We start from the raw sequence: 55097 nt of genomic DNA on the forward strand, positions 1-55097 counted from the left end.
CTGGCGGCGGAGGCTCTGGCGGCGTCGGCGGCGGCGGCGGCGGCGGCGGCTCTGGCGGACGCGGATCGAACCTCTCCGCCCCTTGTTGGCCATGTGCCCGCAATAAGGGGCGGAACCATAGCACGTAAAAGCGGCAAAACGAAGGCATCGGAACGCGTGGGCGGATCTTCGAGAATGTAGGACCGGCATAAAGGAAACACGCGCAGAGCCAGCCGCGCCGCCATGGCGATACAGACCTCGCGCGGCTGGTCCTCGAACCAGCGCTCTGCTTCTTTGCGATTTGAAAAATCGACCACGGCCCCTCCCGCGTCGATCCTAGAGGGCGGAGACGGGGAACGGAAGACGGGAAAGTTGTCAGACCTCGTTCGTCATCCCGTTGAAAAACGGGATCCAGAGATCGTAGGACGTCGCCCTTCATCCATGGATCCCGGATCGGTGTCCGGGATGACGGTTTTTAAGGCCAGGATGACGGTTTTGGGCCGGGGCGATGAGACTGTGTGGGGTGGCGCGTTAAGCCGGGATGACAACCTTCCAAGCCGTCATCCCTGCGGACGCAGGGACCCAGTGATGACGGGCGGCGCTTTATGATCTCTGGGCCCCCACTTGCGTGAGGATGACGATTAAGGGTGGGGATGACGATTGAGGGTGGGGATGACGAGAATAAAGCGGGGCGCTTGCCCGATCGTCCCTACCCGGTGATCGCCTTCGTCTCCAGAAAATCCTCCAGCCCCATCGGGCCGTTCTCGCGGCCGATGCCGGATTGTTTGAAGCCGCCGAAGGGCACGTCCGTATCCGCGTAATTGCCGTTGATATAGATGTTCCCCGCCCGAAGCCGCCGGGCGACGCGCTGGGCTTTTTCGGGGTCGCCAGTCTGGATATAAGCGGCGAGGCCATAGGGCGTGTCGTTGCCGATCCGGACAGCCTCGTCCTCGCCATCGAACGGGATCATCACCAGCACCGGGCCGAAGATCTCGTTTCGGGCGATATGCATGTCGTTCGTAACATCGGCGAACAGGGTCGGCTTGACGAAGTAGCCGGTCTCGAAGCCTTCCGGCTTGCCGAGTCCTCCTGTGACGACGCGGGCGCCTTCCTCGATGCCCTTGCGGATATGGCCCTGCACCCGCTCGAACTGGAGGGCGTTCACCAGCGGGCCGATATGCTCGCCCGGCTGTTGCGGATCGCCGACTTTGACAGCGGCGGCGAAGCGCCCGGCCATGGTGACGGCTTCCTCATAGACCGAGCTTTCGACCAGCAGGCGGGTCGGCGCATCGCAGGACTGGCCGCTGTTGGAGAAGCAGTTCTCCACGCTGAAATGTAGCGCCACCTCAAGATCCGCATCGGCAAAGACGATGTTCGGCGACTTGCCGCCAAGCTCCAGTGCCACCCGGCGGATGCCGTTCGCGGCGGCGGTCATGACAAGCTGCCCCGCCCGGGTGGAGCCGGTGAAGGACAGCAGGTCGATCTCGGGATGGGCGGAGAGCGCGGCGCCGGTGCCAGGGCCGTCGCCATGCACCATGTTGAACACGCCGGGCGGGCACCCGGCCTCGGTCAGAACCTCGGCGACGATACCTGCGGAAAGCGGGGCGTACTCGCTCGGCTTCAGAACCATGGTGCAGCCGGCGGCAAGCGCGGAGGCAACCTTGGCCATGACCTGATTGACCGGCCAGTTCCATGGCGTGATGAGACCGGCAACACCCGCCGCCTCGTCCCGGAGCGTGCTGCCACCGCGCAGGCTCGGCCGCTCGAATTGATGCGCCTCAAGCGCTTCGATCGCCGCCGCCAGCAGGGCGTCCCCGCAAGGTGCCTGGCTGTCCCGGGAGAAATCGTGGGGCGCGCCCATTTCGAGCGTCATCGCCTCGGCGATCTCGTCCCGGCGGCGGAGATAGATCTCCAGCGCCCGGCGCAGCATGTCAGCACGCTCAGAGGCCGCCGTCTCACTCCACAACTCGAACGCGTCGCGGGCGGCCAGCACCGCCCGGTCCACATCCACATCGGAAGCAAGCGAGATCACCGCGACCGGCTGCTCCGTCGCCGGGTTCAGCACCTCGAAATCGCGGGCCTCGGACGGGGCAACCCAGGTGCCGTCTATATAGAATGCGCGCCTGTCCAGCATGGCTTTCTCCCGGTTATGCAGGCCTGATTAAGCCCGCCTGACTATGCACGGCCTTGAGGGACAATTTCATAGCCCGGCTCTTCCGGCTCGTCATCTTCCATCTCCGTCGGGAAACCGGGGGCGGTGATGTCGAGACCTGTTGCCTCTTCCAGACGCTTGATGATGTTCGGCGACAACTCACGCGGCCCGAAACGATCGATACCATCGGCGAAGATCTTGTTGATCAGCGGCGAGATCTCGAGCGGAACACCGTGGGTTTCGGCAATTTCCTGGAACAGCCCGATATCCTTCAGCACCAGATCCATGGTGAAGCTGATATCGCGTGAGCCGTTCAGGATGACCTGGCTTTCCGTCTCGTGAACGAAGGAGTTTCCGGAGGAAATCTTGATCGCCTCGAACGTGGTGTTGAGATCCATGCCCGCCGCCTTGGAAGTGACCAGAGCCTCGCACACGGAGATGAGATTGACGGTCGCAAGGTAGTTGGTCATTACCTTCAGCACCGAGGCAGTGCCAAGGTCGCCCGTGTGCAGGATGCGCCTGCCCATCATGGTCAGCACCGGCAGGATCTTCTCGAAAGTCGAGCGCTCACAGCCAGCAAGGATCGCGATATTACCGGTCGCCGCCCGGTGGCAACCGCCGGAGACCGGGCAATCAACGGCTTCCCCGCCCTTCGCCGTGACAAGGGCGCCGAGCCGCTTCACCTCTTCGGCGTGGGTGGTGGACATTTCGGCCCAGATGGTGCCGGGCGTCAGGCCCGCGAGAATACCGTCCTCACCTTCCATCACGGCGGCGGAAATCGCCGGGCTGGGCAGGCAGGTGATGATCACGTCGCAACCCGCAGCCATGGCCTTCGGGCTCTCGCCAAAGGCCGCGCCCTTATCCAAAAAGGGCTGCACATGCGCGGGATCGAGATCGCGCACCACCAGATCCGCGCCGTTGCGGAGCAGACTTCCCGCCAGTTTTGCCCCGACATTGCCGAGCCCGATAAACCCAATCTTCATTGCCATTCCCCGCTGTCTGGCACTCCAAAACGGGGAGCTTGGCGAGGCGGGAGGCAAAAAGAAATCGATAAATAATTATCAGTAGATCAAGCTGTGCTTATGAAAGCCGGGGCCGGCGAAGCGGCTTCGCCCGGCGGGTCCGGGGAACCTCTCTGGAGAAGGAAAATCGCGTGTGATAAAGGTGAGGTCTGTCGAGGATTGCACATCATCGCTGACGCGATAAGGGATTGTGATTTCCGTCCCTATTGTGCCGTTCAATTCGCTTGGATCGTCGGCTGTGCCCTTCACTCAAATACGCACCCAGGTACGCATCCGGATATGTCGCTGGTCGAAAGAATTCTCAACGGGGACCCGGAAGCGGTTCGGGAGGCGGAAATCTGCCTTCGGGATTCCGCGGCGGTGGAGGATGTCTTCGAGCTCCGCAGGGTTTTGATAAAGCACTATATGGATTGGAAGGGCGTTCGCCGGGACGCTGGCGTCAATCATCTGGAGCGTGACTCCGAGTCAGCCCTCCGACATATGAGAGCCATCCACGAGACTTCTCCGGAAGATACTGGTCTGGCCCACCGCTTATCCTCCTTGTTGATCGAAAATGGCCGGATCGACGAGGCGTTGCATCTACTCGAAAAACTTCTGGAGACGGTGCCGGGCAATTCCCTCGGCCTCAAGATGACCATCATGGAATCGCTCGCACGGGTGCTTACCGTCCGAGGAGAGCTTGAACGAGCAGCCACAATATTTGAGCAGATATTCTCACTCTCGCTGAAAGCATGCGGGCCGTCCCTGAGCGAGAATCAGGAGAACTTCTTCGGCTCGGCCCTCGCACGACTGTCCCGCATCCACGTCAATACCGGCAACTATGCGGAGGCGGTGCGGGTGATCGAGACATTTCCGCACGCAATCGACCTGCCATTTCTCAACAACACGCAGAAACGGGCGCGCGCGTTATTACACGACGGGCCGCCATCACAAAGCCCCGACGCAAAGCCGGTAGACCTCGATCACCTGACCGTTGCCTGCGTCAAGCACGGGACGAAATACGGGCCGGACTATGTCAATCGTCTGTACGCGATGGTCCGGCGTCACCTGCCGGGGAACTGGCGGTTCGTCTGCTTGACAGACGACCCCCAAGGCATTTCTCCCGAGATCGACATTATCGATATATCGGCACTCCAGACCCGGGGATGGTGGACCAAGCTGGCCCTGTTCGATCCGCAAACGCCGTTCGCCGACCAGACGATCTTCTATCTAGACCTCGACACGGTAATTGTTGGAGATCTCGGGTTCATCGAGGGTTTGAAAGTCGGTTTCTACATCCTCGAGCATTCATTCATACCGGGCTACAACTCCTCCGTCATGCTGTTCGACCGGACTTTTGCCGCGCCGGTTCATGACCGTTTCAACAGCAGCGACATCGACCGGCTGGTCGGTGACCAGGACTGGATCGAGGAATGCATGCCCGGGATCGACACCTTCCCGCGCGCGCCCGTCCGGCTCTATAAATCGCTCGAACCTGACATCACTTCGACAGATCTGGCGCGGAGCAACGCGAAGATCGTGACCTTTCCATCGGTGCCAAAGCCTCACGAGATCCCGCACGGGTGGGTGGCGCAGCATTGGCAGTAAGCTTACCCGAAGTCGGGACGTCACATGACGGCGGGGTTTTCAGGAAACGTCGCTTGAGGCAGCAAATTGTGCATCATAGCGGATAGTGGTTTCCGTCGCTTTATGCCTTTCAATTCGCTTGGATCGTCGGCTGTGCCCTTCATTCAAATACGCGCCCAAATAGGTATCCACATATGTCGCTAGCCGAGAGAATTCTCAACGGGGACCCGGAAGCGGTTCAGGAGGCTGAAATCAGCCTTCGGGATTCCGCGGCAGTGGAGGATGTCTTCGAGCTCCGCAGGGTTTTGATAAAATATTATATCAACTGGAAGGGCGTTCGACGGGACGCCGGCGTCAATCATCTGGAGCGTAACACCGACGCAGCGCTCCGCCATTCGAGAGCCTTCCACGAGGCCTACCCGGACATTCCAGGTATCGCCTACCAGCTATCCTCCTTGCTGATCGATAACGGTCGGCATGACGAAGCGTTGCAGCTGCTTGAAAAACTGCTGGCGTCCATGACACCCGACACTCTCGGACTCGAGTTGAGAATCCTGGATTCGATAGCCAGGGTGCTTTACGTGCGAGGAGAGTTCGAACGAACCCTCGCAATATTTGAACAGATCTTCTCCCGCGCGCTGAAATCAAACGGGCAAGCCCTGAACAAGGAACAGGAAAGTTTCTTCGGCTCGGCCCTCGCACGCGTTTCCCGGATCCACGTGAATACCGGCAACTATGCGGAGGCGGTGCGGGTGATCGAGGCGTTTCCGTATAAAATCGACCTTCCGTTACTCAACAATACCCTGGCACGGGCACATACGTTGTTACGGAACGGGCCGCCATCGCAAAGCGCGGACGCACGGCCGGTAGACCTCGACCACCTGACCGTCGCCTGCGTCAAGCACGGAACGAAATACGGGGCGGATTATGTCAATCGCCTGTACGCGATGGTCCGTCGCCACCTGCCGGGGAACTGGCGGTTCGTCTGCCTGACCGACGATCCCCAGGGCATTTCCCCCGAGATCGACATTATCGATATATCGGCACTCCAGACCCGGGGATGGTGGGCCAAGCTGGCCCTGTTCGATCCGCAAACGCCGTTCGCCGACCAGATGATCTTCTATCTCGACCTCGACACGGTAATCGTCGGAGACCTCGGGTTCATCGAGGGTTTGAAAGTCGGTTTCTACATCCTCGAACATGCCTACACACCAGGCTACAATTCCTCCGTCATGCTGTTCGACCGGACTTTTGCCGAGCCGGTTTATGACCGTTTCAGCAGCAGCGACACCGACCGGCTGGTCGGCGATCAGGACTGGATCCAGGAATGCATGCCCGGGATCGACACCTTCCCGCGCGAGCCCATCCGGCTCTATAAATTGCTCGAACCGGACATCACTTCGACAGACCTGGCGCGGAGCAACGCGAAGATTGTGACCTTTCCGACGGAGCCAAAGCCCCATCAGGTCCCGCACGGGTGGGTAGCCGAGCACTGGCGCTAGGCTGCTGAGGAAAGCTTCCGGAGCTTGGATATGCCGGTCTAAGCCTTCGGCCCGACCGACAGGGCCAGTGTGCGGCTGATCGCGGCCTGGGACTGTCCGCTCTCCGTGCCCCACCGATTGAAGGCGGCCTGGATTTTGGCCAGCGTAGATTTGGACGTGGCCGGCCCGTCGATCACGCCCGCCGCCTTCAGCGCCGTGGTGACATCCTTAGACAGAACGAACCCGTCGCGCCCGACAAAGCGGAGAAAATACTGACCGGTCAGCCCGCCGAGCCGGTTGCCGTGCTTTTTCAGATAGTCCAGCAGGCCGACGTGATCGGCCGCATCCCAATTGGCGATGAACTTGCCAGCGCTGCCGTCGAGGGCCGCCATCTGCTCCACCAACCGCGCATTGTCACGCACCGCCAGGATCTTCGGTTTGTTGCGGATGATCCCGGTATCGGCAAGCAGTGCCGACAACCGTTCCTCGCTCATCTCGCTGTTCACCGCGATATCGAAGCCGTCGAAGGCCTCTTCGAATCCCGGCCATTTGCTCTCGATGATCTTCCAGACGAACCCGGCCTGAAAGACCCGCTTCGACATCTCCGCGAGGATGCGGTCGTCCGGCAGGGACGCCGGGTCCGGCCTGTCGGCGAGATCGGCGAGACGAGCGTCGATCGCCTCTGCGCCGCCATGATGCGCTTCGGCCCGGGCGCGGATTACCTGAAAGGGCTCACTCATCGGCCTCGTCCGTGCAGTTATAGAGTTCCGTGCTGAGATACTTTACCCCGCTATCACACATAATGGTGACAACAGAGCGGTTCGAGCCCAGATCCGCCGCAACGCGAAGTGCCACGATCACGTTTGCACCGGTCGAGGTGCCGGCGAAGATTCCCTCCTCCCGGGCAAGCCGTCGCGCCATGGCCATGGAGTCTCCAGTCGAAACGGTCGCAATCTCGTCAATCGGCTCCGGATCCCAGAGCGGCACGACAAATCCAGCGCCGACACCCTCGATCCTGTGCGCTCCGGTCTCGCCACCGGACAGGACAGCGGACTCGCACGGCTCGATGGCGACTGTCCGGATGGAGTCGCGCTTCGATTTCAGGAACTCCGAGACCCCGCGCGCGGATGCCGCCGTACCGGTTGCCTGTACGAACGCATCAACCTTACCGCCCGTCTGCTCCCAGATCTCCGCGCCCATCACATGATAAGCGGCAAGCTGGTCCGCGTTTTTGAGCTGGTCCGTCCAGAAGGCGCCTATCTCCCCCCTGATCCTGTCCGCCTCGGCGATCATGGCATGGGTCAGAGCCGCATCCATCCGGCCACCGTCGCTCGGCACCACTGTCAAATCCGCGCCCAGCGCCCGCATGTGCCGCCGCTTCTCTAAGCTGAAAGCATCGGACGAAACGATATGCAGCGGGTAGCCCTTCACAGTGCAGACCATGGCCAGGGAAACGCCGGTGCTGCCGCCGGTATATTCCACCACCGGCGCGCCGGGCCGCAGCCTGCCGTCCCGTTCCGCCGCCTCGATCATCGCCAGCGCCATGCGGTCCTTCATGCTGCCGGTCGGGTTCTCGCTCTCGATCTTCAGCAACACCCGCGCGTAACCTTCCGGCACGAGCGTTTTCAGCTCGATCAGCGGCGTGTTTCCGATCCGGCTCAGAATGGAATTCTCGACGTCAGTCACAACCACCTCCAGAGAACTTGGCGAAGCGGACCGTAAGCGTTTATTTTAACATCTCTAAGACTGGATTATTCGAACAAACCGGATATTATTTTGAACACTGACTGGGACGATCTCCGCTTCTTTCTGGCACTCCACAGGCATGGCTCGCTGCGCAAGGCTGCGGCAGCGCTCGGGGTCAATCACGGCACGGTGCTGCAACGGCTGAAGCGGCTGGAAACACGGCTGGGCGCCCATCTGTTCGACCGGACCCGGAACGGTCTGGTAACGACGGAGACCGGGCGGGAGCTGGCGGTTCATGCGGAGCAGATGGAAGAGACCGCACGCAATGTCAGAAGCGCCGTCGGCGGCAGCAACGACGCCTTGCAAGGCAAAATCCGGCTCAGCCTGCCTTTCGCCCTTTTCGAGAGCGGCCTTGCGGCGGCGCTTGCGGATATTGCGGATCGCTTTTCCGGAATTGATATCGATCTCGATGTCGGGGACCGGTTCTCCCGGCTGGCGGACCTTGAAGCGGATGTTTCCGTCCGCATGGCCTTTGCCGTCGAGGACGAGGCAATCGGTCAGCGTATCCTGCAATACAACAAGACGGCTTTCGCCAGCCCCGAAACCTGCGCCCGGCTTACGGCAGGCGATCCGTCCGTCGCCTGGCTGGGCTGGAAAGAACCTCACGATGAGCAACCATGGACCGGGAACACCGGTTATCCCGATCTGCCACTCCGGCACAATGCGCCGGAGCACCGCGCACAGATCGGCCTCGCCCGGAGCGGCCCCTACCTGACCCTGTTGCCCTGCTTTCTCGGTGACAACGTCGAAGGATTACAGAGGGTCCCCGGGGCCGCCCTGCTGCCCGATCGCAGCATCTGGCTGTTATACCGGACAGACCTGCGCCGGACCGCCCGGATCCGGTTGCTCCGGGACGCCTTGATCGCGCATTTCGAGGAGCGGAAGGCGTTCTATGTCGGGGCGCAGAGCCCGACGGGCTAGTAAGCCTTGCCGCGCGCCGTTACCGGCCAGAGGCATTCGACAGCTCCGCCGCGCGCGCCGACATACCAGTCGTGGATATTGCAGGTCGGGTCGCAATGGCCCGGCACCAGCTTCAGCTTCTCATTGATCCGCAGCACACTGCCCGGATCGCGGATGGTGCCGTGCTCGTCGGAGCAGGCGACATATTCGACATCGTCCCGCCCGAAGATCACCGGCAGGCCAGAATCGACGCTCTGCACCTTGAGACCTGCATCGCAGACCGCCTGCCCCGGCTTGGCATTGCTCATTACCGAGGTCAGCAGGAAGAACGCGTTCTTGAATTCGGAGATCGGTGCGCCGCTCTCGTCCCGGACCTGCTGGTAGTCCGCATCCATGAAGGCGTAGGAGCCGCACTGTATTTCCGTGTAAACGCCGGAATTGCCTTCGAACGGATAGGAACCCGTCCCCGCTCCGGTCACGCTCGGACAGCCTATGCCCGCTTCAATCAACCGGTCCCGCGTATCGCGCGCATGACCGATCGCCGCTTCAATCCGGGCCTTACGCTCGGCAAAATCACGCACATGCTGCGCGCCGCCGTGATAGGCCTGAATACCTTGAAAGCTCAGTCCCGGCGCGGCAATGATGGCCTTCGCCAGATCCACAGCAGCAGCGCCCGGTTCGACACCGCAGCGTCCGGCACCGCAATCGATCTCCACCAGAACCTCGATCCCGCTACCCGCGCGGACCGCGGCCTCGGACAATTCGGCAACATTCGCGATATCGTCGATGCAGACGCCGACACGGGTCGTCTTCGCCAGTTGCGCCAGCCGGTCGATCATCAGCGGGCTGCGCACCTGGTTCGTGATCAGAATGTCGGCAATGCCGCCGCGCGCGAAGGCTTCCGCTTCCGAAACTTTCTGGCAACAAATCCCGACGGCCCCGCCCTGCTCGATCTGGTAGCGGGCAATGTCGGCCGATTTGTGCATCTTGCCGTGCACGCGCAGATCGACGCCCATCTCCGCCGCGAAACCCCGCATGGCGACGACATTTTGCTCGAACGCGTCGAGATCGATAAGGAGGCAGGGCGTCTGGATATCCGCCTCCCTCGTGCCCACCGCCGCAGGCACATCGAACCCGATTTCCAGCGTTCCGTTCCCGTCCATGATCTTCACCCTCCCTCGCGCGGCCAGGCGGCCAGAACAACCACGATCAGCATCGACAGCGCCATGCCCTTGTTGATGTAGGACTGGGACCGGTCCGAAAGGTCCAGCTTTTTAAGCGAGACACCGGCCCAGAGCCAGACCAGGTGCACCGGAATCCAGATGGCGTTGATGGCGAGGAATTTCAGCGCGATCTCCATGCTCTGGTTTTCCACCATGAAATGGAACCCAGAAAACAGGGTCGTGTTCACCGCATAGGCTTTCGGGTTGATCAGTTGCAGGCCGAACCCGCCGATCACCCCCGGCGCGCTCTGCCGCTCCACGAACGCGATCTTCGAGCCGGCCCAGCCGATCCGGAAGGCCAGATAAAGCAGATAGGCAACCGAGCCGTAGAGCAGGATCGGCCCGAGAATGGGGTTGGCCAGAACCACGGCGGCAATCCCGGTGACCACGAGAATGGCCACGGCGTTTGTGCCGAGGAACAAACCGATCAGGAATCGCGCACCGGGCGCAAAGCCGTATCCCGCGCCGATGCCGGCCGTGGTCAGCACGCCAATCCCCGGTGTAATGAGCAAAAAGAAGACAGCCGTGACGAAAGACAGCATGAGGACTCTGGAAATAAAGGGCGGGGCGGATCTGCCCGGGAGACTATCCGGATCCCCAAGACTGTCAAATGCTTCAACACCGAATACGCAGCACTGAAATCAACCTTGACGGTGCGTCCCTACTGAAAAGCATACCTCCTATGCAGGTCGACTTCCGCAAATTAACGGCTTCTTTAATATCGGATGATAAAAAGGCGTACTCTTTACGGAGTGAGAAAACCAATGACCAAGCTTCACATATTCTTCTTCGGCCTCGTACTGCTGGCATCAACGATAGTTATTCCGGCGCAGGCCTCCGCCCTTACCCTGGCGGAAAAGGCATCGATCCAGGCTTCCATGCAGCGGCATGTGGACGGGCAACTCGTCGACGGCGCTCTGCTCTATCTCAACCAGAAGGCTGGAGAAGTGCAGCGCCTGCATCCCGTGACGGCGCACCCCATGATCCTGACCATGGGGGATCACTATGTCCTCTGCTTCGACTTCAGGAATGACAGCGGCAAGAACGTGCCCGTCGACTATTACATGGCGCGCCGGGATAGTGAGTACGTGGTGTTCCACACGGCTGTTGCCGACCGGACATTGCTGAAGCGCCTGATGTCGGACGGAAAGATCGCAAGGTTGCGCTGAAGCGCTCGACCTTGCGCATCCGGGTGAGATGAAATGAACACCAAACTGGCACTGCTGAAACGCCTGAAAGTCAAATTGCTGGCAATTGTCGGCCTGGCTTTTCTCGCGCTCATCGTGCCTGGAATCTGGATGCTGCTCCATACGACTTCGCTCGCAGACGAAGAAATGCTGGCAACCAGGATCGGAAACCTGACCGCGCGCACCGCGCTCGCACTCGACCGACATCAAGCCTACGACCACCCGTTCCTGGCGCGGGACCTGATGTCTCCATTAGCCGCGGATCGGGCTTTTCTTTGCGCTGAGGTCTTTAAAGTCGGACATCAACCCGTTGTGGCTATCCCCTCCTCCCAAGGCTGCCCTCCCGGGTTGGATGGGAATGAAATAGAGATCCCGATATCCGTCGAGCCAAAGTGGCATCTGCGCGTCCTCTTCACCGATGCGGAACTGCGCGCAGCACGGAACTTCGAATACACACTGGGCCTTTCGGCCATCGCCGTCGCGTTTCTCGCGGCCATGATTGCTGTGGTGGCGGGTTTCGCGTTCCTTGTTGAACGGCCGCTGACGCGATTGCTGACAGCCATCCGGAATTCGTCTGAAAGCGGTGAGCTGCAAACCGCGAACTGGCGCGGCAGCGACGAGATGGGGCAGGTGGTCCACGCCTACAATGCGATGGTCGAACGCGAACGCCAGCGCGAACACACCCTGGTGAATACGAACGAAGAACTGCGCCGGTCGGAAGCAGATCTGAGCGACCTTAACCGGCAGCTGGAAGACCGCGTCACGGATCGCACGCGTGAGCTGGAACTGGCGAAAAAGTCGGCGGAATTCGCCAACTTCTCCAAGACCCGTTTCCTGCGCGCTATGAGCCATGAGCTGCGCACTCCGCTTAATGCGATCATCGGCTTTTCCGATATCATGGTGCAGGGCACCCTCGGCAGGCTGGAGAACGACCGCTACCGGGAATTCTCCGCTGACATCCGGGACAGCGGCCGCCACCTGCTCAAGATCATCAACGAGTTACTCGACATCGCCCGGATCGAAGCCGGACAGGATACGCTTGAGGAAGAGATCGTCAGCGTCAACGTGCTGATGACAGAATGCATGCGGCTTGTGAGCCCGCTTGCCAAAGAACGCACTATCGCGTTGCACACTTCAGAAATCGACCCAGAGCTCGTGCTTGATGTCGATGCGACGAAAGTGAAACAGGTTCTGCTCAACCTTCTCGGTAACGCCGTGAAATATACCCCGAACGGCAGCAGTGTTCATGTCGCCGTGTCACTGCGCCCGCGCCACGGGGATCCGCGCAGGGGCGGTATCGAATTCCACATCCGGGATACCGGGAAAGGCATGTCCCCGGACCAGATCCCACAGGCAATGGCTGCTTTCGAGCGCCTGGATAACGAAATGACAGCCTCCCAGAGCGGTACCGGCCTCGGCCTGCCGCTCGCCCAGATGATGATCGAACTGCATGGCGGCTCTCTCACTCTGGAAAGCGAAGTGGGCGTTGGCACGACGGTCTCCGTCTGGCTGCCGGCCACGCGCGTGGGCTATATGCGCTCCATTATCAACGACATCCCGCCGGTTCAGAAGGCTGGCTGATCCGGTGCGGGCTCAGCTCCGCCTGTCGATCATTTCGCAAACGTCCCTACCACAGTCGGAAATCTGCGCAGCGTTACCCTTCCTGCGACAAGGTGCCGCTTTGTTGGATAGCTGACCTTCACATAGGAAGGTCGGATGCGTTTTTTGGGAGTTCCACACCGCGCCGTCCTGACGCGCCTCCTGATCCTCAGCCTGACCCTTCAGCTGTTGGTCCCGACGGTTTTCGCTTCCATTCAAGGCGGGGCGGGGCAACGGGCATCTGACGATCCCTTTCGCACGGCCGTCATCTGCACCGCCAAAGGCCTGGTCCGGATCTCCCTGGACGAGCAGGGTAATCTCGTCAAAAACGACGATAAAGAGCCCAGTTCGGCCGTCACTCCGGACTGTATCTATTGCAGCCTGGCCAGCAGCGTTCTGCCATCCCAGGCGCAACAGCCGGGCCCGGCCGGGCTCATGCCAGGCACACGCTGCCAAACCCCGCTCGTCGACGCCGAGCTTCCCCGGATGGCGCACCATGCGAGCAGTCTGCAACCCCGTGCGCCTCCACGCCGTCAGGCGTGATTTAGCACACGGCGCCTGCCGCCACGCTTCACGCCGCTTCTTTCAGAAATCCAGGACAGACCCAATTCGCCGGCCTCATGCGTCGGACGAAGACAGCTGTCGTTTGAAAGATTCCGACCATGCGAGGAACCATGGCACAGACAATGACTCTCAAACTCCTGCGTACCGCCGCAATCGCGGCCCTGTTCGCAGCACCATCCCACGCAACATTCGCGCAACATACCAATCATGGCGCAAAGGACCACAGCGCGATGCAGCACGGCCATGACGCAAAACACGGCATGGCCATGGACGCGCACGGGCATCCGTTGCCGATCGGCGTCATGGGTGCACGCACACCGATGAAAGGCCGCTTCATGCTCGGCGCCCGCGTCATGCAGATGAAGATGGACGAGTTGCTGCAGGGCTCGAACGAAATCACGCCGGAAACAGCGGCAGCCAGCGTCGCCAATCCCTTCGCGCCACCCGCGACCGTGCGCATGGTACCGACCGAGATGGAAACCAGAATGGCCATGGTCAGCGCGATGTACGGCGTCACCGACACTCTCGGCGTGATGGCCATGGTGCCCTATATCGAGAGGGACATGACCATGGTCACCTTCTCCGGCATGTCGGGCACGACGCGGCGGGGCGAGAACAGCGCCTCCAGTTCGGGGATCGGAGACGTCAAGGTCGGCGCGGCCTATACGCTCTACAAGGAAGGCATGCATCGGATCACCGCGGCCGGCGCGGTCAGCCTGCCCACGGGCAGTATCGATGAAACCGGCCGCATGCTGATGCCGACCGGCATGTACATGACACGGCGTCTGCCCTACGGCATGCAGCTCGGCTCCGGTACCGTCGATTTCCTGCCCGGCATCACTTATTCCGGTGCCGCCGGCGCCATCTCATGGGGTGCCCAGTACAAGGCCGTTCTTCGTATGCAGTCCGAGAACTCCGAGGAGTACCGCCTCGGCAACATCCACCGCGTGACCGGCTGGGTCGGCTATCGGTTCACCGACTGGTTCCAGGCGACTGCGCGGATCAATGCCCGGACCGAAGGGAAAATCGACGGCCAGGACCCGAATATCAGCGGCGCTGCCATTGGCGCCAATCCGGACAATTACGGGAGCGACCGGATCGGCGGCCTGCTCGGCTTCAACATCACGCCGGGGAATGGCGTCAGAATTGGTGCGGAGGCCGGCCTGCCCCTCTATGAAAAGGTCAACGGCACCCGCCTCGGCGCGAGCTGGAGTGCCCGGCTCGGCGTCACCTATATGTTCTAGGCAGGTAATCTGCTGATGGGCTCAGCAGGCTCCCCTCCCGGTATGGACCTTGGAGGGGGGCCTGCAGCCTTACGAAAGCTCAGGCACGCGCATCCAGCATCTCGTAAATCGCCCCCATCGCGGTCAGATAACCGCGCGGGCCGAGACCGCAGATAACCGCTGTCGCCGCTGCCGACAGCAGGGAATACTCGTGCAGCTTGTCACGGGCATGAATGTTGGAGATGTGCAGCTCGATCTTCGGACCCTCGAATATTTTCAAAGCATCGAACAGCGCGACCGAGGTGAAGCTGTAGCCCGCCGGGTTGATGATCAGCCCGTCGGCCTCGTCTTCGGCCTGCTGGATCATTTCGATCAGCTCGCCCTCATGGTTGGTCTGCTTGAATTCCAGCGGGCCTCGGGCCGCTTCCCGGCACCATCCCTCGATTTCGCCAAGCGTCGTGTAGCCATAGAACTCCGGCTCGCGCTTGCCGAGCTTGTTCAGGTTCGGCCCGTTCAGGATATGGAGCTTGTGTGTCATGGCGTTTCGCCTCCCTCTTGTTTTCTTGCGCGCCCTCCCGGCGCGTATTTCTTGTGCGCCACCCGGCGCGGTGGCCCAAGTAACGCGGCTTTGATCTCATTCAGCAAGAGGAGGTGCCGGACGGTCTCGAGTTTTTTCACATACCGCGCATATGATCTTCTGGCGGTAATTGTGAGATCACTCCCAGGGAGGGACGAGATGGACACGTCGAAAATCGATCCGCGTATCTACGCACTTTACGATCAGTATTGTCACAGCAGCATGAAACGCCGGGAATTCCTGAAACGTGCGTCTGCCATCGCCGTTGTCAGCGGGTCGGGCCTCGCCATGGCGGAAGCCCTGCTGCCTAACTATGCGGCGGCGCAGACCATTTCTTTCACCGATCCCCGGATCAAGGCAACCTATGAGACCTACGAGTCACCCGGCGGCAACAGCGGTGAGATGAGGGGCTATCTTGTGCAGCCGGCAGGCGACGGGCCGTTTCCCGCCGTCCTGGTGGTCCACGAGAACCGGGGCCTCAATCCGTATATCGAAGATGTTGCCCGCCGGGCCGCCGTTGCCGGGTTCCTGGCCTTCGCACCCGACGGGCTCTGGCCGGCCGGCGGCTATCCTGGCAATGACGACGACGGCAAGGTCCTGCAGGCCAGCCTCGACCGGGGCAAGATCCATGTCGACATGCTGAACGGCGCGAAATTCCTGAAGTCCTATCCCCTTTCGAACGGCAAGCTCGGCGCCACCGGGTTCTGCTTCGGCGGCGGCGTGGTGGGCTACCTTGCCGTGGAAATGGGAGCCGATCTCAATGCCGGTGCTCCGTTCTACGGACGTCAGCCGGCGGATGCGGATGTTGCCCGTATCAAGGCGCCCATCTTGGCCCATTACGCGGAGGAAGACCCACGGGTGAATGCCGGGATAGGGAATTTCGAGGCCGCCCTCAAGGCAAACAGCGTCGAGCACACAATCCACGTCTATCCCGGCACCAATCACGGCTTCCACAACAATTCGACGCCCCGCTACAACGAGACGGCCGCGAAACTCGCCTGGGAGCGGACGACCGCGTTCTTCGCATCCAAGCTCGCGGGATAGCCCGGTCAGCCAGTCAATCAGTCAGTCAGTGCGGATCGGGATAATGCGCCGCGACCTCGGCCCCGGCCTTGAACAGCAGATCAATCATCCGCTGCTGTGACAGGGTCGGCCGCCAGTTGCGGCGCAAGGACAGACCGATCTGACGCGGCGCGGAAGGCACGCGGAAATTCAGCCTAGCCAGAATGTTGAGCGATTCTTCGTGCCGGATCTGGTGCGCCGAAATCAGCGCCACCGCGTCACTCTCCGTCAGAATGCCCCGGATCAGGATAAGGGAGCTGGCCTCGACGACATGGGTCGGACGCAGCTCCGGACGATCCTCGAACATCCCCTCGAAATTGCTCCGGGTCGGCGCCCCGGGACGCGGCACGATCCAGCTGAAATTCGACAGATCTTCCAGCGTAATTTCTGTACGTGCTGCCAGTGGATGGTCCGGCCGGGCCACCAGCGCCAACCGGTCCTCGAAAAGAGCCTGCTGTTCGATATCCGCGACCGCTTCCGGCGCTCTCAGGGCACCGATCAGCATGTCGATCTCGCCATAGCGCAAGGCATCGACCAAGGTGTCATATGGACCGTCCACGACGCTCAGATACGCGTCAGGGCGTTCATCGAGGAAGGCGTTGATGGCGTGCGGCAGCAGATAGGTCCTGGCCAGCGGCAGGGTGCCGATCCGGACGCGTGCAGTATCCCGCCCGCTCCATGCCGCGATATCCTCGAGCGCCTGCTCCAGCTCTTCGAAGGCAAGCGCCGCGTGCCGCGCCAGCCGGTCCGCCGCCCGGGTCAGCACGACCCCGCGCGACACCACATCGAACAGCGCGATCCCGGCATCTTTCTCAAGGCTCCGGGCCATGCGGTAGAGCGCCGACTGGGACATGCCGATCAGACGCGCCGCCCGTGAGAAGCTGCCGGTCTTCGCCACCGCCAGAAGCGCGCGCAACTGGGCGGCCGTGATCCGGCGCTCAAACCCGCCTGCAGATCCGCCAATCTGTTTTTGCCCTCGCCGCGCGGTGGGCCGTGTCCCTTCTTCAATATGCTGGATTGCGCTTTCGGCACGCAGGTGGAACAACTCCCCGGGCTCGGTCAGCAGCAATCCCTCCGTCGTCCGCTCGAACAAAGCCACCCCGACCTGTCCCTCAAGCTTCGCGATTGCTTGCGTTACAGCGGGTTGGGACAGATGCACCCGGTGCGCGGCGCCACTGATGCTGCCGAGCACGGCAACTTCGCAGAACGCCCTTAGGTGGCGGAAATTGATGCGATTGACATCCATGAGACAGGCAACCTTCTACGCGCAGGAATCAGTATGCATAAATCTTATACAGCTTGGCGCCGTTTGAAATTGGATGATCCGCGTACGCGCCGCATAGTTGGGGGAATTTCCCAATTGAGAGGCGAGAAATGGCAGGAAACAAGACCGCGCTGGTCATCAGCGCCCATGCGGCCGACTTTGTCTGGCGCGCAGGCGGCGCAATCGCGAAGCATCAGACCCTCGGTTACGACGTCACCGTCGTCTGCCTGTCCTATGGCGAGCGCGGCGAGTCCGCCAAGCTCTGGAAAGAAAGCGGCATGACACTGGAGAAGGTCAAGGCAGCGCGCCGGACCGAGGCGGAGAATGCCGCCACCGCCCTCGGCGTACATGACATTCAATTCATGGATCTTGGGGACTATCCGCTGATTCTGGAGCGCGACGACAAGTACAAGCTGGTCGACATCATCCGCAAGGTGCAGCCGAGCTTCATGATGTCCCACTCGCAATACGACCAATACAATACCGACCATATGTACACGACCGGGATCGCTCTCGAAGCGCGGATGATCGCGCAGGCCTGGGGTCATAATCCGGGCGAAAAGGTACTCGGCGCGCCGCAGCTCTATCTGTTCGAGCCGCACCAGACAGAGCAGATGGGATGGAAGCCGGACACATTCCTCGACATCACTGATGTCTGGGACAAGAAGAGGGCCGCCATCGAATGCATGGAGGGCCAAGAGCATCTCTGGGACTACTACACCAACGTTGCCGAGAACCGCGGGAACCATTTCCGGCGTAATTCCGGCGGTCAGTCCGGCGGACGACCGGCACGCTATGCCGAGGGTTTCCAATCTGTGTTCCCGCGCACCGTCGATGAGCTGTGATCATGAGCGAGCCCTGTTTTGACGTCGCCCATCTCGGCCATGTCGAACTGCTTACGGACAAGTTCGAGGAAAGCCTGAACTTCTTCGTGAACATATACGGTCTGACCGAGAGCGGCCGGGACACGGACTCCGTCTATCTCCGCGCTTTTGACGATTACGAGTTCCACACGCTGAAACTTACGCGCTCCGACACTACCGGCGTCGGCCATATCGGCTACCGGACAAGCTCTCCCGAAGCGCTGGAGCGGCGGGTCAAGGTGATCAAGGAGATGGGCTGCGGTATCGGCTGGGTCGAAGGCGATCTCGGCCATGGCCGGGCTTACCGCTTCACCGACCCGGACGGCCATATCTTCGAGCTCTATTATGACACGAACAAGTATATCGCTCCGCCGGAGGAAAAGTCGGCGCTGAAGAATATCGCCCAGCGCTTCCACGGGCGCGGCGTCGGCGTCCGCAGGCTGGACCATTTGAACCTGCTGGCGACAAATGTCGAAGCGATCCGGGACTTCATGCAGCAAGCCCTCGGCTCCCGCGTTACCGAGCAGATCATGCTCGACAGCGGCACCCTTGCCGGTTGCTGGTTCACGGTGAACAACAAGACCTACGATATCGCCTATACGCAGGATCATACCGGGGTCAAAGGCCGGTTCCATCACGTGACCTTCGCGGTGGACCAGCGCGAGGAGATCCTGCGCGCCGCCGATATCTTCCTGGAAAACGGCGTCTATATCGAAACCGGCCCGCACAAGCACGCAGTCCAGGGAACCTTCTTCCTGTACGTCTACGAGCCCGCCGGAAACCGGGTCGAGGTTGCCAATGCCGGTGCCCGCCTGATCCTTGCGCCGGACTGGGAGACCGTCACCTGGACGGAAACCGATCGTAAAAAGGGACAGGCCTGGGGCCTGAAAACAATCCCGTCGTTCCACACCCACGGAACACCGCCTGTTGAAGAAGGAACTCACTGATGGCCGTCGTCGTCCAGAACATCGAGCGGGCAGATCCCGCCATCATCGAGGCTCTAGGGGAGTGCGGCGTCGCCTCCGTGCACGAAGCACAGGGCCGGAAGGGTCTGCTCGCCTCCTACATGCGGCCGATCTATTCCGGGGCCGCCATCGGCGCCTCGGCGGTCACCATTCTGGCCCCGCCCTGCGACAACTGGATGATCCATGTCGCTATCGAACAGCTGCAGCCGGGCGACGTGATGGTGATGGCCACCACCTCGCCGTCCGACGCGGGATATTTCGGCGATCTGCTGGCCACCTCCGCGAAAGCCCGCGGTGCCGTCGGCATAGTGCTTGATGCCGGGGTCCGGGACGTCCGCGACCTGACCGAGATGGGCTTCCCTGTCTGGTCCAAGGCCATCGGCGCCCAGGGCACGGTGAAAGAGACTCTCGGCTCGGTGAATGTGCCGGTGGTTTGCGCCGGGGCTCAGGTCAATCCGGGTGACGTCATCGTTGCCGACGATGACGGGGTCTGCGTGGTCCGTCGCGAGGAAGCGGCCGAGGTGCTGGAAAAAACCCGCGCCCGGATCGCGCTTGAGGAAGAGAAACGTCAGAAGCTCGCCAGTGGCGTGCTCGGCCTCGATATGTACGACATGCGCGGCAAGCTGGCCGAAAAGGGCCTGAAATATGTCTGACGGCATCCGCGCCATGTGGATGCGGGGCGGAACATCGAAGGGCGGCTATTTTCTTGCCTCAGATCTGCCGGCCGATACGGCCGAGCGAGACCGGTTGCTGCTCCGGATCATGGGCTCGCCCGACCCACGACAGATCGACGGGCTTGGCGGCGCCGATCCGCTGACCTCAAAGATCGCCGTGGTGAAGAAGTCGAAGCGTCCGGGGATCGATGTCGATTATCTGTTCCTGCAGGTCTTCGTCGATCAGGCCATCGTCACCGACGCCCAGAACTGCGGCAATATCCTGGCCGGTATCGGCGGTTTCGCCATCGAGCGGGGGCTTGTCTCCGCGCGCGACGGCAAGACGCCGGTGACGATCTTCATGGAAAATACCGATCAGACCGCAGTCGCCGTGATCGAGACGCCGGGCGGGCAGGTCCGCTATGACGGCGACGCCCGGATCGACGGCGTGCCGGGCACCGCGAGCCCGGTCGAGATCACCTTCCGCGACACTGCGGGGAGTACCTGCGGCGCCCTGCTGCCGACCGGCAATGCCGTCGATATGATCGACGGAACGGAAGCGACCCTGATCGATAACGGCATGCCCTGCGTGATCCTGCGTGCGGTGGATCTCGGCATATCCGGGACCGAAGCGCGGGAAGAGCTGGAAGCCAATGACACGCTGAAGGCACGGCTGGAGGCGATCCGCCTGAAAGCCGGACCCATGATGAATCTCGGCGATGTCACCGACAAATCCGTGCCGAAGATGACCATGCTGTCTCCACCGCGGTCGGGCGGCGCGATCTCGACACGCACCTTCATCCCGCATCGCTGCCACGCCTCCATCGGTGTGCTCGGCGCGGCCAGCGTCGCCACCGCTTGCCTCATCGAAGGCGCGGTCGGCTCGGAGATGGCAGTCATCCCGGAAGGCCTCCGCAAGAGTATGCCGATCGAGCATCCTATCGGGGAGACGACGGTCATTGCGGAGACGGACGGGACGGGAAGCGTTATCGCCTCCGGAATTTTACGGACCGCCCGGAAGCTTTTCGACGGTATTGTGTTCCCATAAGAAACTGAAAATCCCTTCCTACGGAAACGCACCATGACACAACGCATCACTTTCATCGGCTTCGGCGAAGCCGCAACGGCCTTTGTCGACGGCTGGACGGACGTCCCCGATATCCGCGCCTTCGATATCAAGACGGGTGACGAGGCCCAGCGCCCCACCCTGCTTTCCCGCTATCAGGAACATGGCGTCGCCGGACGGCTCAGTGTGAAGGATGCGGTGACGGACGCGGACATGGTGTTCTGTACCGTGACTGCCGACCAAGCGCCGGTCGCGGCACAAGCCGCCGCCCCATATCTGAAGCAGGGCGCGCTCTGGTTCGACATGAATTCCTGCGCCCCATCTTCGAAACGCCAGGCGGCGGAGACGATTGAGGCTGCTGGCGCACGCTATGTCGATGTCGCCGTCATGGCACCGGTCTATCCGCAGCAGAACCTTGCGCCCCTGCTGCTGGCAGGACCGCACGCGGCCGAGGCCGAGCAGCTTCTGAAAGCCTTGCCGATGTCACCAACGGTGGTCGAGGGGCCGGTCGGATCGGCATCCTCGATCAAGATGATCCGCTCGATCATGATGAAAGGCATGGAGGCGCTGACTGCCGAATGCGTTCTTGCCGCCGTCAATGCCGGGGTCGACGAGGCGGTGCTGTCCTCGCTCGGAAAGAGCTATCCTGGCATCGATTGGCCCTTCCAGGCCGCCTACAATCTGGAACGCTCTCTCGTTCACGGCGTGCGCCGCGCAGCGGAAATGCGCGAAGTCGCGAAGACCGTGACGGATCTCGGGTTTCCGTCCGACATGGCCACAGCCACCGTCGTCTGGCAGGAACGTTTGGGGGCAGTGGAGCGCGACAAGGAGCTCGATCTGGAGGCCGCCGACTACCGCACGATCGTTGCTGATATTACCCCCGGGCTGCGTCACAAGGATTGACGCCAACCCGACACTCTATGCATAAAACTTATCGCTTTGGCCGGTATTGAATTTGAACCGCACCTGCCATCTGTGAAAACTCGCGTCAATGAGTGCCGCATCGCGTGATGACGGATGAACTCCTGTCGAAGAAGCGGAGTCATCGGATGCGGAAATTTGCTGCGACAAATTGTATACAAAAATCCAGGGAGGAAGATTGATGGCTTGGAAAACACAGTTGCGAATTATTGCCGCGGGTGCGGCCGTCGCAACACTCGGCGCCTTCGCGCTGGGGCAAGCGGCCGACGCCGCCGACCTCGATCTCAGCGGAAAAACAGTCAATTTCGTGATCCCCTTCTCGGAGTCGGGCGGCTCCGCGAAATGGGCAAACTTCTACGCGCCCCTGCTGAGCGAGGCCCTTCCGGGCAAGCCGACCGTGGCCGTCAAGTATATGCCCGGCGCCGGCTCGACCAAGGGCGCCAACTGGTTCCAGAAACAGAAATACGACGACGGAACCACGATTTTCGGCTCCTCGGGCTCGACACAGTTTCCCTACATGCTCGACGATCCGCGCGTTCGCTATGACTATAACGACTGGAACGTCGTGCTCGCCTCAGGCGTCGGCGGCGTTGCCTATCTGCCGCCGGATATCGCCAAGAAATTCGACGGCGATGCGGACGACCTGAAGGACATCAATTTCATCTGGGGCTCCCAGGGTGCGACACGGCTCGATCTGGTGCCGCTGCTGGCTTGGGAAATGCTCGGCATGAAGGTGGAGCCGGTATTCGGCATCAAGGGCCGCGGCGCAGGCAGGCTGATGTTCGAGCGTGGCGAAGCCAATATCGACTACCAGACATCCCCGGCCTATCTGAAAGCCGTGGTGCCGCTGGTCAAGGACGGCAAGGCCGTGCCGATGATGAGCTGGGGCGTCCTCGACGCCAATGGCGACATCGTCCGCGACCCGACCTTCCCCGACATGCCGACCTTCAAGGAAGTCTGTGCGGCGACGGCGGCATGCGAAACCTCCGGCGATGCCTGGGAAGCCTGGAAAGCCTTCTTCATTGCCGGTTTCCCGGCACAAAAGATGGTGTTCCTGCCGCAGGGTGCTCCGCAGGAAGCCCTCGACACCTATCAGAAAGCCTTCGAGGCGGTGATCGCACGGCCCGACTTCAAGAAGCTCTCCGCAGCCCGGCTCGGGATCTACCCGCAGCTCACCGGAAAGCAAGCCGAAGCCACCCTGAAGCTCGGCACCCAGGTGGACCCGAAAGCGAAAGCCTTCGTGAAAAACTGGCTGGTTGAACGCTACGGCGTAAAACTGAACTGATCAGGCTTATGGAAATGCCCCCGGACCAGCACGTCCGGGGGCATACCGACTTTACTTCTCCAGGGACTTGGACATGGACCTGATTTCAACGGCGCTGCCCGCTCTCGGGGACGCTTTTGCCTTGATTCTGCATCCTGAACAGATCGGGTTTCTGATACTGGGCGTTGTCCTGGGCCTTTCCGTCGGCGTCTTTCCGGGGCTCGGCGGTATCGCCGGCCTGTCCATGGTCCTGCCTTTCATCTTCGGCATGGATCCGGTCTCGGGCCTCGCCCTGATGGTCGGGCTGATCGCTGTGATCCCGACATCCGACACTTTCGCCAGCGTATTGATGGGAATCCCCGGCTCCTCCGCCAGTCAGGCAACTGTGCTGGACGGCTTCCCTCTGGCCAAGAAAGGCGAAGCGGCGCGGGCACTGTCGGCTGCCTTCGCCTCCTCACTGTTCGGCGGATTGCTTGGCGCCGCTGTACTCACTGTTTTTATCCTGGTCGCCCGGCCGATCGTACTCGCTTTCGGTTTGCCCGAAATGCTGATGATCACCGTTCTCGGCCTGTCCGTAGTGGCAACGCTTGCCGGACGCGTGCCGCTGAAGGGTATCGCGGCGGCGGGGCTCGGCCTGATGGTCGGCACCATCGGCGAGGCCGGTGCGGGCGGCAGCCTCAGGATGTCGACCTACGACATCCCCTACCTGATCGACGGGCTCAGCCTCGTGATCGTCGGCCTCGGCACTTTCGCCATCCCCGAAATCATCGGCCTGCTGCGGCACGACCGGCCAATTGCCGGATCGGATAGCCTCGGCGCCGGATGGGCCGCCGGCGTGCGCGACTGGTGGAAGAACATCTGGCTGTCGGTGCGCTGTTCCGTGATCGGCGTGATCGTCGGCATCATTCCGGGGCTTGGCGGCTCTGTCGTCGACTGGATCGCCTACGGTCACACCGTCCAGTCTTCCAAGGACAAATCCAAATTCGGCTCCGGCGATATCCGCGGCGTGATCGGCCCGGAATCCTCTAACAACGCCAAGGAAGGCGGCGGGTTGGTGCCGACCATCATCTTTGGTATTCCCGGCAGTGGCTCGATGGCCATCTTCCTCGGCGGTCTCGGCCTGCTCGGCTACGACGCCGGCCCGCAGCTGATCCAGTACGAGCTCGACATCACCTACACGATCATGTGGTCGCTCGCCCTGGCGAATGTCATCGGCGCCGGGCTCTGCATCATGCTGTCCGGCACCATCGCCCGGCTGACCACGATCCGCTTCACCTTGCTCGCCCCTTTCCTGTTCATGATGATCGCCTTCGCGGCCTTCCAGTCCCGTCAGGATCTGGGCGACCTCGTCAGCCTGTTTGCCGTCGGCCTGCTCGGTATCCTGCTGCGCCGGTTCGACTGGTCGCGCCCGGCCTTCCTGATCGGCTTCGTCCTCTCTCATCAGACCGAAAACTTCACCAACATGGCCAACCAGGTGGCCGGGGCGAAATTCCGGGTCGGGCTGGAACAGGGTTTCAGCTATATCGCCTCGCCGATCGTGCTGGTCATCCTCGCGCTCACCGTGCTTTCCGTCGTGATCGGCATTCGCCAGGCGAAGCAAATCCTGCCCGAAGGCGCCGTCAAGACCGGCAAGAAACGGGCACCGATGATCTTCCTGCTGGCCGTCACCGCCTATCTGGCCGTGGCCTGGGTCGACGCGCTCAGCATCGACCTGATCAGCGACAAGATCTTCCCGTTGACCATTTCGTCCATCACCCTGGTCTGCTGCCTGCTGTTGCTCATCCAGATGATGCGTTCGCCGGAAACGGATGCCGTCTTCGCGGACAGGGAGGCGGCCGGGAACGAGGATCACACGGGCGCCGGGCTCTGGGGCACGCTAGCCTGGTTCGCCGGCCTTCTGGTGCTGTCCAGTCTGTTCGGCTTCATACTGGCGCTGGCAATCTTCCTTGTGGCGTTCCTCGCTATCCGGGCCCGGCTCAGATGGCACCGGGTTCTCCTTCTCAGTGGAGCGGGGATCCTCCTGATCTGCGTCATGGCCTATTCCCTCAACAGGGATTTTCCGCCCGGCTTGCTGCAAGACATGGTTCGTTTGCCATGGCCGTTCGGATAACCTCCCCGAAGGCATTTGCGGTGTAGGTTTTGGGTATTTCCGCAAACGGGAACCTTGCTGGAAAGCTCTCGTTCTCCGCTTCCGGCAACGGGTTCTGGCTCCCCGCCATATTCGATTTTTGAATAGGCTGCGCAACGTTTGAATTTCGGCGATCAGTCCTTCGCTGATACTTTCCGGTGGGTGAAAGAGTCAGTGAGCTGGCTCCGAATGACCGGAATTTGTTGGAGATTGACCGGATTTTTATAACGACGGACCGAAAATTAGAATAATTATAGAAACGTGGGAAAATCGCACGGTTCACTTAAAAGCGAATTCCAAGCCGGTCCTGAGCCGGTCCTGAGCCGGTAGATCATCTGGGAGGTGACAATGAAACTCAATATCGTAAAGACCGCCATCGCAGCGGCGGCCCTGCTGTCCACTTCGGTCGTGGCACAAGCCGCCGAAGTGACACTGACAATGTCCCATTTCCTCAGCCCGAAAGCCCCGCCGCACGCCAAGTTCCTTGAGCCCTGGGCGCGGAAAATCGAGGCTGAGTCCAACGGACGCATCAAGATCGAGATCTTTCCGTCCATGACCCTCGGTGGCAAACCGCCGGAGCTCTATCGCCAGCTGCGTGATGGCGCGGCCGACATCGTCTGGACCCTGACCGGCTATACGCCGGGCGTCTTTCCCCGTAGCGAGGTCTTCGAGCTGCCGGACGTCCATGGCGGTTCAGCCAAGGCGACGACCCTGGCCATTCAGGACAATTTCGGCCTGATCGCCGATGACTTCAAAGACATCAAACCGCTTCTGGTTCACGTTCATGCCGGGCAGGCAATCCATCTCGTGAACGGCTGTATTGATGGCGCCCAGGATCTCAAGGGCATGAAGCTCCGCACGCCGTCGCGGACCGGTGGCTGGATGATTTCCGCCTGGGGTGCCGAACCTGTCGGCATGCCGGTACCTGCGCTGCCGCAGGCCCTTTCGAAAGGCGTCGTCGATGGCGCCCTGATCCCGTTCGAGATCGTTCCGCCCTTCAAGGTGCATGAGCTGACCAAATGTTCCGTCGTCGGTGCCAATGGCAGCCGCTTCGGCACCTCCGTCTTCCTGTTCGCCATGAACAAGGACCGCTACGACAGCCTTCCGGCGGACCTCAAGGCGATTATCGATGCGAATTCCGGTATGGCCATCGCCGGACAGGCAGGCGCGCTCTGGGATGAAATCGAGGCCCCTGGTCAGATGCTTCAGAAGAAGACCGGCTCCCCGGTGAAGGAACTCGATCAGGCCGCAACCGATGCCTTTGCCAAGCTGGGCGGAGCGGTCACGGCGAAGTGGGTCGAGGAAGCCGGTAAAGCCGGCATCGACGCCGATGCTCTGGTCAAGGCCGCCAAAGCGTCCGTCGCCAGCCACTCCAACTGATAAATCTTCCGCCCTATGACCGGCGGGACGCCCTCGGCGTCCCGCCGGCATTCTGGAGAATCGCGCGGTGAAACTGATCGACCGGCTGGCCTCGAACTGGGCCCTCCTCGGAGGCGTGCTGGTTTTTGCAATCATGATCGTCACATCGGTCAATGTCGGGGCCTTCGGCCTGGATCGGATTGCCCGCATGTTCGACGCTAACGTGTCCGGCCTGCCGGGATACGAGGACTTCGTGCGCCTCGCAATTTCCTGCGCCGCCCTGATGTTCTTTCCCTATTGCCAGCTGCGCCGCGGTCATGTGGTGGTCGATCTCTTCGCCTCCTCCTTTCCAGCCGCTTTCGTTCGCCTCCTTGACCGCCTCTGGCTCGTCATCATCACCCTTCTGGCGTTGTCGCTGCTCTACTGGATGATCCTCGGAATGCTGGAAACCATCTCGGACAACGCCTTGTCGCCGGTTCTCGGCTGGTCTGAATGGCCCTTCTATGTTCCCGGTATCATTTCCTTGTTCTTGTGGGCCCTGACGGCCGGATTTCAGGCCATCAAGGGGCTCGAAGATGCTTGATCGCGAAACAATCGGCCTGATCGGCTTTGCCATCCTCTTCGTGCTTCTGATCTTCCGTGTGCCCGTCGGGCTGGCCATGATCATGGTCGGGGTGGGCGGTAATTTCGCGCTCTCGATCATCGCGCCCTACCTCCGGTTCGAGCCATATCTGGCTCAGTTCAAGACCCTGCTCTGGGGGACCGTCGCCAATTACTCCCTTTCGGTCGTGCCGCTCTTCATCCTGATGGGCTATCTCGCCAGTCACTCGAAGCTGAGCCGCGATCTTTTTCAAGGCTTCAACGCGCTGGTCGGCCATTTCCGTGGCGGCGTCGCCATGGCGGCAATCGGCGCCTGCGCCGGTTTCGGCGCGGTCTGCGGCTCGTCACTGGCGACCGCTTCGACGATGGGCCGTGTGGCCCTGCCGGAACTCGAACGGCTGCGTTACGCGCCGAAACTCGCGACGGGAACCCTGGCCGCCGGCGGAACGCTTGGCATCCTGATTCCACCCTCCGTCGCGCTGGTGATCTACGCCATCATCGTCGAGGCCTCGATCATCCAGATGTTCCAGGCGGCGATCATTCCCGGCCTGCTGGCGGTGCTCTTCTTCATCCTGGTGATCGCAGTGATGGTCCGCCTGAAGCCGGACCTGGCGCCGCAGGTCGCCGTCATGACTCCGACCGAAAAGAGGCGCGCCCTGCTCCGCCTCGTTCCGGTCGTATTGATTTTCGGCTCCATCATTCTCGGCCTCGGGATCGGCCTCTTCACCCCGACACCGGCCGCCGCCGTCGGCGCGATGGCAATCCTGCTCTACGGTCTCGCGCTCCGCTTCAAGAGCAAAGATGCCGGGCTATCTCTCACGGGCATCAAGTCCTCCATTCTCGACACGGCCGTCACCAGCGGCATGATCTATTTCATCCTGTTCGGCGCCGAGGTCCTGAAAGGCTTCTTTGCCCGCGCCGGATTGCCGGCGGCGATGGCGAGCTGGGCGACGGATAGCGGTGTCGATCCGTGGGTATTGATGGTCCTGTTGCTGATGATGCTCATCGTGCTTGGCTGCTTCATGGACTCACTGGCCATGATCCTGGTCGTGGTGCCGTTCTTCTGGCCAGCCCTGGTGGAAGTCAATGGCGGCGACTACGCGACCGCCGCCACAGCCGCCTACGGGCTGGGCCTCGAGGATCTGAAAATCTGGTTCGGCATTGTCGCGCTGGTCGTGGTCGAACTCGGCCTGATAACGCCACCCGTCGGACTCAATGTCTTCATCATCGCCACAATGGCGCGCGGTATCCGGATGGGGGAAATCTTCGCCGGGGTGATGCCGTTCTTTGGCATCGAGATCGTTCGGATTGTCATCCTGCTGCTGCTGCCCGGTCTCTGCCTGTTCCTGCCTCACGCATTGTCCGGAGGCTGATTGCTCAAGGGGTTACTGACAGGTCCGGCACAGAATTGGCCGCGCCCTATGAAATCAAGAAACGAATGAGGAAACGCAGCAATGATCCCTGATAACTGGGACCCTGGCAACTGGGATAAGGAGACCGACGTCGTCATCGTCGGGTTTGGCGGCGCCGGTGTCGCAACAGCAGTATCGGCCCATGATCTCGGCTCCAAGGTCATGATCCTGGAGAAGGCCCCCGAAGGCCTGCATGGCGGCAACACGCGGGTGGCGGCTCAAGGCTATCTCAATGTCTCGTCCAAGGACGATGCCATCGCCTATCTCACCGCGCTCTGCGGCCCCTACAAGGTGCCGGAAGAGATGATCCGGGTCTGGGCCGACGAGATGGCCGTCAACAACGAGTGGCTGTCCGGGCTCGGCGGCGACCCGCAAGAGCATCAGCATCCACCGGCGGGTATCGAGTTTCCGGAACTGCCCGGCGCGCAAAGCTCTCATAAGTTCCATGACGGACCGAAGCTCGGCTACGGGCTGACCTGGGACCGGTTCGAGAGTTTCGTGCTCGAACGCGATATCCCGATCCTCTACGAAACACCGGGACGTGAGCTGATCCAGCATCCGGAGACGAAGGAAATCCTCGGCGTCCGGGCAGAGCAGGACGGCAAGAGCATCCTGATCAAAGCCCGCAAGGGCGTCGTGCTGACCTGTGGCGGGTTCGAGAACAACCAGGACCTGATCCGCACCTACCTGACGGGCGTGCCCTACTGCTACCCGTCCGGCAGCCCCTACAATGAGGGCGACGGCATCCCGATGGCCCAGGCGGTCGGAGCGGATCTCTGGCACATGAACAATTTCGCCGGTCCCTCGATGGCGCTGAAGGTGCCGGAATTCCCGGCCACCCTGTCGATGCAGCCGCTGCATTTCTCCAAGGAGTTTCCCGGCGGCATGATCGTCGTCGGTCCGGACGGCAAACGCTTCGGGGACGAAAAGTTCAAGACCCGGCACGGCAAGGTGCCGGTGAACGGTGTCTGGAAGGCGCAGCAGGTGCCCTGCCCGATGTTCATGATCTTCGACCAGCCGCTGATGGCAGCGGGACCGCTCTACAACAAGGAGCCGAACCGGGGCTGGACGGCGATGATGGATCGCTATGACTGGAGCGAAGACAATACCGCCGAGCTGGAAAAGGGCTGGATCCGGAAAGCGGAAACCGTCGCGGAGCTTGCCGGGATCATCGGCGTCGATGCCGCCACACTGGAAGACACCATCTCCCGCTGGAACGCAGGGGCTGGCAATGGCGAAGACCCGGAATACGGCCGCAAGCTGATGCTCTCAGCCTTCTCCGAAGGCCCTTTCTACGCCATCGAACTTTCCCCCTCGATGATCAACACCCAAGGCGGGCCACGGCGGAACGAACGGTCGGAAATCCTGCGCCCGAACGGCGAGAAGATCCCACGCCTCTACAGCGCGGGCGAGCTCGGTTCGATCTACAGCTATCTCTATCAGGGCACCGGCAATATCGGCGAATGCCTCGGCTTCGGCCGGATCGCCGGCCGCAATGTCGCGGCGGAGACGCCCTGGGACTGACAGATCTCCATGCCTCGAACGACAGAGCGGAGGCCAAAGGCCTCCGCTCTTTAAGATCTGATCGGGCGGCTATCCGCCACCACCGTTCCTACTTTTCGGGGATCAGGCCTTTCGGCGCAAAACGCATGACCAGCAACAGGATCGCGCCCATCAGCAGGTAGCGCATATAGACGGAACCGGCGACGAGATGATCGGCCAGGGCCGATCCTTCCGGCATCGGAGCGGTCACGACATTCATGACCCAGCTTCCAAGCGGCTCGGCCTGGATCCATAGGAACCAGATCACGAACCCGCCGAGCACCGCGCCCCAGTTGTTGCCTGAGCCGCCCAGGATCACCATCACCCAGATCAGGAAGGTGTATCGCAGCGGAATGTAGCTGGTCGGCGTCAGCTGACCGTCGAGGGTTGCCAGCATGGCACCGGCAACACCGCACACGGCACAGCCGAGCACAAAGACCTGCAGGTGCCGGGCCTTCACATCCTTGCCCATGGCCGCAGCCGCGTCCCGGTTGTCCCGGATCGCCCGCATCATCCGCCCCCAGGGCGATTGCAGGGCCCGCTCGGCCAGCCACATAATGATGGCCAGTACGGCAATGAAGAGCAGGGCGTAACAGATCTTCACAAACACACCGGCTGCTTCCGACGTGTCGCTCACCCCAAGCGAGGAGGCAAAGGAGATGAACCAGTCCGCCTCGACAAGATCCACCTCGTAGGGCACCGGGCGCGGAATGCCGGTCACGTTCTTCACCCCGCGCGAGAGCCATTCCTCATATTTGATGATGGCGATGATGATCTCTGAAATGCCGAGTGTTGCGATCGCCAGATAATCTGCGCGCAGGCCGAGAGAGATCTTGCCGATCAGCCAGCCCGCACCGGCCGCCACAAGACCGCCGACAGGCCATGCCAACAGGACCGGCAGACCGAGGCCTCCGAGATAGCCGGTTAGTGCGGGATCAATGGCTTCAATGCGCTCCGTCGCCGGAATGAAGAAATGCGTCGTCAGGAAATAGCCGGGGATCAGCAGCAGAACCACGACATAGGGGCGCAAGCCCGGCGGAACGGCGCGGCGGGCAAGCATAATGACGACGACGGTTCCCGCAAGCGACAGCAGCGAAAGGAAAAGATCGCCTCCCGCGACCTCCCAGGCCTCCTGCACCGGCGCCATGGAAATCAGCACGGCGGCAAGTGCGCCAAGCGCGGTGAATCCCATGATGCCGACGTTGAACAGTCCGGCATAGCCCCACTGCATGTTTACGCCGAGCGCCATGATCGCCGAGATCAGACACAGATTCAGAATGCCGAACGCAACGTTCCAGCTCTGGAAAAAGCCGACTGCGATCAGCACCAGGCCCATCAGACTGTAATAAAGGGCGACCTTCTTCGTCATATGACTTTTCCTCGAATGATGCCCGTCGGTCTGACCAGAAGAACAGCCACCAGGATGACGAAAGACACCGCGAATTTGTAATCGGTGGAAAGCAGCTGGACGAGCCCGTCAGGCACCCAGCCGTCCGGGCCGAGAAAGGCCAGGAAGCGCTTGAAGGCATAGGTCACCATCACTTCCGAGAAAGCGATGATGAAGCCGCCAAGCACGGCCCCCACCGGCTGGCCGATACCGCCCAGAATGGTCGCGGCGAAAATCGGCAGCAGGATCTGCAGGAAGATGAAAGGCTTGTAGGTTTTGTCGAGACCGTAAAGCGTGCCGGCAATGGCCGCTAGGGCGGCCGCAATGATCCAGGCAATCAGAACCACCTTCTCCGGATCGATACCGGAGAGCAGCGCCAGATCCTCATCGTCGGAATATGCCCGCATGGCCTTGCCCCAGCGCGTCCTTTGCAGGAACCAGAACAGGAAGGCGACAACGATCAGCGCGACCACCACGGTGATCACCTGGCTTTGCTTGATGGCGATGCCCTGGCTCAGACCTGTCGCCGCCTTGAATTCCCGGACGGTGACCAGGAACCTGGCGCCGTCCGCGAAGCTCTGGTCGTCTGGGCCGATGATGATACGGATCAGCCCCGCCATCACGAACATGACGCCCACCGAAACGATGGCGAAAACGATCGGGTTCGAGCGCTTGCGGCGGTAGAAGCGGAAGACGAAACGGTCCGTCACGCAGGCCATGCCGATGGCGGCGAGAATGCCGATCGGCAAAGCAAGAAGCGCCGTTGGCAATGGCGCGATACTGACCCCTTGCGATTGCAGGAACCAGGTGGCGAGGATCGCCGCCATGGCACCGAAGGACATCATCTCGCCATGGGCAAAATTGGCGAAGCGCAGGATGCCGAAAATGATCGTGACCCCGAGCGCACCGAGCGCGAGCTGGGCGCCATAGGCGAGCGCCGGGACGAGGACGAAATTGCTGAGCAGAGCGAATGCGTTGGCGATATCCATCTCAGCCCCCGAGGAAAGAACGGCGAACTTCCTCGTTCGCCAGAAGGGCCTCGCCGGTATCGGTGAAGCGGTTGGTGCCCTGCACGAGGACAAAGCCGTGATCGGCGATCTCCAGCGCCTGGCGTGCGTTCTGCTCGACCATCAGAATGGCGATACCTGTGCGCGCGATCTCGACGATCTTGTCGAACAGCTCATCCATCACGATCGGCGAGACACCGGCCGTCGGCTCATCCAGCATCAGCAGTTTGGGTTTGGTCATCAGGGCGCGGCCGACCGCGACCTGCTGGCGCTGCCCGCCGGACAACTCGCCCGCAGGCTGGTTGCGCTTCTCGGCCAGGATCGGGAACAGGGAGAAGACCTGCTCCTTCGACTCCGAGATGTCGTCATCACGAATGAAGGCGCCCATCTCGAGGTTTTCCTCGACGGTAAGCGAGACGAAGACGTTCCGGTTTTGCGGCACGAACCCCATGCCGTGACGCACCCGCTCCTGCGGCGCCATGGAGGTAATGTCCTCCCCGTCGAAGACAACGCTGCCCTCGCGCAGGGTGAGCATGCCGAACACCGCCTTCATCGCCGTCGACTTGCCAGCGCCGTTCGGGCCGACGACGACGGCGACTTCACCACGCTCCACGCGCAGTTCGCAATCGGTCAGGATATCGGCCCCGCCATAGCCGCCGGTCATGCCGGTCGCGGAAAGAAAACTCATTGTTCCGACACCCGCTTGTGTTTGCGGCCGGTCCCGAGATAGGCCTCGATGACCTCTTCGTTGTTCATTACCTGATCGACGGTGCCTTGCGTCAGCAGCTTGCCTTCGGCCATGACGATGACCGGATCGCAAAGCCGGGCGATGAAATCCATGTCATGCTCGATCAGGCAGAAAGTGTAGCCGCGCTCCTTGTTCAGGCGCTGGATCGAGCGCGCGATGGTCTGTAGCAGCGTCCGGTTCACGCCGGCGCCGACCTCGTCGAGAAAAACGATCTTGGCATCGACCATCATGGTTCGGCCGAGTTCGAGCAGCTTCTTCTGGCCACCGGAAAGATTACCGGCCAGCTCATTTTCGAGATGCTGGATTTCCAGGAATTCGATTACGTCGCGGGCGCGCTCGCGGACCTTTTTCTCGGTCTCGCGCACCGCGGCGAAATTGAACCAGGCATGCCGCAAATCCTCGCCGGACTGGTCGCCCGGGACCACCATCAGGTTCTCCAGCACCGTCAGGCTGGAAAACTCGTGAGCGATCTGGAAGGTGCGCAGCAGTCCCTTGTGGAACAGCTCGTGCGGCTCCAGTTCGGTCACATCCTCGCCGTCGAGAAAAATCTTCCCCGACGTAGGCGGAAAAGCGCCGGCGATGATGTTGAAGAGCGTCGTCTTCCCTGCCCCGTTCGGACCGATAAGCCCGGTGATGGAGCCTTGCTGGATTTCCAGCGACACGCCGTTGACGGCGTGGATGCCACCAAATCGCTTGGTGACGTTTTCAACTCGGATCATTTTTCAGTCCATATAGGCGAAACGGTCAGGCTGACGCCCGACCGTTTCCCAATAAAGTCTCTGCCTGACCGATCAGTGATAACCGACGGTTTTCCATTTACCGTCAGCAACCGTGGTCTCGCGGAAGCTGCCCGCGGACTCGCCCGGCGCGATCAACTCAAGCGCGGTGCCGCCGACATAGTCGATGTCGCCGCCATCGGCAAGAATCTTGAGTGCTTTCGCGAGTTCACCCGGGAAGATCTTCTCGCCGGGAGCATTCGACACCTTCTCGATATGGCTCTTGTAGGCTGCCGGATCGGTGCTGCCTGCGGATTGCATGGCCAGCAGAAGAATGGCGGACGCGTCATAAGCTTCCGGAACATAGGGGTCGTCGCCCTTGAAGCCTTTGCCTTCGGCCAGCTTTGCCAGCAGCGCCGCGCCCGGGCTGTCGGTGCCCGGATTGGTGCCGATGGAACCGTCGAGATCGGCGCCGAAATGATCGGTCAGCGCTTCACCGACCATGCCGTCGGGCAGGACGAACCGGTCGAAGGCACCGGTATCAAGTGCAGCCTGGATCATGCCCTTGCCGCCTTGGTCGAGATAACCGGCAACAATCAGGATATCGCCGCCAGCGGCCGCGAGCGTTGCGACTTCAGCGGAGTAATCGGCTTTGCCGTCTTCGTGCGCGGCAACGGCGGTGATCTTGCCGCCCTTGGCTTCGAAAGCGGACTGGATCGAGTCAGCCAGGCCCTTGCCGTAATCGTTGTTGGTGTAGGTCAGAGCGGCGGACTTGATGCCTTGCGCGACAAGAACACTGCCGATGATCTGGCCCTGACGGGCGTCGGACGGAGCGGTGCGGAAAAAGAGACCATCATCCTCAATGGTGCTCAAAGCCGGCGACGTGGCCGACGGGGAAATCATCACCATGCCGTTCGGGCGGGCGACATTGTTGAGGACCGCAGTGGTCGCGCCGGAACAGGTCGCGCCGACGATACCGGCAACCCCCTCTGACGTGATCAGGCGATCGGCAGCGGCCGTCGCCGCAGCCGCATCGACGCAAGTGCTGTCGCCACGGACGGACACAACCTTCTTACCGCCGAGGAATGCGCCGCTGTCGGACACTTCCTGGATGGCCATTTCACCACCAAGCGCCATCGGCTTGACCAGTGATTCCGTCGGGCCCGTAAAGCCCTGCAGCATTCCGATTTTGACGGCGTCTTGCGCATGAGCAGCTGTCGTCGACATTACCGCCGCACACAACAACGGTAGAAATCGTTTCATGGTCGCTTCCTCTATAAGGTTTCGTTTCGTGATTCTGAACACTATACAAATCCCCAGACGCCCGGCAATGCCAAGCGATTCACTCTGGATCGAATCTGCTATCCCGCCATGCCACACACTTCAGGCTGAGGTTTTTGGCAGCATTCCATCGATCGCCGCCATCACCCGCCCGAAAGAGGCGCGGGCCCGTGCAGATTGACTGCGTCCACGAAAGTATCCATGGACGAGGCCCTTTTCCTCGACCCACTCGGCTTGCCCGCCCTCATCCCGAATTCGGGCACAATAGAAATCGCCGTCCGACGACAGAGGATCGCATTCCGCCGTGAAGACAATTGTCGGCGGCAGACCGGAGAAGTCCGGGTCGGCATAGGGAATGAGGCGCGGGTCGGAATAGTCCGGGTTGTCGTTGGTGCGCAGCCGGAGATAGACATCGAGATCCGCTTCAGTCAACAGCGGCGCATGAGCATGCGTGACGTGGCTGCCGCCTTTTCCCTGATCGCACAAGGAGGGACCGCAGAGAGAGGGATAGACAAGCACCTGTCCAATCGGCGGGCGCGGCAAGCTGCGGGCATGATGCGCGAGGCAGGCGGCCAGATTGCCGCCGGCGGACTCACCCATCAGCACAACCGGCTTGCCGATGGTCCTGCTTATCCATTCGAAAGCAATGCAGGCATCTTCGAATGCCGCCGGATGCGCGTGCTCGGGGGCAAGCCGATAATCCACCGCAAGCACCTGAAACCCTGTACGGGCACAGGTCTCCGCGCAGATATCGTCGTGACTTTCCAGGCCGCCTAGAACGAAGCCGCCGCCATGGAAATAGAGAATGGCCGCACGGTTGTCCGGCTCCTTCCGCCGATAAAGCCGGACCGGCAACGGTCCCTCCGGGCCTTCGAGCGACAGGGTTTCCGAGGTGACATTCTCTGGTGGGGCCTCCCGGAAGACCTCGGACATATGGTCATAGATTCTGCGGTTTTCTTCCTTTGGCAAATTCAGAGATTCCGGTGGATAGAACCCGTTCATCCGGTCGATGAAGCCGAGCACCTCCGCATCCAGATAGGCGCGATAATCCATATCCATAACCGTCCCACTAAAACCGGCCCAACCTCAGACCGGATCAGATCCCGTGCTCGACCCGCTTGCGGCTTTTGGAGAACTTCATGCCGGGCTCCGCCAAACGCTCCCCGGGACCGATCCAGGCCCAGGCCAGAAGACACGGGTCGAATTGCCCGGTGGTGATACGGTGCTCCTGCCCCGGTTTGTTCAGAATCAGCGAGCCCGGCGCATAAACCGCCTGCTCGTTCTCCGACCAGGCGCCAGCGACGGAGATATAGCTTTCCTCGATGTCGCGATGGCTGTGTTGCGGATAGGTCGTGTTCGGCGCGAACAGGACGAAGCCCAGGATCAGCCGCTCCGATTTGACTGGACCCTGCGGCCCGAGGATATGGCAAAATCCGTATTTCTTGGCGAGCGGTCGCGGGACGCGATCATACCCGTATTCCCATGTCAGCAGATCGGAGACCCGCTCAAGCGAACGGCTCAGACTGCCCAGCACATTGCGGGCACCAAGATCGAAAGCCCGCGGCAGATGTGCCGTGACCGGCTTCTGCTCCGGCACCCGCTCAATCACTTCCGGGTTTGAATCGATCACGGCCGAAAGAGTATCGCGAACACGCTTGCGGTGACTCCGGATCGCCTTGCTGCCGCCCGCCGAGCCGTGCCTGTAGAGGATCTCGAACTCGTGCAGCAGATAACCCCAATTGGGGCAGCCTCGAAGACGCTGGATTTCGCACTCTTCGCTTGGCGGCTCGGTAACAAATTGAGGATCGAGCATCTCCGGAACCTTTCTCGTCAGCTCAGCCCAGATCGGGAGAAATCGGTACGATCACGCGACCACGAACATCGCCCTTCAGGAAGCGTGGCGCTGTCTCGATTACGTCGTCCATCGGAACTTCGGCGACCATGGATTCAAGCTTTCGCATATCGAGATCGGTCGCGAGACGGTCCCAGGCAGCAACCCGCTCCGGTTTCGGGCACATCACACTGTCCACGCCCCGGAGCGTCACCCCGCGCAGAATGAATGGCGCCACGCTTGTCGGCAGGTCCATGCTGGCGGCAAGCCCGCAGGCTGCGACCACGCCGCGATATTTCATCATGGACAGGACATTCGCCAGCACCATGCCTCCAGCGACATCGACTGCGCCCGCCCAGCGCTCCTTGTTCAGCGGCCGGGCCGTCTCGGAAAGCTCGGCACGATTGACGATGCTCGCAGCCCCGAGATCCTTGAGGTACCCGGCCTCGTTCAGACTACCGGTGACAGCAGCAACCCGGTAACCCTTCGCGGCAAGAAGGGTCGTTGCCACGCTGCCGACGCCACCGGAAGCACCGGTGACAACCACCTCGCCCATATCCGGCATCAGGCCTGCCTCTTCCAGTGCGATGACGCAGAGCATCGCCGTGTAACCGGCCGTGCCGATTGCCATGGCTTGGCGCATCGAAATGCCGTCCGGCAATGGCACCAGCCAGTCGCCCTTCACCTGCGCACGCTTCGCCAGTCCGCCCCAATGCTTCTCGCCGACACCCCAGCCGTTCAGGACGACCCGGTCGCCGGCCTTGTAATCCGCATGGCGGCTTTCCTTGACGATGCCGGCAAAGTCGATCCCCGGCACCATCGGGAAACTGCGCACCACGGGCGAGCTTCCGGTAATCGCCAGCGCATCCTTGTAGTTCAGCGTCGACCAGGCGACATCGACAGCGACATCGCCGTCCTCGAGTGCCGGAAACTCGACCTGTCCGAGGGCAACACGCCGTTCGTCCTCGTCTTTCTCGATCAGGATTGCGTCGAACATTGCTTCCTCCTCCTAGCTTGCAGGCATTTCTTAGTGTGTCGCCAGGCGCAAAAACCCGTCGGCAAATTGCCGCAACGGCTCTGCCTTGCGTTCAAGCTTGGCGCGCAGAACCGCGCCTTCCCATCCGATCCAGAAAAACGCGGCCAGCTCATCCGGATCATGTTGTGCCGGAATTTGCCCCGCCTCTTGCGCCAACCGCAGACAAACGGCAGTACGCCACTGCCAATCCTCCAGCACTGAGATCAGACGATCGCTGAATTCGGGCGGAAGCGCGGCCATCTCCTGGCCGAGATTCCCGATCAGACAGCCGCGCCGAAAACCATGCTGCGCCATGCCCAGCTCCGCATCGGAGATAAAACCGCGCAACCGGTCGAGCGGCGCGAGGTCGGCCTTTTCGAACCAGGACGTGAGCTTGGCGGCGAAGTAATCGTGATAGGCGTCGATCAAGGCACGGCCAAACGCGGCCTTGGAGCCGAAATGGTAATAAAAACTGCCCTTGGCCACCCCGGATGCCCGCAGGATTTCATCCACACCGACCGAGGAGTAACCCCGCTCCGTCAGATAGACGAGACCGGCCCGCATCAAGGCCTTGCGCGCGATCTGATCGCTGGCCGCGACAGGAGGGCGCCCGCGCCGACGCGGCTTTTCATTCCCGGATTGCACTTCGGTTTGTCTCATAAAAAATTATTAAACTAATTCGTCCAATAAATAAAAACACTATATAATTCATGTTATCTGACACGCTTGTCAGCGCCTCGTCCCGCTCGGGAATTATCATTTCGGCCAACCACAGGGGAGCCCCAGCCGCCAGATGAATCGCGCTACAGACGAGGGAACTCTTTTCTGACTAAAATCCATTGTCGGGGAAAATTTTGGGGACTATCCCGTCAAACAGACGACAGGGCCGATCGCAAGGATAACCTTTGGTAACTCAAGGCAACTTCCAATTTAGAGCAACACCGCCGCTCGGCGGATGGCCACAGGCGCCCGCGATTGCCTCCGGCTGGTCTTACGGATGCTGTCCGCTCGACGCTCGCTCTCAGAGTTTCGGACCGTTCGCCAATCTGGTTGAAATCTGGCAACAGCGGCGCCCGGACAGTGGCGGCCTGCCTCCACGCAGGGCATTTGAAATGAATGATTTCGAGGCTTGGCTCGGACGGATCTTCATCGCCAAGATCGAGAAGAACCCGACCGACATCCGTTTCACGCTCTGGGGCACAACGCTCGCCGATTGGTGGGGGGTCGATTACACCGGGGAGACTCTCGGGAAACAATCCGAAAGCCCCGAGAGCTGGGCAACTGAACGCCGCTATTTCGAAGCTATGTCAAAAGCGCCGTTCATCGGCATTGCCGGCGGCCTTCTTTCGCAACACGGACGCGATCACATCAAGGTCCTTGGTCTGGACCTGCCCATGTCGGATGGCAGCAATGGATTAACACAGGTGCTGTCAGCGCATATCAGGATCGATCTTGACGATGATTTCAGCACGGTGGCGCCGGATTGTCCTGTCACGCCATTTGACGGCAACGGCCCCTAAGCAAACCCGGCGGCGGAAATCAGGCCGGAATTCTAACCGGACTATGCCCTCCACCGCTCTCGCTGACCATGCCGGCGCGGGCTGCCGCATCGGCAAAAACAGCCCCCACACCGATCAGGACCGGCCGATCAAATCCGACCTCCCCTATCCCGTCGCCCAGTGCCGCCAGGGTTCCGAACCAACAACGCTCGCCGGGCCTGCTGATATCCCGCGCAATCGCGACCGGGGTCTCAGCCGGTAAGCCCGCCTCGCGCAGACGGGTCGAGATTCGCGCACCCGTGCGACCGCCCATATAGAACAGTGTCGTCGTCGCCGGGTCGGCAATTCCATTCCAGTCGAGCGTCTCCGGCAGCCCGCCGTCCCGTGAATGTCCGGTGACAAAGCGGACCGACTGAGCCCTGTCCCGATGGGTAAGAGAAACACCGAAGGCCGAGGCCATGGCGGCACCGGCCGTGATACCGGGAACAATCTCGACCGGCAGTCCTGCCGCTTCAAGTTGCGCGATCTCCTCACCGGCACGCCCGAAAATCATCGGATCGCCAGACTTGAGACGCACCACATGCTTTCCCTGCCGAGCCAGCTTCACCATCAGCGCGTTGATGTCTTCCTGACGGCATGATTCCCGACCGCCGCGCTTGCCGACCAGCATGCGTTTCGCTTCGCGCCGGGCCAGCTCCAGAACCTCGTCCGAGACAAGATCGTCGAACAGGATGACATCCGCCGATTGCAGGACACGGACCGCCTTCATTGTGATCAGATCCGGATCGCCCGGACCGGCGCCGACAAGGGTCACACGCCCACGGTCTTCGGAAGCGGATACACCAACAATCGTCGCCAATTCAGTTTTCTCAAGCCCCGGAAGGAGGCCAGAGAAAGCCCGATCGACAAACCTCTCCCACGCCGCCCTGCGTCCCGCTCCCGGCGCAAACTGGGTCATGATCTTGCCCCGAACCCGCTCCGCCAAGTTGCCCCAGACCGAAAGCGCACGCGGCAGAACAGTTTCGATCCGGCGGCGCACGGCCTGGCCAAGGATCGGTGCCGCACCGCTGGTCGAAATGCCGACCACCACCGGTGAGCGATTGACGATGGAGCCGAACTGGACCTGACAGTAATCGGGCTTGTCGATCACATTGACGATGACACCGGCGGCGCGTGCCGCCGCGTGAAAGCGAGCCGCTTCTTCATCGGACACGGCATCACAGATGGCGAAAGCCATGCCGTCGAGATCCGCAGCACTCCAGTCCCGCCCGATCCGCATGATTTCGCCGGAAGCGGCACCATCTCTCAGCAGATCCAGCATCTCTTCGGAGACATCTTCGGCAAAGACGGAGACCATGGCGCCGGAGGCTGCCAGCAACTCCGCTTTCCAGGCGGCCGCGTCCGTGCCGCCTGCGACCAGCACGGGCTTGCCTTCAAGTGTGCAGAAGACAGGCAAAACCGACAAAGGTTCCAGCCGCACCGGGCGGCGCTCAACCGGTTTTCTGATGTCTCGCATGATCGATAATCCTCTGGATTTCACCACGACATGAACCGCAATTACTGCCCGCGGAAAGGACAGCACCAATCTCGTCGACAGTCGCCGCCCGTCCATCCGCAACGGCACCCGCGATCCTGTTGATGCCGACACTGAAGCAGGAACAGATGATCGAGCCTTCCTCAACTTCACCGGCAGCGGGCCGTCCGGCGAGCGTCAAAAGCCGGTCCTGGGGCCGGCTGAAATCCGCTTCGAGAAGCCCGGTCGCCCAATTACGGGAAGCGGCAACGGGCTCCGGCCCGACGAACAAGGCGCCGATCAGCCTGTCATTCTCGAATGCCGCGAACCGGTGATATCCGCTGCTTTCATCCAGAAACGAAAGAATCTCCTGGCCCGCCTCCATACCGAACAGCGCACGGGCATATGCCGGCCAGTCCTCCGGATTGGTGTCGCCCGCCAACTCCAGACGCCAGCCGCCCGGCGCCGTCGCCAGCGCCCAGTAGCTGCCCGGGACGTCTTTTGGACGCTCATTCAGGACTGCGAAGCCGAACCATTTTGGGATGACGGACGAAATCCGAGCGAATGTTCCCTTCAGCGCGGGTTGGCCGGATACCGGGTCTGTATCCGGCTTGATCACGGCACCAATCCGGCCCGCATTCGAGAACTGGGCCGTCCAGTGCATCGGCGCAAAAACCGTCCCCGGCGCAACCCGGTCGGAGCGTAGAACCCGGAGTATTGCAGTCCCAAAACCGGACTCGACACGGGCAAGCCCAGCCGCATCCAACCCGAGCGCATCTGCGTCGCGAGGGTGAATTTCCAGAAACGGCTCCGCGATATGCTGCGACAGCCGGGTGGATTTCCCGGTGCGCGTCATGGTGTGCCAGTGATCGCGCACCCGGCCGGTATTCAGCCTGAAAAGGCCCGGCTCCCGTGCCCGCTTGGCTGGCGGCGTGACCGGTATGAGTCTCGCCCGTCCATCCGCCGTGGGAAACCCGCCAGTAGAAAACAGCCGCTTCTCGCCCTGACGCTTTTCCGCGCCCGCAAGCGGCCACTGGAACGGTACCATCTCGTCATATTCAGCCGCGTCGATATTGGCATGGGCCGCTAGCGAGAAGAGCCGTGCGCCTTCGTTCCTGTACTCGGAAAGCCGGGCATGCTCGCGATATATCTCCACAGCCGACCGATAGGGAAACGCATCCGCAAACCCCATCCGGCGGGCAATTTCGGAGACAATCCACCAGTCGGCTCTTGTCTCTCCCGGTGCTTTCAGAAAGGCACGCTGACGGGAGATCCGACGCTCCGAATTGGTGACCGTGCCGTCTTTCTCGCCCCAGGCCGTCGCCGGAAGCAGCACATCCGCATGCAGGGTCGTATCGGTCTTCTCGATCACATCGCTGACCACCACGAACGGGCAGTTCTCCAGCGCTTTTGTCACCAGATCGGCATTCGGCAAACTGTCGGCCGGGTTCGTCGCCATGATCCAGAGCGCCTTGATCCGGCCATCGGCCACCGCATCGAACAGATCGACGGCCTTGAGACCCTGACCATGCGGCAAGCTATCACTGTTCCAAAAACCGCCGACGACATCGCGAGCCACCGGATCGCCCAGATCCATGTGAGCTGCAAGCTGGTTCGCAAGGCCCCCGACTTCCCGTCCGCCCATCGCATTCGGCTGCCCTGTGACGGAAAACGGCCCCATTCCCGGACGCCCGATCCGGCCCGTCGCCAGATGGCAATTGATGATCGCGTTCACCTTGTCGGTCCCGGAGGCGGACTGGTTCACGCCCTGGCTATAGACCGTGACAACACGCTCGGAGCTGGCATAGGCCGCGTAGAAAGCCTGGATCGTTCCCTCGGACAGGCCGGTCGCTTCGGCGACCCGCTCCACCGTCCATTCCGCCGCCGCGGCAACGGCTTCGTCAAAACCCGCCGTATGCCGCGCGATATAGGAGCGTTCGAGCGTCCCGGTCTCGGAGAGATGGCGCAGCAATCCGTTAAACAGGGCCGCATCGCCGTCCGCATCGACCGGCAAGTGACTGTCGGCAGCATCGGCCGTCACCGTGCGGCGCGGATCGATGGTCACGATCCGCATCTCCGGCCGCCGCTCCCGCGCCGCCACGACCCGCTGGAACAACACTGGATGACACCAGGCGAGGTTGGAGCCAACCAGGATCAGCAGGTCCGCCTGTTCCAGATCCTCGTAGGTACCGGGGACGATATCCTCACCGAAGGCCCGCTTGTGACCGGCGACGGACGAAGCCATGCAGAGCCGGGAATTGGTGTCGATGTTGGCGGAGCCGATGAAGCCCTTCATCAACTTGTTGGCGACGTAATAATCCTCGGTCAGGAGCTGTCCCGAAACATAGAAGGCCACCGAGTCCGGCCCATGCTCGGCGATGGTCTCGGAAAAACGGGACGCCACCAGATCGAGGGCTTCCTCCCAGCCACTCTCCCTGCCGCCGATCTTCGGGTGCAGCAGGCGCCCCTCCAGATCGACCGTCTCAGCGAGAGCGCTGCCTTTCGAGCACAACCGGCCGAAATTCGCCGGGTGATCAGGGTCCCCAGAGATCCGCACCGCGCCGTCCGCCGCTGTTTCGGCAAGAACACCGCATCCGACCCCGCAATAGGGACAGGTGGTGCGGACCGGCGCGGCTGGTGTCTCCGTCATTCCGTCTTCCCGGAACCACCTGACAGCGATACAGAAACAAGACCGTCGGCGTCCTTGCGCACTTCATAGGTCCGCACGCAGCCCTGGTCGGCCCCCATGGCATCCCCTGTCTGCAGATCGATCACCCAATTGTGCAGCGGGCAAGTCACCGCGCCGTCATGCACGATGCCCTGGCTGAGCGGCCCACCCTTGTGCGGACAATTGTCGTCGATCGCGTAGACCTCGTCCGTCTGGGTCCGGAACACGGCGATCGGCCCACGCGGCAGAAGCACCTGCCTGGCGCCCCGGCGCGGAATGTCCGACAGGCGGCCGATGGTGAACCAATGCTGCGCCTTCGGCTCGGTCGATGTTGGGCTCAACTCGTTCATTCCGCAGCCTCCCGCATGGCGATCCGGTTCATCGGCGCAAACTCATGCGCGTCCTTGCCCGCAACCCTCTCCGCCCACGGATCTTTCTGGGCGAAGCGCTGCGAGTAGAGGAACTTCTCGAAAAGCGCTGTCCGTTTCGCCTCATCCTCGACGACCTGCTCGCGGATAGCGTCGAGACCGACCCGGTCCATCCATTTGTAGATGCGTTCGAGATAGCGGCCCTGCTCGCGGTAGAGCTGGACCACGGCGGCGCAATATTCCAGCGCCTCGGCCTCCGTCTCCACGCTGCACATGACTTCAGTGCCCTTGATATGCATGCCCGCCGCGCCGCCGACATGCAGCTCGTAGCCGGAATCGACGCAGATCACGCCGATATCCTTGCAGGTCGCCTCGGCACAGTTCCGGGGGCAGCCGGAGACCGCCATCTTCACCTTGTGCGGCGTCCAGGAGCCCCACATCATCTTCTCGATCTTCACGCCGAGACCGGTCGAATCCTGGGTGCCGAAGCGGCACCAGTCGGTGCCGACGCAGGTCTTCACCGTCCGCAGGCCCTTGGCGTAGGCATGGCCGGAGACCATTCCGGCCGCGTTCAGATCCGCCCAGACCGCCGGAAGATTTTCCTTCGGCACCCCGAGCAAATCGATCCGCTGACCGCCCGTGACCTTCACGGACGGAATGCCGAACTTGTCCACCACATCGGCGATGGCGCGGAGTTCCTGTGAGCTGGTCATCCCGCCCCACATGCGTGGGACGACGGAATAGGTGCCATCCTTCTGGATGTTCGCATGCACCCGCTCATTGATGTAGCGGGACTGGTAATCGTCCTCGTACTCGCCCGGCCAATCCGCCACCAGATAGAAGTTCAGCGCCGGACGGCATTTCGCGCAGCCGCAGGAGGTTCTCCATTCCAGCTCCTGCATCACCGCCGGGATCGATTTAAGCTCCTTGGCGACGATCAGACGGCGCACATCGTCGTGGCTGAGATCCGTGCATCCGCACATCGGCTGCACCGCATCCGGGACAAAGCCGTCGCCGAGCGTGAAGGCCATCAGCTGCTCGACCAAACCGGTGCAGGAACCGCAGGAGGCAGAGGCCTTGGTGCGAGCGCGCACCTCATCCAACGAGGTCAGGCCATGCTCTGTGATGGCACCCACGATTTTCGATTTGCAAACGCCGTTACAGCCACAGATTTCCGCATCATCCGGCAAGGCTGCAACGGCCGCCGTAGGGTCCAGCGGGGACCCTCCGGCATAGTTCTGACCGAAGATCAGCGTCTCGCGCATCTCTTCGATGGAGGCACCCTCGCGCATCAGCTGGAAGAACCAGGCGCCGTCCTTGGTGTCGCCGTAAAGCACGATGCCGATGAGCTTGTCTTCCTGGATGACCAGACGCTTGTAGACACCGTTCGTCGCATCCCGCAGGACAATCTCCTCGCGGTCCTTGCCCTCGGCAAAGTCACCGGCGGAAAACAGGTCGATGCCGGTGACCTTGAGCCGTGTCGAGGTGACCGAGCCGGTATAGGTCGCGCTGCCATCCTGCAGCCGGTCCGCCACGACGGCAGCCATCTCGTAAAGCGGCGCAACCAGCCCGTAGGCCGTGCCGCGATGCTCGACGCATTCACCAACCGCGAGGATGTCCGGATCCGAAGTCTGCATGGCATCGTCGACGACAATGCCGCGATTGACCTCAAGGCCTGCATCGCGCGCCAGATCGCCGTTCGGCCGGATGCCGACAGCCATGACCACAATATCCGCCGGAAGCTCTGTCCCGTCATCCAGGCGCACACCCTCGACACGCTCCTCGCCGAGGATCTCGTGGGTGTTCGCCGCTGTCCGGACCTTGATGCCCCGCGCCTCGATTGCGCGTTCAAGCAGATAGCCCGCCGCCGTGTCGAGCTGACGCTCCATCAGGGTCGGCATCAGGTGCAGGACGGTGACGTCCATGCCCCGTTCCGTCAGCCCTGCCGCCGCTTCCAGACCGAGCAGGCCGCCGCCGATGACGACCGCCGATCCGCCAGACTTGGCGGCTGCGAGCATTGCCTCGACATCGTCCAGATCCCGATAGGTCAGCACCCCGTCCAGATCCTTGCCCGGAATGGGAATGATGAAAGGAGAGGAGCCGGTCGCGATCAGCAGCTTGTCGTAATCAACGACGCTGCCATCGGCACCGGTGACCTGCTTCTTCTCCCGGTCGATGGAAGTTGCCTTACAGCCTTTCTTCAGGGTCAGACCGTGCTCGGCATACCAGGCATCGTCATGGATCAGGATGTCCTCGTAGCTTTTCTCACCGGACAGGACCGGCGAGAGCATGATCCGGTCGTAATTGACCCGGGGTTCCGCGTTGAAAATGGTGATCTCGTAGGCGTCGGGTGCCTTTTCCAGCAACCGCTCCAGCGCCCGCCCAGGCGCCATACCGTTTCCGATCACGACGAGTTTTTTTCTTATTGTCATGATGATCTCCGTTTCCACCCTTTAAGCCGCCTCGTCCTTGGAACTGGCGGGAGACGATGGCGCCGGAGCCGGTTTCTTCGGATCGGCGCCACCTTCGTAATCAGCAAGGAATTGCAGGACCTGCTGGCGATAGCGGTAGTAGTCGGGATGATCGAGCAGTGCCCGGCGCGAACGCGGCCGTGGCAGGTCGACTTCCATGATTTCCCCGATGCGGGCGTTCGGCCCGTTCGTCATCATCACCACCTTGTCGGCCAGCAGAATCGCTTCATCGACATCGTGGGTGACGCAGATCGAGGTCACCTGGGTACGGCTCCAGACCTCCATCAGGACTTCCTGGAGATCCCAGCGCGTCAGGCTGTCCAGCATGCCGAACGGCTCATCCAGCAGCAGCAGTTTGGGAGACAGGGCAAATGCCCGGGCAATGCCGACGCGCTGCTTCATGCCGTTGGAAAGATCCTTGGCGGACCGGTCCATGGCATCGGCAAGGCCGACGCGGGTCAGGTAATATTCGACAATGTCGCGGCGTTCGCTTTCGGAGGCATGCGGATAGACACGCTCCACCCCGAGCTCGACATTTTGACGCGCCGTCAGCCAGGGCATCAGGGACGGCGCCTGGAACACCACGCCACGATCCGGCCCGGCGCCGGAAACTTCGTGACCATCGAGAATGATCCCGCCGCCGCTGATGTCTGTAAGGCCGGCGACCATCGACAGCACCGTGGACTTGCCGCAGCCCGAATGCCCGATCAGCGAGATGAACTCACCCTGCTTCAGCTTCAGATCGAAACCGTCGACGACTGTCAGCGGGCCTTTTGGCGTCGGGTAGACTTTCCGGACGTCCGAGAACTCCACATACCCTTCCTGGATCGCGGACTTCGCGGTGTCCCGATAGACTTTCGGCGGCGCATCCTTCCGGGTGATCGGAACCACTTGCGGCAGCGATATGCTTTCGTCCGCAGTACCGGCCGCAGTCGCGCCGATATCCATCAGGTACTGGGTGATCTCCGCCCGCAACCGTTTGAAGGTCGGGTTATCGTTCATTACCGAACGTTCGCGTGGGCGCGGAATATTCACCTTGAAGTCGGGGCCGAGCGTGGCACCCGGTCCGGTCGTCAGCGGGATCACCCGGTCGGCGAGCAGCAGGGCTTCATCAACATCGTTGGTGATCAGGATCACCGTCTTGCGGTCCCGGCTCCAGATCTGCTCGATCTCGTCCTGCAGCTTTGCCCGCGTCAGCGCATCCAACGCGGAAAGCGGCTCGTCCAACAGCAGCATCTCCGGGCTCATCGCCAAGGCACGAGCCACGGCCACACGCTGCCGCATGCCGCCAGAAAGCTCCGCCGGCCGCCGCTCGGCGGCATGGCTGAGGCCGACCATGGCAATCGCCGCCTCGACGCGCTGACGGCGCTGGGCCCTGCTTTCGCCGGAGAAGATCTCGTCCACGGCAAGCGCGATGTTGCCCTGAACGGTGAGCCAGGGCATCAGCGAATAGCTCTGGAACACCACGCCCCGGTCGGGGCCCGGCCCTTTCACCGGCGCCCCCTTGAGCAGGATCTCACCCTTGTCCGCTTCGATCAGTCCGGCAATCGCGGAGATCAGGGTGGTTTTTCCTGAACCGGAGAAGCCCAGGATGGCGACGAATTCGCCTTCATCCACCGTCAGGTTCACATCCTCCAGCACCGAGGTTCGGCGATCGCCAACACCGTGGGATTTGGAGATATTTCTGAGTTCGAGAAATGCCATCCGACCGCTCCTCACCGGGTTTCCGAGAAGGAGAACATCGTCTGCAGCGCCATCATCACCCGGTCCAGCAGGAAGCCGATAATGCCGATGGTGAAAACCGCGACCATGATCTTGGCGAGGGACTGGGAGGAGCCATTCTGGAACTCATCCCAGACGAACTTTCCGAGCCCCGGATTTTGCGCCAGCATCTCGGCCGCGATCAGCACCATCCATCCGACGCCGAGCGAAAGACGCAGCCCGGTGAAGATCAGCGGCATGGCAGACGGCAGCACCAGTTTGATGACCTTGACCGACCAGGAGAGATTGAGCACACGCCCAACATTGATCAGGTCCTTCTCGATGCTCGCGACCCCGAGTGCCGTATTGATCAGCGTCGGCCAGAGCGAGCAGAGCGTGACCGTGACCGCGGAGATGATGAAACTCTTCGGGAACATCTCGCTGTTGGTTGTCGAAAGGGCCGAGACGATCATCGTGACAATCGGCAGCCAGGCGAGCGGACTGACCGGCTTGAAAATCTGGATCAGCGGATTGAGCGCCGCCGTGGCCGAGCGTGACAGGCCGCAGATAACCCCGATGGGCACGGCAAACAAAGTGGCGATGCCGAACCCGAGCGCGACAGTCACCAGCGACGTGCCGATCTGGTCGAGATAGGTCGGCTGGCCCGTGTAGTTGCGGTGCTTGACCTTGTCCGCCTTGCCGGCGGCAATCAGCTTCTCGTTGCGTTTGTCCTGGCGGAGATAGAAGGCGTCCTCCTTCTCCCGCTCACGCATATGGTCGGCATAGAGGCTTTCCACCTGCTCCCAGACACCCGCCGGACCCGGAACCGTGCCAAGAGATGTCTGCACCATCGGCGCCGTCATCGCCCAGAGAGCCAGGAACAGCCCGATACCCAGCGCCGGCAACCCGAGGCTGCGCCAGAGTTCTCCAAGCTGCACGGACGGATTGTCTCCGGCAGCAATCTTCAGCAGCGGCGAAATCCAGCCAAGCGCGACGAGATTGAGATACGGGTCCAGCCGGGCAATCCGTGCAAAGAGCCGGTCACGGCGTGCGGCGCGGGCTTTCTCCGTGGCTTCATCGGGGAGCTGCATCGCATCTGTTGCGGTCATTATCTGCGTCCTCGGTATTATTTGGATCAGACAGGAATGGGGAGCGGGCCGGCGACTGGGGACGCCGGCCCGGCTCCGTTCAGCCTCCGGCAACCTGGTTGCCGGTGACGATTTCCTTGCCCTTCAGGCCGATCGGGAACTGCTCCAGATAGGCGTTGGGCGTACGGCCATCGAAGGTCTTCTCATCGATGAACTCGGACTGCGGCGCGCGATATCCGTCCGTCTCCCAGGGGAAGTCGGCTTTCGCCACATGACCTTCCTCGACCAGCATCTTCGCGGCCTTCAGATAGAGATCCGGGCGATAGACCTTGCGCGCGACCTCGTCATACCAGGCATCGGTCTTGGCTTCCGTGATCTGGCCCCAGCGGCGCATCTGGGTCAGGTACCAGACCGCGTCCGAATAAAAGGGGTAGGTCGCGAAATAGCGGTAGAAGACGTTGAAATCCGGGACCGAGCGCTTGTCGCCCTTCTCGTATTCGAAAGTGCCGGTCATGGAGTTGGCGATGACTTCCTTGTCCGCGCCGACATATTCGGAGCGGGACAGGATCTCGACAGCTTCCATGCGGTTGGCATTGTCGTTCTCATCCAGCCACTTGGCGGCACGGATCAGCGCCTTGGTCATGGCCAGCGTGGTGTTCGGGTATTTCTCGGCGAACCCGGCAGTGATACCGAAGACCTTCTCCGGATTGTTCTTCCAGATCTCGTAGTCTGTGATCACCGGCACCCCGATACCCTTGAACACAGCCTGCTGGTTCCACGGCTCACCCACGCAATAGCCATAGATGGTTCCGGCTTCGAGGGTGGCCGGCATCTGCGGCGGCGGCGTCACGGAGAGCAGCGCGTCGCCCAGGATCTGCCCGGAGATATTCTCCTTGCTGTAGAAGCCCGGATGAATACCGCCTGCGGCGAGCCAGTAGCGCAGCTCGTAATTATGGGTCGAGACCGGGAACACCATGCCCATGTTGAAGGGCTTGCCTTCGGCCTTGTACTGCTCGACCACCGGCTTCAGGGCGTCCGCCTTGATCGGGTGAACCGGCCTGCCGTCCGCGCCTTTCGGAATATGCGGCAGCATCTGCTCCCAGACCTCGTTGGAAACGGTGATGCCGTTGCCGTTCAGGTCCATGGAAAATGGCGTAATGATATGGGCCTCGGTGCCGAACCCGATGGTTGCGGCAAGCGGCTGGCCAGCCAGCATATGGGCACCGTCGAGCTCACCGGTGATCACCCGGTCCAGCAGCACTTTCCAGTTCGCTTGCGGCTCCAGGCTGACGAACAGCCCTTCATCCTCGAAATAGCCCTTCTCGTAGGCGATCGCGAGCGGGGCCATATCCGTCAGTTTGATGAAGCCGAACTTCAGCTCGTCTTTTTCAACGTCGAGCATTTCGGCACTGGCCGGTCCGGCCAGGGCGGCGGCGCAGACCAGCGCGGCCGATAGCATTCTCAATCCACGAACGAGTTGCATCTTGTCTCTCCGACTTCGGCCTTGCGTGACACTTTTCCTGTCCGCTGGCCGGATGTTGTCCGAGGGCATAAAAAAAGCCGCCGACCCCGAAGTCCGCGAAACGCGGTACTCTGGATCGAGCGGCTTTGCCCGGCTACCGCCCCGTCATCGGGGCTTTATGTGCAGACGGCCCGCCTTTGGGCCTGTCCGTATCTCGCAATGCAGCATAAACCAATTTCAGAGTTGCACAAGAGCGAAAAGATGAAAAATTGACCAAATAGGTTTTTTGCCTATTTTTTGCTCACCTGCTCAATTTAGTCGCGCTCACTCACTCGGCGCCGGGTCGAAAACACCCCCGTCGCAGAAGGCATCAGGGCCGAGAAACAGGCGGCCAAGAGCGGATGCCGCCGGTGTTGATTCATGCAGCGCCCCCTCTACTTTCGAATTGGCACTCGGGATCGCAATGCCGAGTGGCGTCAGGGCTTCGCGATAGAGGTTCGGCGCCATGGTATTGCGGACCACACGCTGCAGCTCCGGCGTTGCAGAGACAAAGCCCCAACGCTCCATTTGCGTCAGCAGCCAGAGCGCCTGGGACAGCCATGGGAAACTCGACGCCCCGTCCTGGAAAACCACGAAACGGTCTATTTTTCCCTGCAGCCCCTGCGGCGTTCTGGTCAGATCACCCGACAGCGCCCGCTCAATCACCTCCGCCGAGAGATCAAGATAGGCCTCTCTCGCCAGCAGCTCGGAGAGCGTCACCCGATTGCTCGGGTCCTGCACCCATGCCGACGCCCGGTAAAGCGCACGCAGCAGGCCCTGCACGGCACCCGCATTCGCCTCCGCCCAGCTTCGGCGCATCCCGAAAACCTTCTCCGGCGCTCCGGCCCAGATCTCGGTCGCGGACAGGAAAATCGAGGCCTCGCCCCGGTCCACCGCGACAGAGCCCCAGGGCTCCCCGACCATCATCCCGTCAATGACCCCGTTGCCAATCGCCTCCGGCATCAGCGGCGGCGGAACAACCTCGATCCGGACATCGCGAGCCGGGTCTATGCCTTCGGAAGCAAGCCAGTAGCGCAGCAAAAAGTGATGGGTCGAAAAGAAGAACGGCACCCCGAATGTCACTGGCCGCCCCAGGGCGCCCGCCCGAATACGGGCCGCAATATCCTTCGCCCCGGCATCCGGAGGCAGCCCCACCGCCTCAAGAAAAGCGGAGGTGGCGCAGAGAACATCGCCGTTGAGATTCAGAACATAGGGCACGATCAGATCGGCTGGCGGCCCTGCCAATCCGAGATTCGTCGCCAGCGCCATCGGTGCCAGCAGGTGGGAGCCATCATAGAGCCCAACCGCAAGCTTGTCGCGGATATTGGACCAGGAAATCTCGCGGTGAAGCGAGACCTCAATGCCTTCCTCGCGGGCGAAGCCGATTTCCTTCAGGGCAACCAGCGGCGCTACGTCGACCAACGGGATAAAACCAATTCGGATCTCGGTCATTGGTGAAAGAGCTCCGCAGTAGTCACAATACCCTCGGCAATCTCGACGATCCGCCTGTTCTGATTCATCGCGGTGTTGCGCAGGAGCTTGTAGGCCTCCTCCTCCTCAATCCCCCGCATCTTCATCAGGATGCCCTTTGCCCGGTCGATCAGCTTGCGCTCGGCAAGCGCGGCCTTGGCTGTGTCGAGCTCGGTCTGCAGGCGGGTGAAAGCGTTGTAACGGCTGATCGCCAGGTCCATGACCGGCTTGATCCGCGCCTTGGCGAGACCGTTCACGACATAGGCACCGACACCAGCCTCGACCGCTGCCGCAATCGAACTCTCGCCGGTATCGTCGACGAACATGGCGACGGGTCGCTTGACCTGGCGCGAGACCTCGAACATCTGCTCCAGCATGTCTCTGCTCGGCGCCTCGAGGTCGATCAGCACGGCGTCGGGATCAAGCTCGCCCAGCCGTTCCAGCAGCCGGTCCGTCTCGGCGACGACCACAACATCCGGAAACCCGGCCTCTGCAAGTGCCTCCTTGATCAGGCCGGCACGCTCGTTCTGCAGATCAATGACAACGATCTTCATGGAATAACAGGTATCCAGCAGCGGTGAATCGCCATATCGCAATGCAAAAAACACGCCATCACCACGCCCATGGCGCTGAAGGCATTCTTTTCCGCTTGAAAGATGAAACAGGCTCACAACCGCGCTTTTCCTGACAAAAAGCCGATATCAGTCAAGCCGCCGAAAGAGAACTTTCCTGGCGGTCAAATATTTCGCACTTGCAAAATAAAAAATCTTCTCCCTACCCTGTAAGCATGACTGGTTCTCATTCACATGAGGGCCAAGTCTCCGCCGCAACGACGCGGTATTTCTGTCAAGCGGCCTCCCAGGAGGCCAGCAGCAATGACGCTGCAACTTCGTCTCTCCCGATTTCCGGGCGAGGCGTGGGTGTGCGGCGTTCATTCATCTCCGCATTCCCGGACCGAATACCGTGCGACGCCGGAGTCCCGGCGTCTTCCAGGTCAGAGCGGAGACAAGATGCCGGACCAATCTTCCTTCATCGCTCAAGTACACCGCTCGGCCTCTGGCTTTCTTCCCGATGAAAGGACCCAGAAATGGCTTACATAAATCCTTCTGAGTTCGCGGCAAAGATGATCGACGCAGGTGAGTCGAAAGTCTTCATGTCCACGAAGGATACCCTGATCCGCGCTTACATGGCGGGCGCCATCCTCGCGCTCGCGGCGGCTTTCGCCGTCACCGTCGCCGTGAATACCGGCCAGTTTCTGATCGGTGCCCTGCTCTTCCCGGTTGGCTTCTGCACGCTCTACCTGCTCGGCTTCGATCTGCTGACGGGCGTGTTCACGCTCTGCCCGCTCGCCCTGCTCGACAAGCGGCCCGGCGTGACCGTGAACGGCGTGCTCCGCAACTGGGGCCTCGTCTTCGTCGGTAATTTCGCCGGCGCTTTCACTGTCGCCGTGTTCATGGCCATCATCTTCACCACCGGATTTTCCGAAGCGCCAAATGCGGTCGGCCAAAAGATCGGCGTGATCGGTGAATCCCGGACCGTCGGTTACGCCGAGCACGGCTTCGCCGGCATGCTGACGCTCTTCGTCCGGGCCGTCATGTGCAACTGGATGGTCTCGACCGGTGTGGTCGCGGCAATGCTGTCGACTTCCGTCTCCGGCAAGGTCATCGCCATGTGGATGCCGATCCTGATTTTCTTCTATCTCGGTTTCGAGCATTCCATCGTGAACATGTTCCTGTTCCCGTCCGGATTGCTGCTTGGTGGTGACTTCACCGTGATGGACTACCTGATCTGGAACGAAATCCCGACTGTGATCGGCAATCTGGTCGGCGGCCTGACCTTCGTCGGCGCCACGATCTACGCCACCCACTACAAGACCTCACCGAAGCGTACCCCGGCGGGTACCTCGACCAAATCCGCCAGCGTTCCGGCTGAGTAATCCACAATCGCGCGGGAGCCCGGCCGGATGGCCGGGCTCTTCGACAACCGGAAACTCATAATGCCCAACGACATGAGCCCGGCACCGGGCCTCACGGTCAGCGTCGGAAGTTATTCGGCCGCAGGCCGCAAACGCGTAAACCAGGATTTCCATGGCGCCATGCTGCCCGAAGGCAGGAGCCTGCGCCTGAAAGGCATCGTTCTGGCCGTAGCCGACGGCATCAGCACCAGCTCGGTCAGCCGGGAAGCTGCCGAGACCTGCGTCAAGGCCTTGCTGACCGACTATTACTGCACCACCGATAGCTGGACGGCCAAAACAGCCGCCAGCCGCGTGATGACCGCGACCAATTCCTGGCTGCATGCCCAGAGCCGGCGGGCCCATCTCGAGAGCATTGATCTCGGCTGGGTCTGCACACTCTCCGCCATGATCCTGAAACACCGGACGGCACATCTGTTTCATGTAGGAGACAGCCGGATCAGCCGCCTCAGCGGAGAGAGTCTGGAGCCACTGACCCGCGAGCACCACCTCACGCTATCCGCGGGCGAAACCTGCCTCAGCCGGGCCATGGGTGCCGCCCGC

49 protein-coding genes are annotated in these 55097 nt (G+C 61.5%); 22 read left to right on the plus strand and 27 right to left on the minus strand.

What is annotated here, in order from left to right; translation table 11 throughout:
* From IG629_RS22755 to IG629_RS20825, 3 genes are all read right to left on the minus strand, one after another.
* A partial coding sequence (locus tag IG629_RS22755) for a hypothetical protein (RefSeq protein ID WP_226886995.1) occupies positions 1-296 on the minus strand: 296 nt, incomplete at its 3' end.
* 392 nt (positions 297-688) lie between these two features.
* Positions 689-2113 (minus strand): aldehyde dehydrogenase family protein, encoded by a 1425-nt coding sequence (locus tag IG629_RS20820; protein WP_193173838.1) that lies wholly within the window; start codon positions 2111-2113, stop codon positions 689-691.
* Between the two features lie 41 nt (positions 2114-2154).
* Positions 2155-3120, minus strand: coding sequence for an NAD(P)-dependent oxidoreductase (locus tag IG629_RS20825; RefSeq protein ID WP_226886996.1), 966 nt, complete (start codon positions 3118-3120; stop codon positions 2155-2157).
* A 312-nt stretch (positions 3121-3432) separates the two neighbouring features.
* Between IG629_RS20825 and IG629_RS20830 the strand changes: the two genes are divergently transcribed.
* Positions 3433-4740 (plus strand): tetratricopeptide repeat protein, encoded by a 1308-nt coding sequence (locus IG629_RS20830; RefSeq protein WP_193173839.1) that lies wholly within the window; start codon positions 3433-3435, stop codon positions 4738-4740.
* Between the two features lie 173 nt (positions 4741-4913).
* Positions 4914-6221, plus strand: coding sequence for a tetratricopeptide repeat protein (locus tag IG629_RS22760; protein ID WP_226886997.1), 1308 nt, complete (start codon positions 4914-4916; stop codon positions 6219-6221).
* Positions 6222-6259: 38 nt separating this feature from the next.
* Here IG629_RS22760 and IG629_RS20840 read toward each other — a convergent pair whose 3' ends face one another.
* Both IG629_RS20840 and IG629_RS20845 read right to left on the minus strand, forming a co-directional pair.
* Positions 6260-6940, minus strand: a complete 681-nt coding sequence (locus tag IG629_RS20840; RefSeq protein WP_193173840.1) for a DNA-3-methyladenine glycosylase I — start codon at positions 6938-6940, stop codon at positions 6260-6262.
* Positions 6933-7886, minus strand: a complete 954-nt coding sequence (locus IG629_RS20845) for a PLP-dependent cysteine synthase family protein (RefSeq protein WP_193173841.1) — start codon at positions 7884-7886, stop codon at positions 6933-6935. The genes IG629_RS20840 and IG629_RS20845 overlap by 8 nt, the downstream gene beginning before the upstream one ends.
* Positions 7887-7976: 90 nt before the next feature.
* On the opposite strand from IG629_RS20845, the gene IG629_RS20850 reads away from it, so the two are divergent.
* The gene (locus IG629_RS20850; protein ID WP_193173842.1) at positions 7977-8867 is read left to right on the plus strand and encodes a LysR family transcriptional regulator; all 891 of its coding nucleotides are present in this window, start codon (positions 7977-7979) and stop codon (positions 8865-8867) included.
* Here IG629_RS20850 and IG629_RS20855 read toward each other — a convergent pair.
* A complete protein-coding gene (locus IG629_RS20855) occupies positions 8864-10009 on the minus strand; it encodes a DSD1 family PLP-dependent enzyme (RefSeq protein ID WP_193173843.1) in 1146 nt (381 codons plus the stop codon). The genes IG629_RS20850 and IG629_RS20855 overlap by 4 nt on opposite strands.
* Positions 10010-10014: 5 nt before the next feature.
* A complete protein-coding gene (locus tag IG629_RS20860; RefSeq protein ID WP_193173844.1) occupies positions 10015-10611 on the minus strand; it encodes a LysE family translocator in 597 nt (198 codons plus the stop codon).
* Positions 10612-10833: 222 nt separating this feature from the next.
* Between IG629_RS20860 and IG629_RS20865 the strand changes: the two genes are divergently transcribed.
* The 4 genes from IG629_RS20865 to IG629_RS20880 all read left to right on the plus strand — a co-directional run bounded on the left by IG629_RS20865 (position 10834) and on the right by IG629_RS20880 (position 14663).
* Positions 10834-11238 carry a hypothetical protein gene (locus IG629_RS20865; protein WP_193173845.1) on the plus strand — a complete coding sequence of 135 codons (405 nt, stop codon included), beginning with the start codon at positions 10834-10836 and terminating at the stop codon, positions 11236-11238.
* 33 nt (positions 11239-11271) lie between these two features.
* Positions 11272-12837, plus strand: a complete 1566-nt coding sequence (locus IG629_RS20870) for a sensor histidine kinase (RefSeq protein ID WP_193173846.1) — start codon at positions 11272-11274, stop codon at positions 12835-12837.
* Positions 12838-12972: 135 nt separating this feature from the next.
* Complete coding sequence (locus IG629_RS20875; RefSeq protein ID WP_193173847.1) at positions 12973-13398, plus strand: DUF2946 family protein; 426 nt, start codon at positions 12973-12975, stop codon at positions 13396-13398.
* A gap of 143 nt (positions 13399-13541) precedes the next feature.
* A complete protein-coding gene (locus tag IG629_RS20880) occupies positions 13542-14663 on the plus strand; it encodes a transporter (protein WP_193173848.1) in 1122 nt (373 codons plus the stop codon).
* A gap of 79 nt (positions 14664-14742) precedes the next feature.
* On the opposite strand, the gene IG629_RS20885 is transcribed toward IG629_RS20880, so the two are convergent.
* Positions 14743-15180, minus strand: coding sequence for a type II 3-dehydroquinate dehydratase (locus IG629_RS20885; RefSeq protein WP_193173849.1), 438 nt, complete (start codon positions 15178-15180; stop codon positions 14743-14745).
* A 198-nt stretch (positions 15181-15378) separates the two neighbouring features.
* Between IG629_RS20885 and IG629_RS20890 the strand changes: the two genes are divergently transcribed.
* On the plus strand, positions 15379-16263 hold the full coding sequence (locus IG629_RS20890) for a dienelactone hydrolase family protein (RefSeq protein ID WP_193173850.1): 885 nt from the start codon (positions 15379-15381) through the stop codon (positions 16261-16263).
* A gap of 25 nt (positions 16264-16288) precedes the next feature.
* On the opposite strand, the gene IG629_RS20895 is transcribed toward IG629_RS20890, so the two are convergent.
* A complete protein-coding gene (locus tag IG629_RS20895) occupies positions 16289-17527 on the minus strand; it encodes a LysR family transcriptional regulator (RefSeq protein ID WP_193173851.1) in 1239 nt (412 codons plus the stop codon).
* Positions 17528-17655: 128 nt separating this feature from the next.
* Between IG629_RS20895 and IG629_RS20900 the strand changes: the two genes are divergently transcribed.
* The 11 genes from IG629_RS20900 to IG629_RS20950 all read left to right on the plus strand — a co-directional run bounded on the left by IG629_RS20900 (position 17656) and on the right by IG629_RS20950 (position 30300).
* On the plus strand, positions 17656-18390 hold the full coding sequence (locus tag IG629_RS20900) for a PIG-L deacetylase family protein (RefSeq protein ID WP_193173852.1): 735 nt from the start codon (positions 17656-17658) through the stop codon (positions 18388-18390).
* Positions 18391-18392: 2 nt separating this feature from the next.
* Entirely contained in the window at positions 18393-19355 is a 963-nt protein-coding gene (locus tag IG629_RS20905) for a catechol 2,3-dioxygenase (protein ID WP_193173853.1), read from the plus strand.
* Positions 19355-20026 (plus strand): 4-carboxy-4-hydroxy-2-oxoadipate aldolase/oxaloacetate decarboxylase, encoded by a 672-nt coding sequence (locus IG629_RS20910; protein ID WP_193173854.1) that lies wholly within the window; start codon positions 19355-19357, stop codon positions 20024-20026. The genes IG629_RS20905 and IG629_RS20910 overlap by 1 nt, the downstream gene beginning before the upstream one ends.
* Entirely contained in the window at positions 20019-21074 is a 1056-nt protein-coding gene (locus IG629_RS20915; protein WP_193173855.1) for a 4-oxalomesaconate tautomerase, read from the plus strand. Before IG629_RS20910 ends, IG629_RS20915 begins: the two co-directional genes overlap by 8 nt.
* Before the next feature lie 33 nt (positions 21075-21107).
* Positions 21108-21995, plus strand: coding sequence for an NAD(P)-dependent oxidoreductase (locus IG629_RS20920; protein WP_193173856.1), 888 nt, complete (start codon positions 21108-21110; stop codon positions 21993-21995).
* Positions 21996-22194: 199 nt separating this feature from the next.
* On the plus strand, positions 22195-23298 hold the full coding sequence (locus tag IG629_RS20925) for a type 2 periplasmic-binding domain-containing protein (protein WP_193173857.1): 1104 nt from the start codon (positions 22195-22197) through the stop codon (positions 23296-23298).
* 73 nt (positions 23299-23371) lie between these two features.
* Positions 23372-25387, plus strand: coding sequence for a tripartite tricarboxylate transporter permease (locus tag IG629_RS20930; protein WP_193173858.1), 2016 nt, complete (start codon positions 23372-23374; stop codon positions 25385-25387).
* A gap of 366 nt (positions 25388-25753) precedes the next feature.
* Positions 25754-26785 carry a TRAP transporter substrate-binding protein gene (locus IG629_RS20935; RefSeq protein WP_028466709.1) on the plus strand — a complete coding sequence of 344 codons (1032 nt, stop codon included), beginning with the start codon at positions 25754-25756 and terminating at the stop codon, positions 26783-26785.
* Between the two features lie 67 nt (positions 26786-26852).
* Positions 26853-27347 carry a TRAP transporter small permease gene (locus tag IG629_RS20940; RefSeq protein WP_319025146.1) on the plus strand — a complete coding sequence of 165 codons (495 nt, stop codon included), beginning with the start codon at positions 26853-26855 and terminating at the stop codon, positions 27345-27347.
* Positions 27340-28737, plus strand: coding sequence for a TRAP transporter large permease (locus tag IG629_RS20945; RefSeq protein WP_193173859.1), 1398 nt, complete (start codon positions 27340-27342; stop codon positions 28735-28737). Before IG629_RS20940 ends, IG629_RS20945 begins: the two co-directional genes overlap by 8 nt.
* Positions 28738-28818: 81 nt before the next feature.
* Positions 28819-30300, plus strand: a complete 1482-nt coding sequence (locus IG629_RS20950; protein ID WP_193173860.1) for an FAD-dependent oxidoreductase — start codon at positions 28819-28821, stop codon at positions 30298-30300.
* Positions 30301-30388: 88 nt separating this feature from the next.
* Here the strand turns inward: IG629_RS20950 and IG629_RS20955 are convergent, their stop codons facing one another.
* The 9 genes from IG629_RS20955 to acuR all read right to left on the minus strand — a co-directional run bounded on the left by IG629_RS20955 (position 30389) and on the right by acuR (position 38948).
* The gene (locus tag IG629_RS20955; RefSeq protein ID WP_193173861.1) at positions 30389-31687 is read right to left on the minus strand and encodes a branched-chain amino acid ABC transporter permease; all 1299 of its coding nucleotides are present in this window, start codon (positions 31685-31687) and stop codon (positions 30389-30391) included.
* A complete protein-coding gene (locus IG629_RS20960; protein WP_193173862.1) occupies positions 31684-32694 on the minus strand; it encodes a branched-chain amino acid ABC transporter permease in 1011 nt (336 codons plus the stop codon). The genes IG629_RS20955 and IG629_RS20960 overlap by 4 nt, the downstream gene beginning before the upstream one ends.
* 1 nt (position 32695) lies before the next feature.
* Complete coding sequence (locus tag IG629_RS20965; protein ID WP_193173863.1) at positions 32696-33400, minus strand: ABC transporter ATP-binding protein; 705 nt, start codon at positions 33398-33400, stop codon at positions 32696-32698.
* On the minus strand, positions 33397-34179 hold the full coding sequence (locus tag IG629_RS20970) for an ABC transporter ATP-binding protein (protein ID WP_193173864.1): 783 nt from the start codon (positions 34177-34179) through the stop codon (positions 33397-33399). Before IG629_RS20970 ends, IG629_RS20965 begins: the two co-directional genes overlap by 4 nt.
* Positions 34180-34251: 72 nt before the next feature.
* Positions 34252-35439 carry an ABC transporter substrate-binding protein gene (locus tag IG629_RS20975; protein WP_193173865.1) on the minus strand — a complete coding sequence of 396 codons (1188 nt, stop codon included), beginning with the start codon at positions 35437-35439 and terminating at the stop codon, positions 34252-34254.
* A gap of 120 nt (positions 35440-35559) precedes the next feature.
* Entirely contained in the window at positions 35560-36516 is a 957-nt protein-coding gene (locus IG629_RS20980; protein WP_193173866.1) for an alpha/beta hydrolase, read from the minus strand.
* A gap of 37 nt (positions 36517-36553) precedes the next feature.
* Entirely contained in the window at positions 36554-37270 is a 717-nt protein-coding gene (locus IG629_RS20985; RefSeq protein ID WP_193173867.1) for a dimethylsulfonioproprionate lyase family protein, read from the minus strand.
* Between the two features lie 22 nt (positions 37271-37292).
* Positions 37293-38285, minus strand: coding sequence for an acrylyl-CoA reductase (NADPH) (acuI, locus tag IG629_RS20990; protein ID WP_193173868.1), 993 nt, complete (start codon positions 38283-38285; stop codon positions 37293-37295).
* Positions 38286-38315: 30 nt separating this feature from the next.
* Positions 38316-38948 (minus strand): acrylate utilization transcriptional regulator AcuR, encoded by a 633-nt coding sequence (gene acuR, locus IG629_RS20995; RefSeq protein ID WP_319025147.1) that lies wholly within the window; start codon positions 38946-38948, stop codon positions 38316-38318.
* A 260-nt stretch (positions 38949-39208) separates the two neighbouring features.
* Between acuR and IG629_RS21000 the strand changes: the two genes are divergently transcribed.
* Positions 39209-39823, plus strand: coding sequence for a PAS domain-containing protein (locus IG629_RS21000; protein ID WP_193173869.1), 615 nt, complete (start codon positions 39209-39211; stop codon positions 39821-39823).
* A gap of 19 nt (positions 39824-39842) precedes the next feature.
* Here IG629_RS21000 and cysG read toward each other — a convergent pair whose 3' ends face one another.
* The 9 genes from cysG to IG629_RS21045 form a co-directional block, all read right to left on the minus strand.
* Positions 39843-41318 (minus strand): siroheme synthase CysG, encoded by a 1476-nt coding sequence (cysG, locus tag IG629_RS21005; protein ID WP_193173870.1) that lies wholly within the window; start codon positions 41316-41318, stop codon positions 39843-39845.
* The gene (locus tag IG629_RS21010; protein ID WP_193173871.1) at positions 41293-43965 is read right to left on the minus strand and encodes a nitrate reductase; all 2673 of its coding nucleotides are present in this window, start codon (positions 43963-43965) and stop codon (positions 41293-41295) included. Before IG629_RS21010 ends, cysG begins: the two co-directional genes overlap by 26 nt.
* Positions 43962-44333, minus strand: a complete 372-nt coding sequence (gene nirD / locus IG629_RS21015) for a nitrite reductase small subunit NirD (protein WP_193173872.1) — start codon at positions 44331-44333, stop codon at positions 43962-43964. The genes IG629_RS21010 and nirD overlap by 4 nt, the downstream gene beginning before the upstream one ends.
* Positions 44330-46783, minus strand: coding sequence for a nitrite reductase large subunit NirB (gene nirB / locus IG629_RS21020; RefSeq protein WP_193173873.1), 2454 nt, complete (start codon positions 46781-46783; stop codon positions 44330-44332). The genes nirD and nirB overlap by 4 nt, the downstream gene beginning before the upstream one ends.
* 21 nt (positions 46784-46804) lie before the next feature.
* Positions 46805-48526: an ABC transporter ATP-binding protein gene (locus tag IG629_RS21025; protein ID WP_193173874.1), complete on the minus strand. Its 1722-nt coding sequence runs from the start codon at positions 48524-48526 to the stop codon at positions 46805-46807.
* A gap of 11 nt (positions 48527-48537) precedes the next feature.
* A complete protein-coding gene (locus IG629_RS21030; protein WP_028466694.1) occupies positions 48538-49632 on the minus strand; it encodes an ABC transporter permease in 1095 nt (364 codons plus the stop codon).
* A gap of 79 nt (positions 49633-49711) precedes the next feature.
* Positions 49712-51094 (minus strand): CmpA/NrtA family ABC transporter substrate-binding protein, encoded by a 1383-nt coding sequence (locus IG629_RS21035; RefSeq protein ID WP_028466693.1) that lies wholly within the window; start codon positions 51092-51094, stop codon positions 49712-49714.
* Between the two features lie 303 nt (positions 51095-51397).
* Positions 51398-52564 (minus strand): CmpA/NrtA family ABC transporter substrate-binding protein, encoded by a 1167-nt coding sequence (locus IG629_RS21040; protein ID WP_193173875.1) that lies wholly within the window; start codon positions 52562-52564, stop codon positions 51398-51400.
* Positions 52561-53136 carry an ANTAR domain-containing response regulator gene (locus tag IG629_RS21045; RefSeq protein ID WP_036554591.1) on the minus strand — a complete coding sequence of 192 codons (576 nt, stop codon included), beginning with the start codon at positions 53134-53136 and terminating at the stop codon, positions 52561-52563. Before IG629_RS21045 ends, IG629_RS21040 begins: the two co-directional genes overlap by 4 nt.
* A 533-nt stretch (positions 53137-53669) precedes the next feature.
* Here IG629_RS21045 and IG629_RS21050 point away from each other — a divergent pair.
* Together IG629_RS21050 and IG629_RS21055 are read left to right on the plus strand one after the other, a co-directional pair.
* Positions 53670-54518, plus strand: coding sequence for a formate/nitrite transporter family protein (locus tag IG629_RS21050; RefSeq protein WP_193173876.1), 849 nt, complete (start codon positions 53670-53672; stop codon positions 54516-54518).
* Positions 54519-54578: 60 nt separating this feature from the next.
* Positions 54579-55097: PP2C family protein-serine/threonine phosphatase (locus tag IG629_RS21055; protein WP_226886998.1), on the plus strand; the 519-nt coding region annotated here is incomplete at its 3' end.

The sequence above is a fragment of the Nisaea nitritireducens genome, from assembly GCF_014904795.1.
In the GTDB taxonomy this organism is placed as follows: domain Bacteria; phylum Pseudomonadota; class Alphaproteobacteria; order Thalassobaculales; family Thalassobaculaceae; genus Nisaea; species Nisaea nitritireducens.

Coding starts and splice junctions, on each gene's coding strand:
- IG629_RS20895 (WP_193173851.1), bottom strand. CDS start 17,527: ATGGATGTCAATCGCATCAATTTCCGCCACCTAAGGGCGTTCTGCGAA.
- IG629_RS20890 (WP_193173850.1), top strand. CDS start 15,379: ATGGACACGTCGAAAATCGATCCGCGTATCTACGCACTTTACGATCAG.
- IG629_RS20880 (WP_193173848.1), top strand. CDS start 13,542: ATGACTCTCAAACTCCTGCGTACCGCCGCAATCGCGGCCCTGTTCGCA.
- IG629_RS22760 (WP_226886997.1), top strand. CDS start 4,914: ATGTCGCTAGCCGAGAGAATTCTCAACGGGGACCCGGAAGCGGTTCAG.
- IG629_RS20965 (WP_193173863.1), bottom strand. CDS start 33,400: ATGAGTTTTCTTTCCGCGACCGGCATGACCGGCGGCTATGGCGGGGCC.
- IG629_RS20910 (WP_193173854.1), top strand. CDS start 19,355: ATGGCCGTCGTCGTCCAGAACATCGAGCGGGCAGATCCCGCCATCATC.
- IG629_RS20930 (WP_193173858.1), top strand. CDS start 23,372: ATGGACCTGATTTCAACGGCGCTGCCCGCTCTCGGGGACGCTTTTGCC.
- IG629_RS21025 (WP_193173874.1), bottom strand. CDS start 48,526: ATGGCATTTCTCGAACTCAGAAATATCTCCAAATCCCACGGTGTTGGC.
- IG629_RS20830 (WP_193173839.1), top strand. CDS start 3,433: ATGTCGCTGGTCGAAAGAATTCTCAACGGGGACCCGGAAGCGGTTCGG.
- IG629_RS21050 (WP_193173876.1), top strand. CDS start 53,670: ATGGCTTACATAAATCCTTCTGAGTTCGCGGCAAAGATGATCGACGCA.
- IG629_RS20820 (WP_193173838.1), bottom strand. CDS start 2,113: ATGCTGGACAGGCGCGCATTCTATATAGACGGCACCTGGGTTGCCCCG.
- IG629_RS20855 (WP_193173843.1), bottom strand. CDS start 10,009: ATGGACGGGAACGGAACGCTGGAAATCGGGTTCGATGTGCCTGCGGCG.
- IG629_RS20900 (WP_193173852.1), top strand. CDS start 17,656: ATGGCAGGAAACAAGACCGCGCTGGTCATCAGCGCCCATGCGGCCGAC.
- IG629_RS20985 (WP_193173867.1), bottom strand. CDS start 37,270: ATGCTCGATCCTCAATTTGTTACCGAGCCGCCAAGCGAAGAGTGCGAA.
- IG629_RS20885 (WP_193173849.1), bottom strand. CDS start 15,180: ATGACACACAAGCTCCATATCCTGAACGGGCCGAACCTGAACAAGCTC.
- IG629_RS20865 (WP_193173845.1), top strand. CDS start 10,834: ATGACCAAGCTTCACATATTCTTCTTCGGCCTCGTACTGCTGGCATCA.
- IG629_RS21040 (WP_193173875.1), bottom strand. CDS start 52,564: ATGACCGAGATCCGAATTGGTTTTATCCCGTTGGTCGACGTAGCGCCG.
- IG629_RS20970 (WP_193173864.1), bottom strand. CDS start 34,179: ATGATCCGAGTTGAAAACGTCACCAAGCGATTTGGTGGCATCCACGCC.
- IG629_RS20975 (WP_193173865.1), bottom strand. CDS start 35,439: ATGAAACGATTTCTACCGTTGTTGTGTGCGGCGGTAATGTCGACGACA.
- IG629_RS21035 (WP_028466693.1), bottom strand. CDS start 51,094: ATGCAACTCGTTCGTGGATTGAGAATGCTATCGGCCGCGCTGGTCTGC.
- IG629_RS20825 (WP_226886996.1), bottom strand. CDS start 3,120: ATGGCAATGAAGATTGGGTTTATCGGGCTCGGCAATGTCGGGGCAAAA.
- IG629_RS20915 (WP_193173855.1), top strand. CDS start 20,019: ATGTCTGACGGCATCCGCGCCATGTGGATGCGGGGCGGAACATCGAAG.
- nirB (WP_193173873.1), bottom strand. CDS start 46,783: ATGACAATAAGAAAAAAACTCGTCGTGATCGGAAACGGTATGGCGCCT.
- IG629_RS20960 (WP_193173862.1), bottom strand. CDS start 32,694: ATGGATATCGCCAACGCATTCGCTCTGCTCAGCAATTTCGTCCTCGTC.
- IG629_RS20955 (WP_193173861.1), bottom strand. CDS start 31,687: ATGACGAAGAAGGTCGCCCTTTATTACAGTCTGATGGGCCTGGTGCTG.
- cysG (WP_193173870.1), bottom strand. CDS start 41,318: ATGCGAGACATCAGAAAACCGGTTGAGCGCCGCCCGGTGCGGCTGGAA.
- IG629_RS20980 (WP_193173866.1), bottom strand. CDS start 36,516: ATGGATATGGATTATCGCGCCTATCTGGATGCGGAGGTGCTCGGCTTC.
- IG629_RS20860 (WP_193173844.1), bottom strand. CDS start 10,611: ATGCTGTCTTTCGTCACGGCTGTCTTCTTTTTGCTCATTACACCGGGG.
- IG629_RS21010 (WP_193173871.1), bottom strand. CDS start 43,965: ATGACGGAGACACCAGCCGCGCCGGTCCGCACCACCTGTCCCTATTGC.
- IG629_RS20875 (WP_193173847.1), top strand. CDS start 12,973: ATGCGTTTTTTGGGAGTTCCACACCGCGCCGTCCTGACGCGCCTCCTG.
- IG629_RS20840 (WP_193173840.1), bottom strand. CDS start 6,940: ATGAGTGAGCCCTTTCAGGTAATCCGCGCCCGGGCCGAAGCGCATCAT.
- IG629_RS21030 (WP_028466694.1), bottom strand. CDS start 49,632: ATGACCGCAACAGATGCGATGCAGCTCCCCGATGAAGCCACGGAGAAA.
- IG629_RS20905 (WP_193173853.1), top strand. CDS start 18,393: ATGAGCGAGCCCTGTTTTGACGTCGCCCATCTCGGCCATGTCGAACTG.
- nirD (WP_193173872.1), bottom strand. CDS start 44,333: ATGAACGAGTTGAGCCCAACATCGACCGAGCCGAAGGCGCAGCATTGG.
- IG629_RS20935 (WP_028466709.1), top strand. CDS start 25,754: ATGAAACTCAATATCGTAAAGACCGCCATCGCAGCGGCGGCCCTGCTG.
- acuI (WP_193173868.1), bottom strand. CDS start 38,285: ATGTTCGACGCAATCCTGATCGAGAAAGACGAGGACGAACGGCGTGTT.
- IG629_RS20920 (WP_193173856.1), top strand. CDS start 21,108: ATGACACAACGCATCACTTTCATCGGCTTCGGCGAAGCCGCAACGGCC.
- IG629_RS21045 (WP_036554591.1), bottom strand. CDS start 53,136: ATGAAGATCGTTGTCATTGATCTGCAGAACGAGCGTGCCGGCCTGATC.
- IG629_RS20945 (WP_193173859.1), top strand. CDS start 27,340: ATGCTTGATCGCGAAACAATCGGCCTGATCGGCTTTGCCATCCTCTTC.
- IG629_RS20950 (WP_193173860.1), top strand. CDS start 28,819: ATGATCCCTGATAACTGGGACCCTGGCAACTGGGATAAGGAGACCGAC.
- IG629_RS20870 (WP_193173846.1), top strand. CDS start 11,272: ATGAACACCAAACTGGCACTGCTGAAACGCCTGAAAGTCAAATTGCTG.
- IG629_RS20925 (WP_193173857.1), top strand. CDS start 22,195: ATGGCTTGGAAAACACAGTTGCGAATTATTGCCGCGGGTGCGGCCGTC.